Source organism: Helcobacillus massiliensis, from assembly GCF_033106145.1.
In the GTDB taxonomy this organism is placed as follows: domain Bacteria; phylum Actinomycetota; class Actinomycetes; order Actinomycetales; family Dermabacteraceae; genus Helcobacillus; species Helcobacillus massiliensis.
On the sequence record NZ_CP136959.1, the window covers coordinates 2,008,657 to 2,066,327 of the forward strand.

The 57,671-nt window shown below is 68.0% G+C and carries 43 protein-coding genes, 1 tRNA gene and 3 rRNA genes (2 of these 47 only partly in view); 26 read left to right on the forward strand and 21 right to left on the reverse strand.

The window, feature by feature from the left end; translation table 11 throughout:
* Positions 1-1,159: the 3' portion of an FGGY-family carbohydrate kinase gene (locus R3I40_RS09220; protein ID WP_285262299.1), read on the forward strand. It extends 392 nt beyond the left edge of the window; the window shows 1,159 of its 1,551 coding nt (coding positions 393-1,551); its start codon lies off the left edge, out of view; the stop codon is at positions 1,157-1,159.
* Positions 1,160-1,233: 74 nt separating this feature from the next.
* Here R3I40_RS09220 and R3I40_RS09225 read toward each other — a convergent pair whose 3' ends face one another.
* From R3I40_RS09225 to R3I40_RS09240, 4 genes are all read right to left on the reverse strand, one after another.
* A complete protein-coding gene (locus R3I40_RS09225; protein WP_259923671.1) occupies positions 1,234-2,178 on the reverse strand; it encodes an ABC transporter substrate-binding protein in 945 nt (314 codons plus the stop codon).
* Positions 2,179-2,260: 82 nt separating this feature from the next.
* A complete protein-coding gene (locus tag R3I40_RS09230) occupies positions 2,261-2,923 on the reverse strand; it encodes an ABC transporter permease (RefSeq protein WP_183376813.1) in 663 nt (220 codons plus the stop codon).
* Positions 2,920-3,567, reverse strand: a complete 648-nt coding sequence (locus R3I40_RS09235; protein ID WP_183376811.1) for an ABC transporter permease — start codon at positions 3,565-3,567, stop codon at positions 2,920-2,922. The genes R3I40_RS09230 and R3I40_RS09235 overlap by 4 nt, the downstream gene beginning before the upstream one ends.
* Positions 3,564-4,376 carry an ABC transporter ATP-binding protein gene (locus R3I40_RS09240; protein ID WP_285262300.1) on the reverse strand — a complete coding sequence of 271 codons (813 nt, stop codon included), beginning with the start codon at positions 4,374-4,376 and terminating at the stop codon, positions 3,564-3,566. Before R3I40_RS09240 ends, R3I40_RS09235 begins: the two co-directional genes overlap by 4 nt.
* Before the next feature lie 87 nt (positions 4,377-4,463).
* On the opposite strand from R3I40_RS09240, the gene R3I40_RS09245 reads away from it, so the two are divergent.
* The 4 genes from R3I40_RS09245 to R3I40_RS09260 all read left to right on the forward strand — a co-directional run bounded on the left by R3I40_RS09245 (position 4,464) and on the right by R3I40_RS09260 (position 8,961).
* Complete coding sequence (locus tag R3I40_RS09245; protein ID WP_285262301.1) at positions 4,464-5,021, forward strand: GtrA family protein; 558 nt, start codon at positions 4,464-4,466, stop codon at positions 5,019-5,021.
* A gap of 84 nt (positions 5,022-5,105) precedes the next feature.
* On the forward strand, positions 5,106-7,295 hold the full coding sequence (locus R3I40_RS09250; protein WP_285262302.1) for a PTS sugar transporter subunit IIA: 2,190 nt from the start codon (positions 5,106-5,108) through the stop codon (positions 7,293-7,295).
* Between the two features lie 152 nt (positions 7,296-7,447).
* A complete protein-coding gene (locus tag R3I40_RS09255; RefSeq protein WP_183376808.1) occupies positions 7,448-8,602 on the forward strand; it encodes a mannitol-1-phosphate 5-dehydrogenase in 1,155 nt (384 codons plus the stop codon).
* 86 nt (positions 8,603-8,688) lie between these two features.
* Entirely contained in the window at positions 8,689-8,961 is a 273-nt protein-coding gene (locus tag R3I40_RS09260; RefSeq protein ID WP_183376807.1) for an HPr family phosphocarrier protein, read from the forward strand.
* A gap of 329 nt (positions 8,962-9,290) precedes the next feature.
* Here the strand turns inward: R3I40_RS09260 and ptsP are convergent, their stop codons facing one another.
* The gene (ptsP, locus tag R3I40_RS09265) at positions 9,291-11,009 is read right to left on the reverse strand and encodes a phosphoenolpyruvate--protein phosphotransferase (RefSeq protein ID WP_285262303.1); all 1,719 of its coding nucleotides are present in this window, start codon (positions 11,007-11,009) and stop codon (positions 9,291-9,293) included.
* Between the two features lie 254 nt (positions 11,010-11,263).
* Between ptsP and R3I40_RS09270 the strand changes: the two genes are divergently transcribed.
* Complete coding sequence (locus R3I40_RS09270) at positions 11,264-12,844, forward strand: DUF1846 domain-containing protein (RefSeq protein WP_285262304.1); 1,581 nt, start codon at positions 11,264-11,266, stop codon at positions 12,842-12,844.
* 355 nt (positions 12,845-13,199) lie between these two features.
* On the opposite strand, the gene R3I40_RS09275 is transcribed toward R3I40_RS09270, so the two are convergent.
* Entirely contained in the window at positions 13,200-14,171 is a 972-nt protein-coding gene (locus tag R3I40_RS09275) for a L,D-transpeptidase family protein (protein ID WP_285262305.1), read from the reverse strand.
* A 454-nt stretch (positions 14,172-14,625) separates the two neighbouring features.
* Here R3I40_RS09275 and R3I40_RS09280 point away from each other — a divergent pair, with 454 nt between their 5' ends.
* Both R3I40_RS09280 and R3I40_RS09285 read left to right on the forward strand, forming a co-directional pair.
* A complete protein-coding gene (locus tag R3I40_RS09280) occupies positions 14,626-15,054 on the forward strand; it encodes a hypothetical protein (RefSeq protein WP_396349469.1) in 429 nt (142 codons plus the stop codon).
* Between the two features lie 243 nt (positions 15,055-15,297).
* Positions 15,298-15,696, forward strand: a complete 399-nt coding sequence (locus tag R3I40_RS09285; RefSeq protein ID WP_239376726.1) for a hypothetical protein — start codon at positions 15,298-15,300, stop codon at positions 15,694-15,696.
* A 79-nt stretch (positions 15,697-15,775) separates the two neighbouring features.
* Here the strand turns inward: R3I40_RS09285 and R3I40_RS09290 are convergent, their stop codons facing one another.
* The 5 genes from R3I40_RS09290 to R3I40_RS09310 all read right to left on the reverse strand — a co-directional run bounded on the left by R3I40_RS09290 (position 15,776) and on the right by R3I40_RS09310 (position 22,706).
* Positions 15,776-16,039: a hypothetical protein gene (locus R3I40_RS09290; protein WP_285262306.1), complete on the reverse strand. Its 264-nt coding sequence runs from the start codon at positions 16,037-16,039 to the stop codon at positions 15,776-15,778.
* A 286-nt stretch (positions 16,040-16,325) separates the two neighbouring features.
* A 5S ribosomal RNA gene (gene rrf / locus R3I40_RS09295) occupies positions 16,326-16,443 on the reverse strand.
* A gap of 200 nt (positions 16,444-16,643) precedes the next feature.
* Positions 16,644-19,718: ribosomal RNA gene (locus R3I40_RS09300) — 23S ribosomal RNA — on the reverse strand.
* 381 nt (positions 19,719-20,099) lie between these two features.
* Positions 20,100-21,625: ribosomal RNA gene (locus tag R3I40_RS09305) — 16S ribosomal RNA — on the reverse strand.
* Together the 16S, 23S and 5S rRNA genes form the textbook arrangement of a ribosomal RNA operon.
* 993 nt (positions 21,626-22,618) lie before the next feature.
* Positions 22,619-22,706 (reverse strand) — tRNA-Ser (locus R3I40_RS09310).
* Between the two features lie 98 nt (positions 22,707-22,804).
* On the opposite strand from R3I40_RS09310, the gene R3I40_RS09315 reads away from it, so the two are divergent.
* Both R3I40_RS09315 and R3I40_RS09320 read left to right on the forward strand, forming a co-directional pair.
* The gene (locus R3I40_RS09315; protein ID WP_285261812.1) at positions 22,805-25,099 is read left to right on the forward strand and encodes a S9 family peptidase; all 2,295 of its coding nucleotides are present in this window, start codon (positions 22,805-22,807) and stop codon (positions 25,097-25,099) included.
* A 261-nt stretch (positions 25,100-25,360) separates the two neighbouring features.
* On the forward strand, positions 25,361-26,530 hold the full coding sequence (locus tag R3I40_RS09320) for a YkvI family membrane protein (RefSeq protein ID WP_259923910.1): 1,170 nt from the start codon (positions 25,361-25,363) through the stop codon (positions 26,528-26,530).
* Positions 26,531-26,726: 196 nt separating this feature from the next.
* On the opposite strand, the gene R3I40_RS09325 is transcribed toward R3I40_RS09320, so the two are convergent.
* From R3I40_RS09325 to R3I40_RS09340, 4 genes are all read right to left on the reverse strand, one after another.
* Positions 26,727-28,832 carry a hypothetical protein gene (locus tag R3I40_RS09325; protein WP_285261813.1) on the reverse strand — a complete coding sequence of 702 codons (2,106 nt, stop codon included), beginning with the start codon at positions 28,830-28,832 and terminating at the stop codon, positions 26,727-26,729.
* A gap of 185 nt (positions 28,833-29,017) precedes the next feature.
* Positions 29,018-29,890 carry a MetQ/NlpA family ABC transporter substrate-binding protein gene (locus R3I40_RS09330; RefSeq protein ID WP_239376754.1) on the reverse strand — a complete coding sequence of 291 codons (873 nt, stop codon included), beginning with the start codon at positions 29,888-29,890 and terminating at the stop codon, positions 29,018-29,020.
* Between the two features lie 179 nt (positions 29,891-30,069).
* On the reverse strand, positions 30,070-30,771 hold the full coding sequence (locus tag R3I40_RS09335) for a methionine ABC transporter permease (protein ID WP_259923915.1): 702 nt from the start codon (positions 30,769-30,771) through the stop codon (positions 30,070-30,072).
* Entirely contained in the window at positions 30,768-31,787 is a 1,020-nt protein-coding gene (locus tag R3I40_RS09340) for a methionine ABC transporter ATP-binding protein (RefSeq protein ID WP_183377026.1), read from the reverse strand. Before R3I40_RS09340 ends, R3I40_RS09335 begins: the two co-directional genes overlap by 4 nt.
* A 137-nt stretch (positions 31,788-31,924) precedes the next feature.
* On the opposite strand from R3I40_RS09340, the gene R3I40_RS09345 reads away from it, so the two are divergent.
* On the forward strand, positions 31,925-32,566 hold the full coding sequence (locus R3I40_RS09345) for an SRPBCC domain-containing protein (protein ID WP_183377025.1): 642 nt from the start codon (positions 31,925-31,927) through the stop codon (positions 32,564-32,566).
* On the opposite strand, the gene tadA is transcribed toward R3I40_RS09345, so the two are convergent.
* Positions 32,539-33,075 (reverse strand): tRNA adenosine(34) deaminase TadA, encoded by a 537-nt coding sequence (tadA, locus tag R3I40_RS09350; RefSeq protein ID WP_317699959.1) that lies wholly within the window; start codon positions 33,073-33,075, stop codon positions 32,539-32,541. The genes R3I40_RS09345 and tadA overlap by 28 nt on opposite strands.
* A gap of 94 nt (positions 33,076-33,169) precedes the next feature.
* Here tadA and upp point away from each other — a divergent pair, with 94 nt between their 5' ends.
* The 9 genes from upp (at position 33,170) to R3I40_RS09395 (ending at position 45,923) form a co-directional block, all read left to right on the forward strand.
* Entirely contained in the window at positions 33,170-33,808 is a 639-nt protein-coding gene (upp, locus tag R3I40_RS09355; protein WP_183377024.1) for a uracil phosphoribosyltransferase, read from the forward strand.
* A gap of 226 nt (positions 33,809-34,034) precedes the next feature.
* A complete protein-coding gene (locus R3I40_RS09360; RefSeq protein ID WP_285261814.1) occupies positions 34,035-35,399 on the forward strand; it encodes an APC family permease in 1,365 nt (454 codons plus the stop codon).
* Positions 35,400-35,409: 10 nt separating this feature from the next.
* Entirely contained in the window at positions 35,410-36,768 is a 1,359-nt protein-coding gene (locus R3I40_RS09365) for an amidase (RefSeq protein WP_285261815.1), read from the forward strand.
* A gap of 428 nt (positions 36,769-37,196) precedes the next feature.
* Positions 37,197-38,030: a winged helix-turn-helix domain-containing protein gene (locus R3I40_RS09370; protein WP_285261816.1), complete on the forward strand. Its 834-nt coding sequence runs from the start codon at positions 37,197-37,199 to the stop codon at positions 38,028-38,030.
* A gap of 158 nt (positions 38,031-38,188) precedes the next feature.
* A complete protein-coding gene (locus R3I40_RS09375; RefSeq protein ID WP_285261817.1) occupies positions 38,189-39,751 on the forward strand; it encodes a MinD/ParA family ATP-binding protein in 1,563 nt (520 codons plus the stop codon).
* A 79-nt stretch (positions 39,752-39,830) separates the two neighbouring features.
* The gene (locus R3I40_RS09380; protein ID WP_285261818.1) at positions 39,831-43,130 is read left to right on the forward strand and encodes a DEAD/DEAH box helicase; all 3,300 of its coding nucleotides are present in this window, start codon (positions 39,831-39,833) and stop codon (positions 43,128-43,130) included.
* Positions 43,120-43,989, forward strand: coding sequence for an SWIM zinc finger family protein (locus R3I40_RS09385; RefSeq protein WP_285261819.1), 870 nt, complete (start codon positions 43,120-43,122; stop codon positions 43,987-43,989). The genes R3I40_RS09380 and R3I40_RS09385 overlap by 11 nt, the downstream gene beginning before the upstream one ends.
* Before the next feature lie 147 nt (positions 43,990-44,136).
* Positions 44,137-45,753: a serine hydrolase domain-containing protein gene (locus R3I40_RS09390; RefSeq protein ID WP_285261820.1), complete on the forward strand. Its 1,617-nt coding sequence runs from the start codon at positions 44,137-44,139 to the stop codon at positions 45,751-45,753.
* A complete protein-coding gene (locus tag R3I40_RS09395) occupies positions 45,750-45,923 on the forward strand; it encodes a hypothetical protein (RefSeq protein WP_183377019.1) in 174 nt (57 codons plus the stop codon). Before R3I40_RS09390 ends, R3I40_RS09395 begins: the two co-directional genes overlap by 4 nt.
* 10 nt (positions 45,924-45,933) lie before the next feature.
* On the opposite strand, the gene R3I40_RS09400 is transcribed toward R3I40_RS09395, so the two are convergent.
* From R3I40_RS09400 to R3I40_RS09410, 3 genes are all read right to left on the reverse strand, one after another.
* Positions 45,934-47,382: a serine/threonine-protein kinase gene (locus R3I40_RS09400; protein ID WP_183377018.1), complete on the reverse strand. Its 1,449-nt coding sequence runs from the start codon at positions 47,380-47,382 to the stop codon at positions 45,934-45,936.
* Between the two features lie 68 nt (positions 47,383-47,450).
* Positions 47,451-48,854 (reverse strand): MFS transporter, encoded by a 1,404-nt coding sequence (locus R3I40_RS09405; protein WP_183377017.1) that lies wholly within the window; start codon positions 48,852-48,854, stop codon positions 47,451-47,453.
* Positions 48,851-49,489, reverse strand: a complete 639-nt coding sequence (locus tag R3I40_RS09410; RefSeq protein ID WP_259923931.1) for a DUF421 domain-containing protein — start codon at positions 49,487-49,489, stop codon at positions 48,851-48,853. The genes R3I40_RS09405 and R3I40_RS09410 overlap by 4 nt, the downstream gene beginning before the upstream one ends.
* Positions 49,490-49,532: 43 nt before the next feature.
* On the opposite strand from R3I40_RS09410, the gene R3I40_RS09415 reads away from it, so the two are divergent.
* Both R3I40_RS09415 and R3I40_RS09420 read left to right on the forward strand, forming a co-directional pair.
* The gene (locus R3I40_RS09415; RefSeq protein ID WP_285261821.1) at positions 49,533-49,799 is read left to right on the forward strand and encodes an SRPBCC family protein; all 267 of its coding nucleotides are present in this window, start codon (positions 49,533-49,535) and stop codon (positions 49,797-49,799) included.
* A gap of 72 nt (positions 49,800-49,871) precedes the next feature.
* Positions 49,872-50,816, forward strand: a complete 945-nt coding sequence (locus R3I40_RS09420; RefSeq protein WP_285261822.1) for an endonuclease/exonuclease/phosphatase family protein — start codon at positions 49,872-49,874, stop codon at positions 50,814-50,816.
* Between the two features lie 515 nt (positions 50,817-51,331).
* Here R3I40_RS09420 and R3I40_RS09425 read toward each other — a convergent pair.
* Positions 51,332-52,327, reverse strand: coding sequence for an EamA family transporter (locus R3I40_RS09425; protein ID WP_285261823.1), 996 nt, complete (start codon positions 52,325-52,327; stop codon positions 51,332-51,334).
* A gap of 85 nt (positions 52,328-52,412) precedes the next feature.
* Between R3I40_RS09425 and R3I40_RS09430 the strand changes: the two genes are divergently transcribed.
* The 3 genes from R3I40_RS09430 (at position 52,413) to R3I40_RS09440 (ending at position 55,455) form a co-directional block, all read left to right on the forward strand.
* A complete protein-coding gene (locus R3I40_RS09430; RefSeq protein WP_285261824.1) occupies positions 52,413-53,336 on the forward strand; it encodes a LysR family transcriptional regulator in 924 nt (307 codons plus the stop codon).
* Positions 53,337-53,421: 85 nt separating this feature from the next.
* The gene (locus R3I40_RS09435; RefSeq protein ID WP_183377012.1) at positions 53,422-54,048 is read left to right on the forward strand and encodes a TetR/AcrR family transcriptional regulator; all 627 of its coding nucleotides are present in this window, start codon (positions 53,422-53,424) and stop codon (positions 54,046-54,048) included.
* A gap of 117 nt (positions 54,049-54,165) precedes the next feature.
* A complete protein-coding gene (locus tag R3I40_RS09440; RefSeq protein ID WP_285261825.1) occupies positions 54,166-55,455 on the forward strand; it encodes a beta-propeller fold lactonase family protein in 1,290 nt (429 codons plus the stop codon).
* Positions 55,456-55,458: 3 nt separating this feature from the next.
* Here the strand turns inward: R3I40_RS09440 and R3I40_RS09445 are convergent, their stop codons facing one another.
* On the reverse strand, positions 55,459-57,174 hold the full coding sequence (locus R3I40_RS09445; protein WP_317699960.1) for an ABC-F family ATP-binding cassette domain-containing protein: 1,716 nt from the start codon (positions 57,172-57,174) through the stop codon (positions 55,459-55,461).
* Positions 57,175-57,530: 356 nt separating this feature from the next.
* Between R3I40_RS09445 and R3I40_RS09450 the strand changes: the two genes are divergently transcribed.
* Positions 57,531-57,671 carry the start of a Fic family protein gene (locus tag R3I40_RS09450; RefSeq protein WP_285261827.1) on the forward strand. The gene runs 1,113 nt beyond the window's last position, so only the first 141 of its 1,254 coding nucleotides appear in the window; it begins with the start codon at positions 57,531-57,533; its stop codon lies off the right edge, out of view.

Consider the following 57,671-nt stretch of genomic DNA (forward strand, 5'->3'; position numbering starts at 1 on the left):
CCTCGGCGGCAGCCGCCTCTCCAGCCAGGCCGCCGGCCCGAAGATCCAGTGGGTGCGGGACAACGAACCCGACGTGTTCGAACGCTCCTCCCGACTGTTCATGGCCGCCTCCTTCCTCGCACACCGCCTCACCGGCGCGTACGTCCTGGACCACCACAGCGCCAGCCAGGCAACACCGCTGTACCGCGCCGACGACCAGCAGTGGAGCAACGAGCACTGGGACCAGGTCGCGCCCGGCATCGAGCAGCCGCGCCTGCTGTGGGCCGGAGAAAGGGCCGGTGAGGTCACCGCGGCAGCCGCCGAGCAGGTTCCGGGCCTGCGGGAGGGCACTCCTGTGATCGCCGGCAGCATCGACGCCTGGACCGAAGCCGTCAGCGTGGGCGGGCACCACCCGGGCGACCTCTTCCTCATGTACGGCACCACGTTCTTCCTCATCGCCACTGCCGACCGTCCGATGCGGTCGGAGACGATGTGGGGCACCGCCGGGGCGTTCTGCGACACGTGGAGCCTCGCGGGCGGTATGGCCACCTCCGGGGCCATCACGAACTGGCTGCGCGACCTCGTCAGCACCGGCGAGGACCGGGCCGACTGGGCGCAGCTGATCGCCGAAGCCGAAGCGTCACCGCCCGGTGCCCACGGCCTCCTGCTGCTGCCGTACTTCGCTGGGGAGCGCACCCCCATCCAGGACCCGGAGGCGCGCGGCGTGCTCGCCGGGCTGACCGTGTCCCACACCCGCGGCGACGTGTACCGCGCTGTCCTCGAAGCCACCGCGTTCGCGGTCCGGCACAACCTGGAGGCGCTGCGGGAGGCCGGGATCGAGGTGACGCGGGTCGTGGCGGCGGGCGGCGGCACGCAGGGCGGCCTGTGGACCCAGATCGTCTCCGACGTCACCGGCCTCACCCAGGTCATCCCCACCACCACGATCGGCGCGTCCTACGGCGCGGCGTTCCTCGCCGTGCAGATGCTCGCCGACTCCCCGAACGCCCCGGTGGCGCCGCCGAGGATCGAGGACTGGAACCCGCCGGCCCGCATCGAGGAACCGAACCCCGGGGCGCACCGGCACTATTCGCAGATGTACGAGCTGTACCTCGAACTGCACCGCTCCACCGAGGTCATCCAGCACAGCCTCGCCGCGCTGCAGGCGCTCAGCGACCGCTGACGGGCAGCACCCGTCGGCCCGGCAGGGCCACTCAGCCCCGGCGCCGGCCGACGGGCCCGCTCAGCCGCAGCGGCTCAGAGCAGCCCCTGCTTCTTCAGCCACTTCTCCGCCACGGCCGACGCCTTCGCCCCCGAATCCACGCTGTCCGTGTTCAGGGCGATCAGCTCATCGGTGGTGAGCTTCGCGATCACGCCCTCCACCGCCTTCTTGTGCGCGTCCTCCAGGGCGCTCTTCGCCAGCGGCACCACGTTCTGCGGCAGGATCAGGCTCTTCGGGTCCTCCAGCGTCACGAAGCCGTTCTTCTTGATCGCCGGGTCCGCGGAGTAGATGTCGGCGAGCTGCACATCGCCGTCCAGCAGTGCCTTCACGGTGAGGGGGCCGCCGGAGTCCTCCACGCCCACCACGGACACGTCCGCGCCGTACACCTTCTTCAGACCCTTCGGCCCGTACGGGCGCGCCTCGAACTCGCTGTTCGCGGCGACCTTCAGATCCTTGATGCCGGCGAGGTCGCCCAGCTGCTTGAGCGAATGCTCCTTCGCGAACTCAGCGGTCGTGTTGATGGAGTCCTGATCGGCGGCCTCCGCGAACGCCAGCGCCTCCCAGCCCTTCGGCATGGACTCACCGAGTGCCTTGTGGATCTCCTCCGCCGTTTTCGCGGTCGCGTCCTTCTGGAAGTACTGCAGGGTGTTGCCGAGGTACTCCGGGAACAGGTCGATCTTCCCCGCCTCGATCTCCGACATGTACACCTCGCGCTGACCGATCCGGTACTGGCGGTCCACGGTGCCGCCCGCCTTCTCGATGACGAGGGCGAACAGTTCGGCGATCACTTCGTTCGAGTAGTAGTCCTGGCTGCCGATGCGCACAACCTTGCCCACCTTCGCGTCACCGCCGCCGGAGCCACCGGAGGAGTCCTTGTCCTTCAGGGGGTCACTGCCGGCGCCACAGGCGGCGAGAGCAGCAGCAGCGGTTCCTGCGAGGGCGGCGGCGCCGAGGCCGCGGCGGGTGAAGCGAGGTTCCATGATCAGGGGTCCTTTCGAGGGGGGGACGGGTGGTGGAGACAGTAACGGGCGGGTGGACAGGGGGCCGACGGGTTCGGCGACCTCAGGCGGTGCGGGCGATGCCCTTGGGTCGGGCGGCGCGCTGGACCAGCGCGAGGATGACATCGCACAGGATCGCCAGCACGATCACCAGCAGGCTGCCGGCGAGCATGACCGGGTAGTCCTCGGTCTTCATGCCGAGGAAGATCAGCTTCCCCAGGCCGCCGTTGCCCACATACGCGGCGAGCATCGCGGTGGCAAGGACCTGCATGAACGCGGAGCGCAGACCGCCGATGATCAGTTCGATGCCGAGGGGGACCTCCACCTGGGTGAGGATCTGCATCTCCGTCATCCCCTGCGCGCGGGCCCCATCGATCGTGGAGCGCGGCACGGATTCGAGACCGGAATAGGCGCCGGCGAGGATCGACGGCACCGCCAGCACCACCAGTGCGATCACCGGCGCCACCAGGCCGATGCCGGCCAGCAGCGCGAACAGGGTGAGCAGGCCGAGCGTCGGCAGTGCGCGCGTCAGGCCCGTGGCGAGCACCGCCGCGGACCTCAGGCGCCCCGTGTGCCCCACGTAGAGGCCGATCGGCAGGGCGATCGCCGCCGCGATCGCGAGGGTGATGATCGTGTACATCAGGTGCTGCCCGATGAGCTGCAGCCAGCCCGTCGGCCCCGTGACGTTGATCGGGTCGGTGAGCCACGTGAGGGTCTCGGTGATCATGCGCGCACCCCCGCCCCGCGGGTCCACGGCATCAGCACGCGGCCGATCAGCACGATCAGCTGGTCCAGCAGCACCGCCAACAGCGCCGTGATCACGATGCCCGCCACGATCGACGGCATGATGTTCCGCTCGAAGCCCTGCGTGAACAGAGACCCGAGGCTGGGCACGCCGAGCACAGCGCCGACGGTCGCCAGCGACACCGTGGACACCGCCACCACCCGCAGGCCCGCCACCAGCGCCGGCCCGGCCAGAGGCAGCTCCACGGCGAGGAACCGGTGCATCGGGGCGAAGCCCTGCGCCGTTGCGGACTGCAGCACGTCCCGGTCCACGGCGGTGAACGCGTCGGCCGCCACCGGCACCATGAGCGCCAGGCCGTACAGGGTGAGGGCGATGATGACGTTGGTGGCGCTGCGCAGTTCGATGCCGGTGATCAGCGGCATGATGATGAACAGCGGCAGGGACGGGATCGCATACAGCAGCGCGGACCCCAGCGTGATCGGGGTGCGCAGCGGCCGGAACCGCACGGCCAGGCGCGCCAGCGGCAGCGCCAGCAGGAACGCCAGCAGGATCGGCGGCAGCGACAGCACCAGGTGGTCGACGAACCGCTCCATGATCGTGGAGGCGTTGGCGCTGATCCAGCTCATCCGCGCAGCACCCCAGCCGGTTTGCCGTCCGCATCGAACAGGAGGGTGCGGCCGTTGACGGTCTTCGCGGTCAGTTCGCGTTCGTGGGAGCCGCCGCCCACGAAGTCCGCGGTGAACTCGTCCGCCGGGTTCGTCAGCAGCTCCTCCGGCGGTCCCGCCTGCGCGATCTCACCCCCGGTGCGCAGCAGCACCACGGAGTCGCCGATCAGCATCGCTTCGTCGATGTCGTGGGTGACGAAGATGATCGTCTTCGCCAGCTCCGACTGGATGCGGGTCATCTCGTGCTGCAGTTCGCGCCGCACGATCGGGTCCACCGCACCGAACGGCTCATCCATCAGCAGGATATTCGGGTCCGGGGCGAGCGCCCGGGCCACACCCACACGCTGCTGCTGCCCGCCGGACAGCTGCGCCGGGTAGCGCTTCGCCAGCGACGTATCCAGCCCCACAAGTTCCATCATCTCCAGTGCCCGCGAGCGCGCCTGGCGGCGGTCCATGCCGTTGAGCAAGAGGACCGTGGCGATGTTGTGCTGCACGGTGCGGTGCGGCAGCAGGCCGGAGGCCTGCATGACGTAGCCGATGCGGCGGCGCAGCTTCACCGGGTCCATGGCGGCGACGTCCTCGCCGTCCACGAGGACGCTCCCGCTGGTCGGATCGACCATGCGGTTCACCATGCGCAGCAGGGTGGTCTTGCCGGACCCGGAGGTGCCGACGAACGCGCACGCTGCGCGGGAGTCGATCCGGTGGGAGAACTCCCTGACGGCGACAGTGCCGTCGGGGTACTCCTTGGTGACGTTGTCGAACGAGATCATGCCTCTCCTCACAGCGGGTGCCCACCAGGCTACGCGGCCCGACTCGCGGCTGTCCGCAGGTTCTTCTTCATCGACTACCCTCCTTGCGTGCCCTCGAGAACCCCACGATCCGACGCCCCCGTCGGCCAGCAGTCCCCGGCGCCCAACCCGGGCGCGCACCCGTCGGCCTCCCCCGACGCCGCGCCCGCGCCCGCGGCCACCCGCGCTGCCCGGCTGCGGCAGGCGCTGAAGTTCCTGACCGTGGGCGGGCTGGTGTTCTTCATCGACGCCGCCCTCTACAACGTCCTCGTGTTCTGGGATCCCGCGCACGGCTTCGGCGCGGGATCGCGCGGCGTCCTGAACCACGTGCCGCTCGTTGCGAAGACCGTGACGATCGCGTTCGCCTCGGTCCTCACCTACCTCGGCAACCGCCTGTGGACGTTCAACGACCGGCCCGCGCCCCGCACCTGGCGCTCCATCGTGGTGTTCGCCCTGGTCAACGTGGCGGCGTCCGGTCTGCAGCTGGGGTGCCTCGGCTTCTCCCGGTACGTGCTGGGGCTGGATTCGGCGCTGGCGGACAACCTCTCCGGCACGTTCATCGGGCAGATCGTCTCCACGGCGTTCCGGTACGTCATGTACGGGCGGGTCGTGTTCCCGAAGCGCTGACCCGCTCCGGCGGGACCCGCGGCCCCCGGAGAGGGGCCGCCCGGCGCGTAGACTGAGCCGCACCCCCACAGAAACGGAGTCGTCATGACTGCCACTGACGAGACCACGTCCCCATCCTTCTCCCCACGTGTGGCGATCCAGAAGATCGGCACCAGCCTGTCCACCATGGTGATGCCGAACCTGCCGGCTCTGATCGCATGGGGCATCATCACCGCGCTGTTCATGCCGGCCGGATACCTGCCGCACGAGGGCCTCGCGGGCCTGATCGGCCCCATGATCCACTACCTGCTGCCGCTGATGATCGCGAACACCGGCGGCCGCATGGTGTACGGCGAGCGCGGCGGCGTGGTCGCCGTCATCGCCACCATGGGCGTCATCACCGGCTCCGACTACCTGATCGACCAGATCAACGCCGCCGACCCGGGCGGTGAGCCGCTCGGGCAGATCCACATGTTCATCGGCGCGATGATGATGGCGCCGCTGGCGGCGTGGGTGATGAAGAAGCTGGACCGCCTGTGGGAGGAGCGGATCCCGGCGGGCTTCGAAATGCTGGTGAACCTGTTCAGCGCCGGCATCGTCGGCTTCCTGCTGGCCCTCGCGGGCTTCTTCGGCCTCGCCCCGATCGTCAACTGGCTGATGGCGCTGCTGTCCGACGGCGTCGCCTGGCTGATCAATGCGGGCCTGCTGCCGCTGGTGTCGATCCTGATCGAACCGGCGAAGATCTTCTTCCTCAACAACGCCATCAACCACGGTGTGCTGACGCCGCTGGGCACCGGTGAGTCGTCGCAGACCGGCAAGTCGATCCTGTTCCTGCTGGAGGCGAACCCCGGTCCGGGCCTCGGCATCCTGCTGGCGTTCACGTTCTTCGGGGCGCGCGCCGCGAAGGCCTCCGCACCGGGCGCCGCCGTGATCCACTTCCTCGGCGGTGTGCACGAGATCTACTTCCCGTACGTGCTGATGCGCCCGCAGCTGATCCTCGCGGTCATCGCCGGCGGCATGTCCGGTGTGCTGGTGAACGTCATGCTCGGCACGGGCCTGGTGGCGCCGGCGGCGCCCGGGTCGGTGCTGGCGATCATGGCGCAGTCCGCGCGCGGCGACCACGTGAAGATCCTGCTGTCGATCCTGGTGGCGACCGCGGTGTCGTTCGCGATCGCGTCGCTGCTGCTGAAGCTGTCGCGCCGCACCGATGACGACCTCGCCGGCGCGACCGCGAAGATGGAGTCGATGAAGGGGAAGAAGTCGTCGGTCGCCGGTGCGCTCACGGGGGCCGACGGGTCCACCGCTGCCGCCGGTGCCGCCGGCGCGGCCGGGGCCGGCGCTGCAGGCGGTCGCGGCATCGCCGAGTCCGATCAGGAGCTGCGTGCGATCGCCGCCGACCACCCGGACGACATCCGCCGCATCGTGTTCGCGTGCGACGCCGGCATGGGCTCCTCCGCCATGGGCGCGTCGGTGCTGCGCAAGAAGGTCCGCGCCGCCGGGTTCAAGGACGTGGAGGTGGTCAACCGCGCCATCTCGAACCTGACCGACGAATGGGACCTCGTGGTCACGCACCGCGACCTCGCCCAGCGCGCCTACGCCCCGACCGCGGGCGCGATCCACGTGGCGGTGGACAACTTCATGAACTCCCCGCGCTACGAGGAGATCGTGGACCTGCTGAAGCGCCGGGAGGCCGGCGAGGCCGACCCGGAACCCGTCGGCCCCGCACCCGCCGACGCGCCCGCCGCCGCACCCGCAGAGGCATCTGCCGCGCCCGCCGCGGAGCGGGCCGCCGCGGCCGACGGATCCACAGCGGTTGGCGAAGTCGACCAGAGCGCCGATGCCGCGGGCAGCACCGAGGAGGGCGCCGGCGAGCCGATCATGGCGGCGCGCTCCATCACCCTGCACGGCACCGCCACCACCGCCGAAGAGGCGATCACCGAATCGGGCCGCCTGCTGGTGGAGGCCGGCGCGGTCGACCCCGACTACGTCGACGCCATGCACGAGCGGGAGAAGTCCGTGTCCACGTTCATGGGCAACGGCCTGGCGATCCCGCACGGCACGAACGAGGCGAAGAAGTCCATCCGCCGCTCCGCGATGAGCCTGGTCCGCTACGACCAGCCCGTCGACTGGAACGGCCAGGAGGTCGAGTTTGCGGTCGCGATCGCCGGCCAAGGCGATGAGCACCTGACCCTGTTGCAGAACGTGGCGATGGTGTTCAGCGACCCGGCCCAGGTGGAGCGCCTGCGCGCCGCCGAGACCGAGGAGGAGATCCTCGCTATCTTCGGGACCGACTGAGCCGTCGGCGCAGCCGGCACGGATGGGCGGGCGCGGACCGGGACCTGAGCCTGAGTCGGCGCCCGCCCATCCCCCATACACTGGACGTGGCGCCCGTAGGGCCGCCGCGCGAGAGACGACGCGCCCCGCGACGGGGCGGGATTGAGGCAGACATGAAGAGAACCGTCCACTTCGGAGCGGGCAACATCGGCCGCGGATTCGTGGGGCTGCTGCTGCACCAGGCCGGGTACCACGTCGTCTTCGCCGACGTCGCCGACGCCCTCATCGACTCCCTCAACGAACACCCCAGCTACACCGTCCGCACCGTCGGCACCGGCTCCGGCGAGTTCACGGTCGACGGCTACAGCGCCGTCAACTCCGCGAAGGACCCCGAGAAGCTCACCGAGGAGATCGCCGGCGCCGAGATCATCACCACCGCGGTCGGCGCCCCGATCCTGAAGTTCGTCGCGCCCGCGATCGCCGCCGGCATCGCCGCCCGGCCCGCCGGCTCCCCCCGCGTCGCCGTCATGGCCTGTGAGAACGCCATCAACGCCACCGACATCCTCGAGACGGAGGTCCGGAAGAACTACGCGGGCGACGACCTCGACGAACGCGCCTTCTTCGCCAACACCGCCGTGGACCGCATCGTCCCGAACCAGCCGGAGGGCTCCGGCCTCGACGTCACGGTCGAGGTGTTCCACGAATGGGCGGTGGAGCGCGGCCCGTTCGGCGGCGACGTCCCCGACATCCCCGGCATCACCTGGGTGGACGACCTCGAACCGTACATCGAGCGCAAGCTGTTCACCGTCAACACGGGCCATGCCTGCACCGCGTGGTACGGCTGGAGCGAAGGCTACAGCGTCATCTCCGACGCCATCGCCGACCGCGCCGTCAGCGCCCACGTGCTGTCCGTGCTGAACGAGACCGCGGCGCTGCTGGTCGCCAAGCACGGCTTCGCGATCGAAACGCAGCAGGCGTACATCGAGAAGATCCTGGACCGCTTTGCGAACCCGCACCTGGAGGACTCCTCGGAGCGCGTCGGCCGCTCCCCGATGCGCAAGCTCAGCCGCCACGACCGCATCATCGGCCCGGCGGCGGAGCTCGCGGAGCGCGGCTTCGACCACGGCAGCCTGCTGGACGCATTCCGTGCAGCGCTGCGCTTCACCCCCGATTCGGGTGACGCAGAGGTGCAGCAGCTGCAGGATCTGCTGAACAGCGGCCGGGAAGCCGGTGATCTCGTCCAGGAGATCACCGGGGTTGAGCCGGGGCACCCGCTGTTCGCGTCGCTGGAGCGGATCGTGGCGGAGGAGCAGGACCGCCGCGCCTGAATCGAGGTTCGCGCTCAGCGTCCCCAGACCGTTGCCCGATAGAATCAGGGCACTGATCTTCAACACAGGAAAGAGGGAGAACTCCCATGGCAGAACGTACCGTGAAAGTCGCATCCGCTTCGGGCCTGCATGCGCGCCCGGCAGCGATCTTCTCGAAGGCCGCCGGCGAGCAGCCCGCCAAGGTCACCATTGAGAAGGCCGGCGGCTCCGCCATCGACGCCTCCTCGATCCTCATGCTCATGACCCTCGGCGCCGGCCACGGCGACGAGGTGACCCTCCGCGCTGAGGGCGACGGCGCCGAGGAATCGGTCAACGCCCTCGCCGAGCTGCTCGAGAAGGACCTCGACGCCGAAGGCTGAGCCTCCCCGGATGCGCTGTGGGTCTCCCCGGGTGAAATACGCGTGTCTGCCCTGATGCACTGTGCGTGTGCTGACTCGGCGCATCACCCACGCCCCGGCGTCCAGACGCATCATCCTTGACTGCGCCCCGTTGCTCTCGCCGAGCAGCGGGGCGCTGTCATGCCTCCGCAGCGATCCGAACACGCACCCCTCGCGCAGCTATCCCGAACTAGCGGCGAATCATCCACCCAAAAGCGGCTCCAGCGGTGGATCATTCACCGGAAGTTCCGGGACGGGGACGAGCCGGGACGGGGACGAGCCGGGCCTGGAACGACCTGGCCGAGACCCCCTCAGAGCCCCAGCTGATCCAGCACCGGCAGCTTCGCGCGCACCGCGGCCTTCGCGTCAGCCGCCGTCGGCGCGGACACAGCCGTGAGCGCCAGCTCGCGCGCCTCCTCCATCGTCACCTCGGACAGCACCCGCGCCACCGCAGGCAGCAGACGCGGCGTCATCGACAGGGAGTTCACTCCGAGGCCCACGAGCACCACCGCGAGCGCCGGGTCGCCGGCGGATTCGCCGCACACACCCACGGGTTTGTTGACGTCGGCGCCCACAGCATCGGGGTCGCCGCCGGCGCGGCGGGCACCTGTCGCGGTCGCGCCCACGAGGGCGAGGACGGCGGGCTGCCAGGGGTCGTTGAGCTTGGCGAGGGCGCCGAGCATGCGGTCGGCGGCCATCGTGTACTGGGTGAGGTCGTTGGTGCCGATGGACGCGAAGTCACAGGCGGCGAGGAGATGGTCGGAGGTGAGGGCGGCGCTGGGCGTCTCCACCATGATCCCGGCCTTCTCGATGCCGGCGGCACGGGCCATCTGCATGAAGTCCTCGGTGTCCTCGAGGGTGGAGATCATCGGCGCCATCACCCACGGTTCGGCGCTGGTGGTCTCGGTGGCGCGCTTGATGGCTTCGAGCTGGTTCTCCAGCACGGACCGCTTCTCCCAGGAGGTGCGGTAGGCGCGGATGCCGAGCGCGGGGTTCGGCTCGTCCTCGTCGGTGAGGAACGGCAGCGGCTTGTCGGCACCGGCATCGATGGTGCGGATGGTGACCTTCTTGCCGTCGAAGTGGCGCAGCACCGCGGCGTACGCCTCGGTCTGCTCCTCCACGGTGGGTTCGTCGTCGCGGTCGAGGAACAGGAATTCGGTGCGGAACAGGCCCACGCCGTCGGCGTTCGCCTCCGCAGCGGCGGCAGCGTCGGCGGCGCCTCCGATGTTGGCGAGCAGCGGGATGCGCACGCCGTCCTTGAGGACTGCGCCGCCGCCGTCGTAGGTGAGGGGGTTGGCCTGGAGGTCGGCCCAGGCTGCGGCGAGGTCGCGTTCGCGGTCGGTGACGTGATCGGTGATGATGCCGGTGCCGCCGTCGACGAACACTTCGGTGCCGCTGGTCAGCTGGTCCACGCCCTTCGCTGCGACCACGGCGGGCAGGCCGAGCTGGCGGGCGAGGATGGCGGTGTGGGACTGGGGGCCGCCGTCGGAGGTGATGAGGGCGGTGACCACCGCGGGGTCGAGGGTGGCGGTGTCGGCGGGGGCGAGGTCCACGGCGGCGAGCACGAACGGGGTGTCGCAGTCGGGGATGCCGGGTGCCTGTTCGCCGCGCAGTTCGGCGACGATGCGGGCGCGGACGTCCTTGACGTCGGCGGCGCGCTCGGCCATGTAGCCGCCGAGGCCTTCGAGCATGTCCGCGACCTGGTCGCCGGCCTCCCACACGGCGCGTTCGGCGGTGCGGCGCTCGCTGCGGATGAGGCCCTCGGCGGTGGTGGTGAGGGTGGGGTCGGCGGCCATCTGTGCGGTGGCTTCGAGGACTCCCTTGGCGTCCCCGGTGGCGCGGGAGGCGCGCTCTTCGAGGGCGGTGCGGACCGCTGCGGCGGCCGACGGGATCCGGGCGATCTCCGCCTCGAGGTCGGCGCCGTCGGCGAGGCGCTCGTCAGCGCTGGGCGCGGCGATCGGCGCGGCCATCACCTTGACAACATCGACCACGCGGCCGGGGCTGACAGCTGCTCCACGGAATTCGGTCACGGTCCACCTCTTGGGTCTCGGGTCGGTGAGGACCGCCCCATCCTATGGGCGGACTCTGGGGGAATCTGTGGCGAACGTCCCGCGCTGCGGCGCCCGGCACGGGCCCGAGCGGGGCCGACGGGTTCCCGCGTTCCAGGGACTGCGGCCTGTATCGTTGTGCGAGGCACCTTCGACACGTCGGAGTTCTCGTCCTCCGCCCGAGCGGGCCCGGCGGCCCGCCGGGATGACCGCCCTCGAGAGAAGGATTCCGCGCCATGACCACTGCTTCGCAGCATTCCCCCGCCTCGTCCGGCCCCCTGCCGCCGGCCGACGCTCCGCAGGCCGACGCTCCGCAGGCCCCGAGCGGGCACCAGGTCGGCTTCGACCGGGAGAAGTACATTGCGATGCAGTCCGAGCACATCGCGCAGCGCCGCGCTGAGATCGGCGGCAAGCTGTACCTGGAGATGGGCGGCAAGCTGTTCGACGACATGCACGCCTCCCGCGTGCTGCCCGGCTTCACCCCGGACAACAAGATCGTGATGCTGGAGGAGCTGCGGGACGAGATCGAGATCCTCATCGCGATCAACGCGAAGGACCTGGAGCGCAACAAGATCCGCGCCGATCTCGGCATCTCCTACGAGGAGGAGTCCCTGCGCCTGGTGGACGTGTTCCGTGAGCGCGGGTTCCTCGTGCAGAACATCGTGCTCACGCAGATGGAGGACGGCAACCAGGCGGCGCGGGCGTTCAAGCGGCGCCTGGAGCGCCTGGGCCTGAGCGTGGCGCGGCACCGCACCATCGAGGGCTACCCCGCGGATACGGAGACTGTGGTCTCGGAGAAGGGGCTGGGGCGCAACGACTGGGTGCGCACGTCCCGCGACGTCATCGTGGTGACAGCCCCCGGTCCCGGGTCGGGCAAGCTCGCCACCTGTCTCTCGCAGATCTACCACGACAACCGCAACGGCATCCCCGCGGGCTATGCGAAGTTCGAGACGTTCCCGATCTGGAACCTGCCGCTGGACCACCCGGTGAACCTGGCGTACGAGGCGGCGACCGCGGACCTCGACGACGTCAACATGATCGACCCGTTCCACCTCGCCGCGTACGACGAGCTCGCGGTGAACTACAACCGCGACGTGGAAGTGTTCCCGCTGCTGAAGGTGCTGCTGGAGCAGATGCTCGGCTCCTCCCCGTACCAGTCCCCTACGGACATGGGGGTGAACATGGTCGGCTCCTGCATCAGTGATGACGAGGTGTGCCGGGAGGCGGGCCGCCAGGAGGTGATCCGCCGGTTCTTCAAGGCCCTGGTGGCGGAGCGCCGCGCGGAGGAGGACTCGGATGAGTCGGACAAGATCGCGATCATCATGCGCAAGGTGGGGGTGTCGCGCACGGACCGGCCGGTGGTGCAGCCGGCGCTGGACGTGGCGCGGCGGACGAAGGGGCCCGCGTCGGCGATCCAGCTCGCCGACGGCACCATCATCACCGGCAAGACCACCGAACTGCTCGGCTCCAGCGCCGCGATACTGCTGAATGCGCTGAAGCATCTGGCGGGGATTGAGAAGAAGGCGCTGCTGCTGCACCCGGATGCGATCCGCCCGATCCAGTCGCTGAAGGTGGACCACCTCGGTTCCCGCAATCCGCGCCTGCACACCGACGAGGTGCTGATCGCGCTGTCGAGCTCGGCGTCCACGGATGAGCGGGCGCGCCGGGCCCTGGAGCAGCTGCGGTCCCTGCGCGGCTGCGATGTGCACACCACCACGATCCTCGGAACGGTCGATGAGGGCATCTTCCGCTCCCTCGGCATTGAGGTGACGAGCGAACCGGAGTACCAGGTGCGGCGGATGTTCCAGAAGCGCTGAGTGGCGTTTCCGGGGCCAACGGGTTCTGCGCTTCTGCCCGTCCTGGTTGCCGCGCCATCAACCAGCGCCGCCCCGGAAAGCACGCACGTTCCTGCACCCCACCAGGCCGCACTCTCCTCGCTCCGAGCCGCCTGCTGCGCCCCTCATTCGCCAGCCGCATCCCCATCCGCCAGCGGCACCCCTTCCCGCCGGCGGCACCCCATCCGCCGCTCCGCGCTTTCCGACCGCCGCGCACAGCGAAGGCGCAGACCACGGTGGAGCAGTCTGCGCCTTCGGGGGCGGCATCCGTCGGCCGGGAGGGCAGCCGACGGGTCCCGGGAGTCTCACCGCTCAGCGGCGCCCGAGGCTTGGTGTCTCAGCGAACGACGACCACGCGGCCGTTCACGAACCAGCTGCGCGCCCAGAGCATGTCGGCGGCTGCAGTGCTGATGCGGGAGCAGCCGTGCGATGCCGGGTAGGGCGGGATGCTGTTGGATCCGTGGATCGCCCAGCCGCGGTCGTAGTACGCGGGGCGGTACATGTTGCCGAGCGGGCCTGTCTGCCAGCCCTTGGTGTGGCGGCGGTAGATGCGGAACTTTCCGCGGGGCGTGGTGGCGCGCTTCCAGCGGCCGCCGGAGTAGTATCGCTCGCCGCTGCCGGTCGAGGTGTTGAGGGTGAACTTCAGGACGCCGCCGGAGATGCAGTACAGCAGCTGCTTGCCGAGGTCGACCTCGAAGGCAGTGCCGGACGTGACGGTGGGGCGGGGCTTCACGCCTCGGTCGAGAGCGGCCCAGGTCTTGGCGCCGACGACGCCGTCCGGCTTGAGGCCGGCGGCTTTCTGCAGCGCGTAGACGGCCTGAAGGGTGGTTCCGCCGAACTTGCCGTCCGCGCTGCCGGCCCAGTAGGTGGTGGCATTGAGTCGGGACTGCAGCTGCTTCACAGCGGCACCGCTGGAGCCCTTGCGGAGGGTGGGGCGGTTGCCGCCGGGAGCGGGCTCGGTGGTCGCAGCATCGAGGGCGGCCCATGTCTTCGCGCCGACGACACCGTCGGCTGCGAGGCGCTTGGACTTCTGGAAGGCGATGACGCCGGAACGGGTGCCCTTTCCGAACACGCCGTCGGCGGCGCCGCGCCAGCTAGTGACCTGGCGCAGGCGGTTCTGCAGGTCTTTGACCGCAGCGCCGCGGCTGCCGAGGCGCAGTGTGGGTCGTGCGGCGATCGCTGGGACTGTGAAGGCGGTGAGAGCGGCGGCTGTGCCGACTGCGCCGGCTCCGGCGATGAGGCCGCGGCGGCCGATGCGAGTAGTGGTGTCTGCGGCGACGGATGCGCCGGCTGTGCGTTCGGTATGCATTGTGGTCCCCCATAGTGCAATGCCCGATGGGTATCCCCGTGCTGTGTGGGGTGTTCCGTCTGGGCGGTGGCCGTCGGCGCTTTGCCGACGATGCGGTCGCGAAACAGTTGCCAATGAATAGCAATTGCTTCGTCAAGACCTAGTAAAGCCCCGAGTGTCCTCATAGCGCAAGTCTGGCGACATGGGTACCCGTCCCCACTTCTTTCACTGGTGGAAACCTGGGGCTCAGCGCGGGCGTGGGCGCAGTACAGGTCCCAGGTGTCGGCTGGGCGGACGACGGGCCGCCAGGGCTGCTCGCGAAATGCGATGACTGCTGAACTGGTGTGCAGCAGGCGGCCCGTTCCCCGGGGCCGAGGTTCGGCCATGATGAGAGTTCACGTGAGAAGGCTTGTGGCTGCGATTGTGCTTGTCTCGCATGCGGTGCTCGGCCGCGGTTTCAGGTACCGGCTGCTGCGTGACGAAGGCCGAGAACGCCGGGGAACCCATGGCCACCCGGACCGCCTGGCGGCTCTGCCAGGCCAACGGGTGGCACTCAGCGTTCGGGACCAAGCGAGGCAAGAACGGTCGCCGGCCCGGCCCGCCCGTGCACGATGACCGTGTCAAGCGCCAGTTCACCGCCCAAGGACTGAACCAGCTCTGGCTGACCGACACCACCGAGCACCCCACGGGCGAGGGCAAGCTCTACCTCTGCGCCAACAAACACCTCTACCCCGGGCGGATCGTGGGGTACTCCATGGCCGGGTGCGTGGTGCACCCCAACCGCGGCTCGCAGTTCCGCTCGAACTTGTTCCAAGACGCCCTCAGCCGGCAGGACCGGCTGGGTCGGTTGCCCCCGGTCGAGTACGAGATGCTCGTGGCCCCCACGACCGCACACGCGGCGTGAGACACACTCTCACCTATCCATGCACCAGCCCCCGACCAGGAACCTGGAGAGGACTTTGCCGCCGGCTACCAGATGCTTCAAGGGATCTGGGAGGCCACCGCACCTCATGCAGACTTGGCTCCGCACCGAGCGGCATACCGCTTCGTCTCGCAGGTCTACCCTTCGATTCAGCCTTCTCGAGGTAGTGACGACCTTCTGTGGGCCCGACTGGGCACCAAAACTGTTGGACTTGTCCACGAACACATGAGCGACGTTGCCGTGACACGCGCACACGAGGTCATCGCGACCGATGCCGACACCGCAGCGAAGCTCCTCGAGGAAAGAATCGACGACGAAGTCGAGAACGCCAACGGCACAACCGCCGAGGAAATCGTCGACTCGATCGCCGAACGCTTGAAGAAGCGCACGACCAAGTCCGGCAATGGCACCGATGATCACCCTGTATTTAGGTCACTGGCCGAACGACTCGACCGGCTACGTCAACGCACTATTGCCGCTTCCGAGCAGTCGATCGAGTGGCTGCCCGCAACCTTTGACCCGGCTCGAGATGTGACTGCTGTGGAGACGCTGGCCATCCGGTCGCCGGAGGGCTGCAGGGCACCGGCGCCCAGCTGCCGAAGCCCGTTGAAGGCTGCGTGCTAGCGCACCCCGGCAGGCAGATCCTCTCGGGCGGAGGTGTTGTCCCAGATGAGCGCGCTGTAGATCCGCTCTGCTGGAGCGGTCACTTCCTGCCGGCCTGCAGGGAGCGCACCACCCCGATGATGGCAGCAATCAGGAGCACCGCACCGGCAGCGCTGGCGCCGTGGCGCACCGCGGTGGCCCCGTCGGCGCCGAGAACGAACTGCTCAATGAGCCACACACCGAGGCCGAGGAGCACGGCGATCAGCGTCGCTGTACCGATGAGTGAGGCGATCGAGGTGGACGAGGTCTTCGTGGTGGGTGTGGTGGTGTCGTTATCGGGTGAGGGGGACGGGGTGTGTGCCATGGGAAGCTCCGGAGATTGCGGTGGCAGAGGCGCTGACACTTTAGAGGAGCAGGTGTGTCCCGTGTCAAGTTGTTGGCAGGAATATGGGGCCAGCAAAGTTGGGGGTGTCGGGGCTGGCGTGCCCGAGCTGGACGTCCAGGGGTCGGTCGCAGCGGATGGCCGGCGGCGCCAGACCTTACACACGCCGAGCAACAAGCAGCGTCAATGAACCTGTGCCGCGAAAGGGCGATTAAATGCGTGTGGGCCCCAACTACAAGGCTGGAGCCCACACCACACAAGAAAAAAAGTCCGGCAGCGACCTACTCTCCCACACCCTCCCGAGTGCAGTACCATCGGCGCAGTTGGGCTTAGCTACCGGGTTCGGAAAGGTAACCGGGCGTTTCCCCAACGCTATGACCACCGGAACAACCACACAAGGACCGTTCCACACCACACCCACCGGGTGCGGGGATCAGACACTATACAAACAATACAACCCCACCACCAACACCACCCACAAAAAGGGCACTGCCGGCAGCCACAAGGGGTGCGGTCAATCAACCGCCTAGTGGACGCGAACACACAAGCAAACACACCAACCAACAGCCAGTGCTTTATGCGTATTTTGATAAAGTCATCGACCAATTAGTACCAGTCAGCTCCACACGTTACCGCGCTTCCACATCTGGCCTATCAACCCAATCATCTCTTGGGGGTCTCACACACCCAAAGGTGCACGGATATCTCATCTCGAAGCAGGCTTCCCGCTTAGATGCTTTCAGCGGTTATCCCTTCCCAACGTAGCCAACCAGCCATGCCCTTGGCAGAACAACTGGCACACCAGAGGTCAGTCCATCCCGGTCCTCTCGTACTAGGGACAGGCCTTCTCAAATATCCAACGCGCGCAGCGGATAGGGACCGAACTGTCTCACGACGTTCTAAACCCAGCTCGCGTACCGCTTTAATAGGCGAACAGCCTAACCCTTGGGACCAACTCCAGCCCCAGGATGCGACGAGCCGACATCGAGGTGCCAAACCATGCCGTCGATATGAGCTCTTGGGCAAGATCAGCCTGTTATCCCCGGGGTACCTTTTATCCGTTGAGCGACACCCATTCCACAATGAGGTGCCGGGTCACTAGTTCCAGCTTTCGCTCCTGCCCGACATGTCTGTCTCGCAGTCAAGCTCCCTTGTGCACTTACACTCAACACCTGATGACCGACCAGGCTGAGGGAACCTTTGAGCGCCTCCGTTACTCTTTAGGAGGCAACCGCCCCAGTTAAACTACCCATCAGGCACTGTCCCTGAACCAGATCATGGCTCGAGGTTAGATATCCAAAACGACCAGAGTGGTATTTCAACAACGACTCCACCAACACTAGCGTGCCAGCTTCCCAGTCTCCCACCTATCCTACACAAGCCGCTCCGAACACCAATACCAAACTATAGTAAAGGTCCCGGGGTCTTTCCGTCCTGCTGCGCGTAACGAGCATCTTTACTCGTAATGCAATTTCGCCGAGTTCGCGGTTGAGACAGTGGAGAAGTCGTTACGCCATTCGTGCAGGTCGGAACTTACCCGACAAGGAATTTCGCTACCTTAGGATGGTTATAGTTACCACCGCCGTTTACTGGGGCTTAACTTCCCAGCTTCGCACCCGAAGGCGCTAACCAGTCCGCTTAACCTTCCAGCACCGGGCAGGCGTCAGTGAGTATACAGCGTCTTACGACTTCGCACTCACCTGTGTTTTTAGTAAACAGTCGCTTCTCCCTGGTCTCTGCGACCCTCCCAGCTCTCACTGGTCAGGTCCCCCTTCTCCCAAAGTTACGGGGGTATTTTGCCGAGTTCCTTAACCACGATTCTCTCGAACGCCTCGGTATTCTCTACCAGATCACCTGAGTCGGTTTAGGGTACGGGCGGCTGCGCTCGTGGCGCCGGGACTTTTCTCGGCAGTACAGGATCACCCAACTTCCCCACTAAAGGGTCACTATCACGTCTGACCTACACGCGCCCAACATTACTCGGGCACAGGCTGCACGCTTAGACGGGGACAACCATCGCCCCGCGGAAGCTACCTCACTGCGTCATCCCACACGCTCACCTACTCACCGATTGGACCCCAGCCTCACACCACACCAACACCCGAAGGTGAAGAGCAGCGTTCGGGTGGTTAGCATCACGACTTTCAGCATGGGTCCTCACACAACCGGTACGGGAATATCAACCCGTTATCCATCGACTACGCCTGTCGGCCTCGCCTTAGGACCCGACTAACCCAGGGCGGATAAACCTGGCCCTGGAACCCTTGATCATTCGGCGGACGGGATTCTCACCCGCCTAATCGCTACTCATGCCTGCATTCTCACTCGCACACCATCCACCACAAGGTTCCCCCGCAGCTTCACACAATGCACGACGCTCCCCTACCCACCCCACACACAGTGGAGTGACACAGCTTCGGCGGTGTACTTAAGCCCCGCTGAATTATCGGCGCGGAATCACTTGACCAGTGAGCTATTACGCACTCTTTCAAGGGTGGCTGCTTCTAAGCCAACCTCCTGGTTGTCTCAGCAACTCCACATCCTTTCCCACTTAGCACACGCTTAGGGGCCTTAGCTGATGTTCTGGGCTGTTTCCCTCTCGACTATGAAGCTTATCCCCCACAGTCTCACTGCTGCGCTCTCACGTCACCGGCATTCGGAGTTTGGCTAAGGTCAGTAACCCGGTGGGGCCCATCGCCTATCCAGTGCTCTACCTCCAGGACGAAACACGCAACGCTGCACCTAAATGCATTTCGGGGAGAACCAGCTATCACGAAGTTTGATTGGCCTTTCACCCCTATCCACAGGTCATCCCCTCCATTTTCAACTGAAGTGGGTTCGCGCCTCCACGCGGTCTTACCCGCGCTTCACACTGCCCATGGATAGATCACTTCGCTTCGGGTCTAGAGCCGGCAACTAAAGGCGCCCTATTCAGACTCGCTTTCGCTACGGCTACCCCACACAGGTTAACCTCGCTACCGACCACTAACTCGCAGGCTCATTCTTCAAAAGGCACGCCGTCACCCCACAAAAAAGGCTCCGACGGATTGTAAGCACACGGTTTCAGGTACTATTTCACTCCCCTCCCGGGGTACTTTTCACCTTTCCCTCACGGTACTTGTCCGCTATCGGTCACAAGAAAGTATTTAGGCTTACCAGGTGGTCCTGGCAGATTCACACCGGATTTCACGAGCCCGGTCCTACTCGGGACAATGCACCATCACCCAGCCATGCAGTTTCAGCTACGGGACTCACACCCACTACGGTTCCCCACTCACAAGGATTCACCTACCACACACTGACAGCGACGACCAGGCGGCAGCCCAATCCATGCACATCCCACAACCCCTGATCAGCAACCTCTGCCGAGTATCACACCAACCAGGTTTAGCCACATCCGCTTTCGCTCGCCACTACTCACGGAATCACAATTGTTTTCTCTTCCTACGGGTACTGAGATGTTTCACTTCCCCGCGTTCCCCCCATACCGCCTATACATTCAACGGCAGGTACCAGACCATAACGCCTGGCAGGTTTCCCCATTCGGACATCCCCGGCTCACAGGTCGGTTGTCACCTCCCCGGGGCTTAACGCAGACTCCCACGTCCTTCATCGGCTTCTTGTGCCCAGGCATCCACCGTGCGCCCTTGAAAACTTCAACAAAACACACATAAAAATGAACACACAGAGACAAAACAAAAACAAAGCTTCGTTTCGCAACAATCTGTAAATTGCTTACAAGATGCTCGCGTCCACTATGCAGTTGACAAACAACACCCCCACACCAAGGCCCCACCACCCACACAGGATGGCTCCTACCCCAGCAGGGAAGAAACGACACAAGCCGCCTCACACCCCAATAGTGTGCCTACCAAACCCCACCAGCCGAACCCAGACCCGTTCCAGCACCCCCGAAGAGACACGTACTAGAGCCAGCCCAACCAGCAGCAGCCTGTTGATTCATTGATGTTCCACCCAACGAGCAGCACCCGCAACACACTCGGTCACGACAGTGCCAAAACGCTCGAAAGATACTCCTTAGAAAGGAGGTGATCCAGCCGCACCTTCCGGTACGGCTACCTTGTTACGACTTAGTCCCAATCACCGATCCCACCTTCGACAGCTCCCTCCCACAAGGGGTAAGGCCACTGGCTTCGGGTGTTACCGACTTTCGTGACTTGACGGGCGGTGTGTACAAGGCCCGGGAACGTATTCACCGCAGCATTGCTGATCTGCGATTACTAGCGACTCCGACTTCATGGGGTCGAGTTGCAGACCCCAATCCGAACTGAGACCGGCTTTTTGGGATTCGCTCCACCTCACAGTATCGCAACCCATTGTACCGACCATTGTAGCACGCGTGAAGCCCAAGACATAAGGGGCATGATGATTTGACGTCATCCCCACCTTCCTCCGAGTTAACCCCGGCAGTCTCCCATGAGTCCCCACCCGAAGTGCTGGCAACATGGAACGAGGGTTGCGCTCGTTGCGGGACTTAACCCAACATCTCACGACACGAGCTGACGACAACCATGCACCACCTGTGCACCAGTCCAAAGAAAACCACATCTCTGCAGCGATCCAGTGCATGTCAAGCCTTGGTAAGGTTCTTCGCGTTGCATCGAATTAATCCGCATGCTCCGCCGCTTGTGCGGGCCCCCGTCAATTCCTTTGAGTTTTAGCCTTGCGGCCGTACTCCCCAGGCGGGGCACTTAATGCGTTAGCTACGGCGCGGAAAACGTGGAATGTTCCCCACACCTAGTGCCCAACGTTTACGGCATGGACTACCAGGGTATCTAATCCTGTTCGCTCCCCATGCTTTCGCTTCTCAGTGTCAGTAATGGCCCAGAGACCTGCCTTCGCCATCGGTGTTCCTCCTGATATCTGCGCATTTCACCGCTACACCAGGAATTCCAGTCTCCCCTACCACACTCTAGCCTGCCCGTACCCACCGCACGCCCAACGTTAAGCATTGGGTTTTCACGGCAGACGCGACAAGCCACCTACAAGCTCTTTACGCCCAATAATTCCGGACAACGCTTGCGCCCTACGTATTACCGCGGCTGCTGGCACGTAGTTAGCCGGCGCTTCTTCTGCAGGTACCGTCACCCAAAGGCTTCTTCCCTACTGAAAGAGGTTTACAACCCGAAGGCCGTCATCCCCCACGCGGCGTCGCTGCATCAGGCTTCCGCCCATTGTGCAATATTCCCCACTGCTGCCTCCCGTAGGAGTCTGGGCCGTGTCTCAGTCCCAGTGTGGCCGGTCGCCCTCTCAGGCCGGCTACCCGTCATCGCCTTGGTGAGCCATCACCTCACCAACAAACTGATAGGCCGCGAGCCCATCCTCCACCGATAAATCTTTCCAACCCACACCATGCGGTGCAGACAGAACATCCGGTATTAGCCCCGATTTCTCGAAGTTATCCCGAAGTGAAGGGCAGGTTACTCACGTGATACTCACCCGTTCGCCACTAATCCAACCCAGCAAGCTGGGCCTTCATCGTTCGACTTGCATGTGTTAAGCACGCCGCCAGCGTTCGTCCTGAGCCAGGATCAAACTCTCCATAAAAAAATTTGAAACCCGGCAGAAAACAAACAACCGACGCTGATAAAAATCTGCGTTCAATTGTCCGAAGAAATCAACTAGAAAATTGATCCTCTGCCAAAAAAACTTTGGCATCAATAAACAGACACACTATTGAGATATCAAACAACTTGCGCACCCGAACCTCGCCCCCGATCACAATCGGCGGTTCCTTCCGGAGCAACCCCTCTAACCTACTCAGCTGACCAGACCCTGTCAAATCCCGGCTCCGTGACCTCAGTCACACCGAACGACTTCGCCAGTTCACCTCTTCAGTTATCTCCCTGAGCAGCATACGGAAGAAGTTCATCTCCCGTTCACCGCCCTGCGGGGCAACGAGATAAAACATTACGGCCCCCGAACCGAGGCGCGCAAGCCCAACCGGGTGTTTCGTGGTCCGTGTCATAAAACGGCTCTGTCCTGGGGTTCTGATCACTCCCTGAGACCTTCCCGAGAGCCTCCCGCCACTGCAGCACCGACCCCCAACAGTTCGGTGGTCCTTCCTCCTCCACCTCCCTGCTTGCACTCCGCTACCACTCTGCTTGGTCACCGGCAGCACCTATCGGTGCAGGCTGGATTGCACCACCTACGGGTGCGGGTACGGGAGGGGTCATCGAGCAGTTCAGGCAGGAATGGGGCATCGAGCGGCGCGGCTACGAGGGGCGCACCGACCGTCCCAAGCCGGGGGCATCGATCCTTCTGCGGATGTGGGAGATCTGGCGCTTGAAGTCCCGAACAGAGCCATCAATCGTCGGCAAGCGCACGGCGCCACGTCCGTAAGGGCCCCGGAGAGGGGGCGGTCCACTGCCCGCCAGTGCCGCGGCGGTCACCTGGTACTCCGGTCGTCACTCTGACCGCTGCAGCCATCCGGTTCTGCGCCCGACCCCGGAAACGACAGAAGGACCCCGGCCGAACCGGGGTCCTTCTGCGTCGATCTCCTGCATGCCCTTGGGCGATGCTGCGGAGCCGAATCTTCGGCGGTAGCGGGGGGATTTGAACCCCCGGTGCGGGGTTGCCGCACACGACATTTCGAGTGTCGCACCTTCGGCCGCTCGGACACGCTACCGTCCGTACACGTTACCGGAGCCTGCAGTCGCCGCCAAGTCGATTCCAGTTCATGCGTTCGAGGTCACGCACCGCGTCCGCGCGGATAGGCTTCCCCGTATGACTGGAACCGAGACACCGCAGAACCCGTCGGCCGAGCGCACCATCCCGCCGATCCCCCACAAGCGTCCCATCATCCGCAGCCACCACGGCGACGACGTCGTCGACGACTTCGACTGGCTGCGCGACAAGGAGAACCCCGAGGTGATCGAGCACCTCACGGCGGAGAACGCCTACAGCGACACCGTAATGGCGCCGCTGAAGGACCTGCGCGGCGCCATCACGGAGGAGATCCGCTCCCATACGCAGGAGACCGACACCTCCGTCCCCTTCCGCGACGGCGACTTCTGGTACCTCACCCGCACCCGCGAAGGCGACGACTACCCCCGCTACTCCCGCATCCGCGCCACCGGTGACTACGCCGACGCCCCGCCCGTCATCGACGACACCAGCGACGCCCTCCTCGACGGCGAGGAGATCATCCTCGACGCTCAGGCCCTCGCCGAAGGCGAAGAGTTCTCCTCCCTGGGTGGCATGACCGTCAACGACGCATCCAACCGCCTCGCCTACGCCGTCGACACCACCGGCGGTGAGGTGTACCGGCTGATCATCAAGGACCTCACCACCGGCGACATCATCGACGACGGCGTCACCGACATCGCCTACGGCCTCGCCTTCTCCACCGACGGCTCCCGCATCATCTACGCCACCAACAACGACGCGTGGCGGCAGTACCGCATCCACATGCACACGATCGGCGCCCCGCAGTCGGAGGACCGCCTCATCCTCGAAGAAGAGGACGAGAAGTTCATGATCGGCTTCAGCGAATCCCGCGACGGCACCATGCTCGTCGCCGAAGCCGCCTCCCGCACCACCAGCGAATGCTGGATCATGTCGCTGGACGACCCCGACGCCGAGCCGGTCACCGTCGGAGGCCGCACCCCCGGCCTCGAATACTCCGTGGAGTGGGCCGGCGACCACCTGCTCATCGTCCACAACGCCACCACCAGCGGATTCTCCGTGGCCGCATGCGCGGCAGACTCCGTCGGTCCCCGCAACAACCCCACCGACACCCCGGGCTGCTGGGCGGACGTCCTCGACGCCGCCAGCGGGGAGCGCATCGCCGCCGTGGACGCGTTCGCCTCCCACATCGCGGTCTCCATGCGGGCCGACGGGCGCCCCGCCGTCCGCATCATCCCCCGCGCCGAGCAGGCCGACGGGGGCAGGGAGGCCGACGGGGGCAGGGAGGCCGACGGGGGCAGCGCTTCCCTCGCCGACCGCTGGAACGCGCGACTCGCCTGGGACATCTCCCACGGCGGCGAGCTCGACGGCGTGGACCTCGTCCACAACAACCTGTTCGAGCAGACCACCGTGCGCTACGCCCTGCAGTCCATGCTCACCCCGCTCACCATCGCCGAGATCGACACAACCGCCGGGCCCCAGCAGCAGCCCACCATCCTCAAGGTCAAGAACGTCCCCAACTTCGATGCCCGCCAGTACCGCGAGCACCGGCTCTGGGCCACCGCGCAGGACGGCACCGCCATCCCCATCTCCCTCGTGCACCGCGCCGAGGTGAAGCCCGACGGCGGCAACCCCGGCTTCCTCTACGGGTACGGGTCGTACGAGATCCCGTCCGATCCCTCCCTCGTGCCGAGCTGGCTGAGCATGCTGGACCGCGGAGTCGTGGTCGCCATCGCGCACATCCGCGGCGGCGGCGAGATGGGCCGCGACTGGTACGACAACGGCAAGATGCTGAAGAAGAAGAACACCTTCACCGACTTCGTGGACTGCGCCCAGTTCCTCGTGGACGAGGGCTGGTTCCACCCGGACCGCATCGCCGCTGAGGGCGGCTCCGCCGGCGGCCTGCTGATGGGCGCCGTCGCGAACCTGGCGCCGGAGAAGTTCCGCGCGATCCACGCCGCCGTCCCCTTCGTGGACGCACTCACCACCATCCTCGACCCGAGTCTGCCGCTGACCGTGGGCGAATGGGAGGAGTGGGGCAACCCGCTGGAGGACCCGGAGGTGTACCGATACATGAAGGGGTACTCCCCGACCGAGAACATCCGCGACGTCCAGTACCCCGCGATCCTCGCCACCACGAGCCTCAACGACATCCGCGTGTTCTTCGTGGAACCGGCGAAATGGGTGGCCCGCCTGCGCGAAGAGACCTCCAACTACAGCGGCCGCCCCGAGGAGGCAGCGCCGATCCCGGACCGTCCGATCCTGTTCAAGCTGGAGATGGTCGCCGGGCACGGCGGTCGTTCGGGACGCTACGCGAAGTGGGAGGAGCGCGCCGAGCAGCTCGCATTCCTGCTCGATCAGATCGACGCGACGCAGCTGCTGACGGCGGACTGACCGTCTGACGCCAGCGCCGGACCCGACCGGCGAAATCCCGGTGAATGATCCACCTCTGGAGCGCTCCAGGGGTGGATCATTCTTCTCAACGTCGGGTCGGGAGCCGGACGGGGCGGCGCGGGACAGGCGGGGACGGCGCCACCGCGGGCAGAGGTTGCGACGTGGGTCACGACGGGCTAGCATCACCGCAACCCTGATATATCAGTCGTCCACAACTTAGCTGCTGCACATCGATGTGCACACCAGTGAAGGAGAATCCCCATGGCGACCACCTCTTCGCCAACCCGCGCGCACCTCGCCACAACCGAGAAGTCCAGTGCGCTGCGCATCCTCACCTACGCAGGCGCCATCCTCGCCTTCCTCATCGGCTCCGGCTTCGCCACCGGCCAGGAGATCCTCCAGTACTTCGCCTCCTACGGCTACTGGGGGATCTTCGGCACCGCCCTGGTCACGCTCATCCTCATCAGCTACGTCTCGGTCGAGTTCCTGACGGTGGGCCGCGCCGAACAGTACGAGCGCCCCTCCAGCATCTTTCAGTACTACTGCGGCCGCATCCTCGGCACCGGCTTCGACTACTTCTCCACCCTGTTCGTGTTCCTCAGCTTCACCGTGATGGTGTCCGGCGCCGGCGCCGTCTTCAAGGAGCACTACGGCCTCTCTCCGTACATCGGCGGTGTGGCGCTTGCGATCGCCGTCGGCCTCAGCGTGTGGTTCGGTCTGAAGTCGTTGGTGGACGTCATCGGCAAGATCGGCCCGCTGATCGTCGTGGTCGCCATCGCCCTCGGCCTCGTGGGCGTGCTGCGGAACCCGTCGGGCCTGGCCGACGGGGTCGCCCTCCTGCCCACCCTCGAGGTCAAGCAGGCGTCCTCCACCTGGTTCATGTCGGCCCTGTCGTACGTGGGCTTCTGCATGCTGTGGCTCGCAGCGTTCCTGACGGCGCTGGGCAAGTCCACCCGGTCGCAGAAGGAAGGAGTCGCCGGCGGCATCCTCGGCGGCACCGCGTTCGCCATCGCCTGCTCCATCGTCGGCATGGGTCTGCTGGCGAACATCGCGCACGTGGGCACCTCGGAGATTCCGATGCTGACGCTCGCCTCCGACATCAGCCCGCTGCTGGCCTCCGGCATCTCCGTGATGGTGGTCGCCGGCATCTACACCACCGCAGTGCCGCTGCTGTGGACTGTTGCCTCGCGCTTCTTCGCCGACCGCACCCCGAACTTCAAGTACCTGACGGTGGGGCTGGCGGCGCTCGGCACCGTGATCGGCCTGATCCTGCCGTTCAGCGACATGGTCAACCTGGTGTACGTGATCAACGGCTACGTGGGCGTGATCCTGCTGATCATGATGGTCATCAGGACTGTTCGACGCGTCGCCAGCGGCGAGGGCCTGCTGCCGCGCGGTCGCCGCACCGACGCGCCTGACTCCGCTCGCTGATCCGAGCGCGGGAGCACCCGCTGCTGAGGGGAGCGTCCGCTGCGGATCGGGACGCGGCGTCAATCACCGCGACACCCAGAATTCAGAAGAGAAAACCACCTCTGGAGCGTTCCAGAGGTGGTTTTCTCTTCCAGAGTTCAGCCCGCGAAGGCTGACCGGGGACAGCGGGCCAGTTCTGCTGACCGGATCCAGCGGGTCAGTTCTGCTGGCCGTCCTGGGTGGGTCGCCACTGCTGCGGCTGCTCACCGGTGCTTCCCGGCGCCGGCGGTGCCGAATTCGGGTACCCCGGTGCCTGCGGCGCCGAATTCGGGTAGCCCGGCGCCGGCGGAGCGGAGTTCGGCTGACCGGGCTGGGCGGAGCCGTACTGCTGCTCACCGGTCTGGCCCGGTGCCTGCGGCGCGGACTGCGGGTAGGCGTTCTGGTCGAACGGCGCCTGCTGCGCGGACTGCTGCGGTGCATGCGGGGCACTCTGCTGCGGTGCATGTGGGGCACTCTGCTGCGGCGGGTACGGCGCGGACTGCTGAGGTGCGCTCTGCATCGGCTGGCCCGGGTGCACCGGCTGAGCAGGCTGACCGTAGCCGGCGGACTGCCCGGCACCACCTGCCGCCGCACCAGCACCAGCGCCAGCAGCAGCCGGCATACCGAACTGCAGCGCGGCGAGCGGCTGGGAGTCGACCAGCGCATCCTCACGCGGAGCGTAGTGGCTGCCGGACAGGCGGCTGCGGCGGATCCAGCTGGTCAGCGCCTCCGGAATGAACGGGGTGATGAACGGGCCGCCGAAGCGCGCCAGCAGCTCCACCACGAAGCCCCAGATGGCGAACAGGAAGGGCGCCCACAGCGGAGCACCGAGGCTGCCGCCGAACGAGCCGAATCCGCCGTCCAGCAGACTCGTCCCGCCGTTGAGGGTGGAGATCGCGGTCAGGGCGATGCCGGCGAGGAAGTACGCGGTGGGCAGCGCAAGCCACGACGTCACGATGGACAGCATGTTCCCCGGGACCACTCGGCGACCACGGGACCACAGCACCGCCATCGCCACCAGCAGCACAACATCCAGCAGGAGGACCAGGAGGATCACGTACCAGGGCGTGCTGAACAGGGTCAGCACGTCCGCCCCGGAGGCGCCGTAGCCCGAATAGGACACGGTGATGCCGGCGAGGGACGCGATCGCAACCCCGAGACCGCCGAAAGCGCCGCCGAGCAGGGGCAGGACGAACACCATGGAGAGCAGGTCGGTGAAGCCCACTCCCTGGAACAGTCCGTACAGGAAGAACCCGACGACCATGACCACGGCGAGGATCAGCGCGTGGACGAACGCCAGGCGGAAGCCGGCGAACAGTTCACGCACAGCAGCCCACCAGCGGGGACGCTGCGCACCCGAGAACTGGCCCACTGCCAGCACCAGGGAGAACACGAACCAGAGGCCGAAGAAGCCGCCCGGGCCGGCCGCATCCAGGCGGGCGTCCGACTCGCGGATTGCGAAGATGAACGGCAGCAGTGTGCCGATCACCGCGATGGGGAACCCGGCGATCAGCGAGGACACCGCGATGTGCAGCAGCGATGGCTGATGGCTGCGCTTCTGGATGAAGCGGCCGGCGAGGAAGCCGAACACGAGGATGGTGAGGAACACGAGGATCGGCACGAAGCGGATCGCAAATTCCTCCTCACCGTCGTACACGAGGTTCAGCGCGGCGAAGCAGGCCATAGCGACCAACTGGAACGGCAGGCCGATGATGGCGCCCACGCCGTCGGCATCCATGCCGGTGATGCCTTCGCTGATGTCGGTGGTGCTCGAGGATCCGGACGCCCCGATCGCGCCGGCGATCACGAGCGAGACGAGGGTAATGATCGCGGCGACGAGACCGGCGCCGTAGGTGGCGAGCGCTGCGAGGATCGCCGGCAGCGGGTTGGAGATGCCGAAGCGCTCCATCTGACCGGACAGGTGCGCCTTCATCTGCTCCGCGGTCGGTTCGGAGTGCTGCTGGCCGTGGAACTGCTGACCGGCCTGCGGCTGGGCCTGCTGGCCCTGCGGTGCAAGCTGCTGGCCGCCCTGCATCGGCTGGCCCGGCTGCGCCTGCTGCTGGGCGGGCTGGCCGGGATGCGCCGGGTGCGGCGGCTGGGCCTGCGCGGCGTGGCCCTCCGGCGCTGGAGCGGCCGACGGGTGCTGGCCCTGCGGGGCCGGCGCGGCCGACGGGTACTGACCCCAGGACTGCTCGGGCGCGGACGGCTGGGACGGCGGCACGCCGTTGGCGGAACCGCCGGCGGCGTGCGAGCCGCCCTGCGGAGGCTGCGGCGGGTTGGACATGGTGGGGACTCTTCTCTGCTGAGGAATCGGGTCAGGAATCGGGGGGAAGTGGGGCTCGCAGGCACCATCGATGGTGGTCACTGCACCCGTCGGCCAACCGGCGAATGCTCACATGGCCGAACCCGACCAGGATAGCCGAAAAGGGCAATCCGGGCCGGGTTCGGTGAGGAGGCGGTGGGCCGCTGTCAGAACGCGGGCAGAACGGAGCCGTCGGTGTAGGTCTCCTCGATGAACTTCTTCACCTCGGGCGAGTGCAGCAGCTTCTCCAGCTTCTTGATGTCCTCGTTGGAGTCGTCCTCGGTGCGCCACGCGAGGATGTTCGCGTTCGGGTTGTCCTTCGCCGGCTCCAGGAAGATCGAATCCTCCGACGGGTTCAGCTTCGCCTCGATCGCGTAGTTGCCGTTGACCACGCCGGCGCCGAAGTCCTTCAGCGTGCGGGCGATCATCGCCGCCTCCAGCTCCGTGAACTTCAGCTTCTTCGAGTTCTCCTCGACGTCCTCAGCGGTCGCGGAGTTCGGCGCCAGGCCGCTCTTCAGCTTGATCAGGCCGGCGGACTCCAGCAGCGACAGTGCGCGGCCGCGGTTCGTCGGATCGTTCGGGATGGCGATCTCGGAGCCTTCGGGGATGTCGTCGGTGGACTTCGCCTTCTCCGAGTACAGGCCCAGCGGTTCCACGTGCACCGGCTTTCCGGCGGTGAACTTGTAGCTGTTCGCCTTCACCTCGGTGTCGAAGTACGGGATCGACATGTAGAAGTTCGCGTCCAGATCCTTCGAGGCGAGGTCCTTGTTGGGGAGGATGTAGTCGGTGTACTCCCGGACCTCGACCGTCAGGCCCTCCTTCTCCGCGAGGTTGTCGCGCACGAATTCGAGGATCTTCGCGTGCGGAACGGGGCTGGCGCCGACCACGACCGTGCCCTTCTCGCCCGCCTTCGTGTCCACGCCCGCGCCGCAGGCGGCGAGGACGCCGAGCCCGGCCACGGAAGCACCGGCGGCGAACAGGGAGCGGCGCGACAGCGCGGCACCGGTGAGAGCACGCGCGCGTGCAGTGGAATCAGACATGGGGTCTCCTTACGAGGGGGTGGTAGTGATCAGCATGCGCGGGCGGCCTGCTGAGGAACGAAATGTATGAACGGACATGACGGGGCGCGCGGGCACCCGTGGGGCGGCTGCGCCGAAGGCAGGCCGACGGACGCGGGCGAGAAGCCCGGTGCGGGGCCTCGGCGCCCCCCCGTCGGCCCTCAGGAGCGGGCGCGGTGGTCCACCCGGCGGGCCAGCCAGTCACCGATGACCTGCACGAGGATCACGATCACCACGAGCACCACGACGGTGGCGACCATGACGAGCGAGTTGTAGTTCTGGTAGCCGCGGCGGAACGCGAGGTCGCCGAGGCCGCCGGCGCCGACGGTGCCCGCCATCGCCGTGTACCCGATGACCGCGATCGTGGTGGTGGTGACCGCGGCGATCAGGCCCGGCATCGCCTCCGCGATCAGCACCTGCCGGATGATCTGCATGCGGCTCGCGCCCATCATCGCGACCGCCTCGATCTTGCCGGCGGGCAGGTCGCGCAGCGCCGCCTCCACCAGCCGGGCCAGGAACGGCACGGACGCAATCGTCAGGGACACGATGGCGGCGTCGGGCCCCGTTGCGCGGCCCATGATCGCCGAGGTGATCGGGATCAGCGCGATGATGAGGATGACGAACGGGAACGAGCGCAGCACGTTCACGATGAACCCGACGACCGCGTTGAGGCGGCGCGCCAGCGCTGAGCGGGAGCGGCGCGTCTCGAACAGGAGCACGCCCAGCGGCACGCCGATGAGGACGGTGAGGATCATCGTCCACAGTGTCATGTAGATGGTCAGCCACGTGTTGATCCACAGCGACGAGTTGACGGTGGTCGAGGTGAACACCGGGTCGGAGAACCATTCGGAGAGCTTGTTCATCGCGCATCCACCTCCTCGGCAAGGACGTCTTCGGCTTCGCAGGCGGCGATGAACCCGGCGAGCCCCTCATCGGACACGGGCCGGCCCGAGGAGTTGCGCAGAGCCAGCTGGATCCGGCCCACCTGCACCCCGCTGATCGTCTCGATGGTGCCGGCCACGAGGCTCGCCTCGGCGCCGTGCGTGTTCGCGAACGCGATCAGGTCCTCCGTGGTGCGCAGCGACGTCGAGTCGCCGTAGTCGAGGTTGACCACGCGGGCGTTCAGCCCCGTCGGCGCCGGAGGCAGCGGGATCAGCTCCTGCGCGAGACGGCCCGACGGATCGGACGCCACCTCCAGCAGCGACCCCGTCTGCACCAGCTGGCCGTGCTCCAGCAGGGACACGTGGTCGCAGATCTCTCGCACAACCGCCATCTCGTGGGTGATGAAGATGACCGTGATGCCGAAGCGGTCCCGCAGGGAGCGGATCAGGTCGAGGATCTGGCGGGTGGTGCCGGGGTCGAGCGCGCTCGTCGGTTCATCGCACAGCAGCACCTCGGGGTTGACGGCGAGACCGCGAGCGATGCCGACGCGCTGGATCTGGCCGCCGGACAGCTGCGCGGGGTAGTTGTCCTCGCGGCCCTCCAGCCCCACCAGCTTCACCAGTTCGGCCACACGCCGTTTGATCTCCGCTTTCGGGGTGCCGGCGATCTGCAGGGGGTGGGCGATGTTCTGCGCCGCGGTGCGGGAGTCCAGCAGGTTCGCGTGCTGGAACACCATGCCGATCTTGCGGCGGGCGGCGCGCAGCTGCTTGCCCTCCAGCCCGGACACAGCGGTGCCGCCGATGGTGACGGAGCCGCTGGTGGGCTTCTCCAGACCCGTCAGGCAGCGGATCAGGGTGGACTTGCCGGCACCGGAGCGGCCCACGATGCCGTGGATCTCGCCGGGCTCGATGTGCAGGGAGATGTCGTCGAGGGCGACGACATCCGCTCCACCACCGGGGCCCGGGAAGACCTTGGTCAGATTCTCAAGAGTGATCACGTGCCAATTAAAGACACGAAGGGGTCACGTCAGGAGAGTGTCCGTTCACAGACTGAAACACTCCCCGCCTGCGACGTGCGCCGTCCCACACCGCGGCTGTGACCCAGCGCTCCTGCACGGTCCGTACGCTGGGGGGCATGTCGATCAACGCAGCAGTCGAACTGTCCAACGCCCACCGAGCGGTCCTCGCCGCCGGACCGGTCTCCACCGTCACCGTGTCCCGCACCGTCGAAGCCGGCATCGAAGCGGTCTGGCAGGCCCTCACCGACCCCGATCAGCTCCCCGGCTGGTTCGGTCCCGCCGAGGGCGATCTGCGCGAAGGCGGCGACTACACGCTGCCCACCAACGGCGCCTCTGGCACCATCACCCGCTGCGAGCGTCCCACGAACTTCGCCCTCACCTGGGAGTCGATGGGGCAGTCCACCACGTTCACCGCGTCGCTCGCGGAGCACCCGGCGGGAGGAACACAGGTCACCCTGACGCACGTGGTTCCCGGCGGGGAGCACTGGGACCGGTTCGGTCCGGGCGCCGTCGGCGTGGCGTGGGAGGGCGCGCTGCTGGCGCTCGCGCGGTTCCTCGCGGGGGACCCGTCGGCCGCCCCGGAGGAGATGGCGCACCTGCACGAGGACGAGCAGGGACGCGCCTACATCGAGGGCGCCGCGCGGGCCTGGGGGCAGGCGCACGCCGCTGGCGGCGGGGACCCCGAGGCGGCGGCGCAGGCGGCGGAGCGCACCGCGGCTTTCTACACCGGTCAGGCGGCCCCGGAGGACGAGGCCTGATCCGCGGGCCCGTCGGTCGCCTCCCGCGCGGCGCGCCGGCGGGCCGCCCGCTCCTTGCGCAGTGAGCGGAAGAAGTCCTTCAGCATTGCCCCGCACTCCTCGGCCCGCACGCCGCAGGTGAGCTCCACCCGGTGGTTGAGGCGCGGTTCCCGCACGAGGTCGAACAGGGATCCGGCGGCGCCGGCCTTCGGATCCATCGCACCCACCACAACACGCCGCACCCGGGAGAGGACGATCGCACCCGCGCACATCGTGCACGGCTCGAGCGTGACGGCGAGAGTGCAGCCCTCGAGGTTCCAGCGGCCCGTGACGCGCGCCGCCTCGCGCAGGGCGAGGACTTCGGCGTGCGCGGTGGGGTCCTGGTCGGCCTCTCGGCGGTTGCCGGCGGCGGCGAGGAGCGTGCCGTCCGGCGCGTAGACGGCGGCGCCGATGGGGACGTCGTGCCGAGGTGGCGCGCAGGCGGCGCGGGCCTCCCTCAGGGCGGGCTCCATCAGGTCGTGGTCGCTCATGCGTGCCTCCCCTGCCGGCCGACGGATGCTCCAGGGAAGTGTACCGAGCGGTGAAGGACACCGGAGTCCCGGCCCCGTTCGGTAGGATCCTGGCATGCGCGTTCTTGAGATCGACCACCCTCTGGTGGCCCACAAGCTGACCGTTCTCCGCGACAAGAAGACGCCGAGCTCTGTGTTCCGCCAGCTCGCCGATGAGCTCGTCACCCTCCTGGCCTACGAAGCGACCCGCAGCGTTGCTGTGGCGCCGTCCGGCATCAACACCCCGGTCGCGCCCACCACCGGCATGAAGATCACCGATCCGCAGCCGATGATCGTGCCGATCCTGCGTGCCGGCCTCGGCATGCTCGACGGCCTCACCCGCCTCATCCCCACCGGCGAGGTCGGGTTCCTCGGCATGGTGCGCAACGACGAGACCCTCGAGGTCACCACCTACGCGAACCGACTGCCGGAGGACCTGACGGGCCGTCAGTGCTTCGTGCTGGATCCGATGCTCGCCACCGGCCACACCCTCATCGCCGCGGTGGAGTACCTGCTGGAGCGCGGCGCGAAGGACGTCACCTGCGTGACCCTCGTGTGCGCACCGGAGGGTCTGAAGACCCTGGAGGAGTCCATCGCGGAGGACGTCAACCTCACCGTGGTCACCGCGGCGGTCGATGATCATCTCAACGAGCGCGGCTACATCGTGCCCGGCCTGGGCGATGCCGGCGACCGCCTCTTCGGCGTGGTCGACTGAGCCTCTGCGACCGACGGATTCTTCGAAGCCGCTCTCTTCCCCTAAGGCTCGCGAAATCCCGCCTCCTCCGTGCCCATGGACGAGGCGGGCTTTCGCATCTATGCAAACTCTGCCTACCCAGCGCATTGCAGTGTTATGGTATGCACACCGCATGTGTTGCAAGTCACATGCTGTGGGGTCAGGTTTCGTTGCCCCAATCGGACCGTCATCACAATGAGGTGATCCCATGGATAGCACTGCGCCAGGTCTTCAAAAGAGGCTTGGACTATTCACGATTATCTGCATCTCGGCTGGCGCCGTTTTGGGCGGCTGGCTGGCCGAGGCGCCGTACTGGTTCGAGGTCACCGGAGCGGGCGCAGCATTCTTGTTCCCCATCCTCGCCATCCTGCTTTTGCCGATTGCATTCGCCTTCGCGGAACAGACGTCGATGCTCCCGTTCTCCTCTACCGTGGGTACATGGCTCGGCAACTCCATGGGAGGGTTCGTCGGCTGGATCGCCCAATGGCTCTTCTTTCTCGTGCAAGTTGTAGAGCCACCGCTGGTCGCTTACATCTTCTCCACAGCTCTGACCTATGTCTTTCCCGAGACGAAACAACACCAGACTCTTATCGCGATCGGAATCATGCTTGTCTGGTACGTCTTCTCCAACTTCAACGTTGAGCTGACTGGCCGGCTCGCAGTCATCTTCTTCATCGCGATGACAACGATCACCCTGATCGTCTCGGGCTACTACATGCTCGCCGGGCACTGGACGCTTTCCAACGTGACTGACCATGGCGGCTTTTTCCCCAACGGCGGGTGGGGCGCAGTGATCGGATGCTCGGTCCTCGTGCTGAAGTACATCGGGCTAGAGCTACCCCCAACACTCGTGCAGGACTCAAAGTTCCCACCCCGAAAAATGGTGCTCGCCATTCTTGCTGGGCTCTTTGTTCCCGCGATCATCTACTTCATTGCAACGATGGCTCTCGGTGGGCTCGCGCCCCATCAGGTCATCGCGGGCCTGGCGATGCCCGGACCAGAGCTCACCGACTCACTGGGCATGTTGCATGTGTTTGCAGTACTCGACATCATCGCCGGACTCCTCTTCGCCTTCACCACTCTGATGGGCTTCTGGACCTCGTCGGCGCGCGTACTCTACGGGGCCTCCCAGCTGCACCAGCTCCCTCGTGGTTTTCTCCGAACAAACCGCCATGGACAGCCGTGGATCGCCAACATCCTGGTTCTGATCTTCTCAGTGTTCTTCGCACTCTTCAGTGGGACCAACTGGATCCAGTACATGTACACCCTGTCGATCCTGGCAGCAGGCGTCGTGTATCTCCTTGTATGCCTGTCCGCCATCATTTTGCGGGTGCGCCACCCCGAGTGGGAACGGCCGTTCAAGATGCCAGCCGGCATCCTGGTGTACAGCCTCGGCGTGATCATCTCCCTGATCATCGTCGCGATCGGAGTGACGGAGCTGCCTGCAGAGGCCGTATTCCCGATCACGGTCTACATCTTGCTCGGTCTGGCCATCCCATTGGGTATGAAGTGGTACCGCGCGAAGAACGCCGATTGGACGCCCGTCATCCTGAGCCCCTCAGACGCGAAGTGAGTGATTCACTATGAGCATCCTCGAAACAGCCGCACAATTGCGCAATGGCGCAGTGACCTCGGTCGACCTTACGGAGCAATCGCTTCAGAAGGCCGAAGCTCTCGACACTGAGCTTCACACCTTCATCTCCATTGATGCAGAGGGAGCTCGGCACCAAGCCGAACGCGCAGACCAGGCTCTAGCGCGCGGAGTGGATCGTGGTCTGATGCACGGAATCCCGATAGGCATCAAGGACAACCTTGATACGAAGGGCCTTCGGACCACCTACGGAGCCGCCTCGTACCGGCACCACGTTCCTTCGAACGACGCAGAGGTAGTCAACCGGCTTCGCCTCTCCGGTGCGGTATCGATCGGCAAGCAGAACCTGCACGAGTTCGCACTCGGTGTCACCTCGGTGAACCCCCACTACGGCATCGTCGGTAATCCTCGATTCCCCGGAAAGATCGCTGGCGGGTCCAGTGGCGGTGGCGCTGCTGCGGTGGCTGCCGGAATCGTGGCGGCCAGCGTCGGTTCCGACACTTCAGGATCGATACGCATTCCCGCTGCGTGTTGTGGGGTTGTCGGGTTCAAGCCGACGTTCAACGCAGTCCCAGCGGATGGCTGCTTCCCGGAAGCAGCCTCTCTGGACACAGTGGGCCCAATCGCGGACTGCGTGGCGGATGTATCCGTGTTCTTCGAGGCCATGCTGCCCACTGTTTCCGCCGTGGGCCCTCTCGGGTCCCAGCAAATGCGGATCGCGGTCGAACGCGACTTCTTCTTCGCTGACATCGATTCGTCGATCGAGCGTGTTGTCGCCGGGTTCCTGGACTCCATCGACTCCCGGTGGGCTTCGGTACAGGACGTCACGATTCCGGAACTTGAGGGCGCCACGGAAGCATTGACGGTGACGGACATCTGCGAGACTTCGGCGCTGCATCGCCGCACCATCGAGGAGTCGCCCGAGGTCTTCGGCGATGACGTCCGCCAACTCATCATGGAGGGGTTCTCCCCAAGCGGTGTCGAGTACATCGAAGCCCAAGATTTCCGGACCCAACTCGCCAAGACGATGGCGCAGAGGTTCACTGAGTTCGACGTCCTTGTCAGCCCGACGCTGCCGATCCCGGTGCCCGATGTCGACGGCACTGTGGGCTATAGGAACGGCGAACGGGTAGACGGAGTGTCCGAGATGATGCGCTTGATCGGACCGGCCAACCTCCTCGGACTGCCGGCACTTTCGATTCCGATTGGCACAGTCGATGGGCTTCCTGTGAGCCTGCAGGTGATCGGAGCGCGGGGTCTTGACCGAAAGGTCCTGGCAGTCGGTCGGATGCTCGAGCAGGCTGCGTCGTTCCAGCCGCCTGCTGTGGCCACGGTAGACACGACCAGCTGAACCTCACCGAGCGCATCGATTCGCCAGGCAACGACGTGCAGCGCGGGCCGGGTTCTTCCCGGTCCGCGTTTCATTATGTGAACGGCTGTTTGCCAGATGCGCGGCTCTGGTTGATAGTTGAGGCCATGACCCATCACGTGCATCCCGCAGCGACACCGACCGCCGGTGCCGCCATGATGCGCGCGATGATGATGCAGATGATGCAGAGTCAGCCGCGCTTCTGAGCGCACCCTCGCGGAGGAACCGGCTGACAGGAGCCGGTCAAGCAGACGCGGGCTCCAGGTGCCCAGCCGGGAGCACACCCCACCAGGCCGAGCAGGCAGGCGACATCGCCGCCCAGGCCGACCGCTGAGAAACGGATCGCGCAGACGCGACCACCAGCAGGGATCCCGGCGAAGAACCGCCCCTTCGCATCATCGGAGACTCCTGTGACCATCACGCTCGACCGCCCCGCCGCCATCCGCACCGTCCCCACCGCCGCCACCACTGCGCGCACCGGGACCAGCGCCTCCCGCGGCTCCACCACTCGCACCTCGTCGGCCGGAGCCCGCGCCCTCGCTCCGCGCCGCACCGCCGCGCAGCCCGCCCCGTCGGCCCCCTCTGACAACGTCCAGATCACCCTGACGGTGGAGCTGCCCACCGGAGTGGACGTCGCCGACACCGCCGCTATCGCCGATGCGCTGCGCGCCCAGGCCCAGCGCCTCACCACCGGTCGCGGCGGCCGCGCCAGCCTCAGCATCGACTCGCCGCGGCCCTCGGCCCGCCCGCGCACGTTCACCACCACACCCGGGCAGGACAGCGCCGCACCCCTGCGCCCCCGCCGCACCGGCGTGGTCTCCGCGAACGCTCCGGCCCGTCGCGATGCCGAAGCGGCCCGCCTGCGCCTGCTGCGCGCCGCCGCCGTCTCCCCGTCCTCCCCCGCCAGCCCGTCCGCGGCCCCGCAGCTGCGCGCCGACGGCCTCGTCATCGACCTCTACGGCCGACGCGTCCGCATCGACGGTGAGGACGTCGACTTCTCCTACAAGGAGTTCGAGCTGCTCGCCTTCCTCACCCGGTCGGCGCGCACCGTCGTGTCCCGCGACGCCCTCATGGAGAACGTGTGGGCCGATGCCGCCGCCGACACCGGTGAGCGCACCGTCGATGTGCACATCCGCCGTGTCCGCAACAAGCTCGGCCGCTACCGCCGCCTCATCTCCACCGTCCGCGGCGCCGGCTACCGCCTCGACCCGGGCAGCGACGTCACGGTGCTGCAGCGCCACTGATCCGCGCCGGGGCAGGGCGGCGAATGAGAAACATGATGACCGCCCCGCTGGCCTGACCAGGTCACGGGGCGGTCGCATAGAGTGGGACCGTCCGTTTCGACAACCCGCCCACCGACATGGGGCACGCGGCCTGCCGCCGTGCCCACAGGGAGCTGTGAATGATCGCCCACGCACGCATCACCTCGCCGACCACCGCCGAGATCCGCTTCGAGGACCGCACCGAGCAGATCCACGGCCGCACCCGCCACGAAGTCCGCGAGGCGGTCAAAGCGGCGTTCATCGAGGAAGCGCGCGAGGAGAACCGCGACATCGACGTCCTCATCGAGGACTCCGGCACCCAGCACACCCTGCGCGTGGAGCCCAACGGACGCATCGCCCCGCGCGACGCCGACGACCGTCCCCTGTTCTCCGGTGAAGCACCTGAGGGCCGGCGCCCGCGGGCCCGCCGCCGCGCCCGCCACGCCGCCGACTCCCCCATCGCCCCGCACACCGGGGAGCACGCCGTGCAGGTGAACCGTGAGGGCCGCGGATCGGCCGCGTCGGCGCAGTCCGCCCGCTCCGCCGCATCTGCCCACTCGGCGGCTTCGGCGCACTCGGCGGCGACGGCCCCGTCGGCCCGCTCCGCGCAGTCCGCCCCGTCCGCGACGTCGGCGGCCTCCGCGAGCACCGCCCCGTCGGCTCCCCGCACCCCCGGTGAGCAGAACGCCGCCCAGCAGCCGACGGATCCCGCACAGCCAGCCGAAGGAGGCGCCCGCACCGGCGCCGCCCCGGCTGACTCCGCCCGCGACCTGCCGACCCTGCAGGACCTGCGCGCCGGATCCGACGCCACCCGAAAGGTCCACGCCCAGACCGGGTGGCGCCGCGGCCTGCGCAAGGCCACATTCGGCGCCATCGCCCTCGGCCCCGGCCGCGCCGAACGCGAAGAGCGCGACGAGATCGCCATGATCCGCAAGCAGCTGAGCGGCCCGAAGAACATCGTCGTGGTCAACCTCAAGGGCGGCGCCCACAAAACCACCAGCGTCCTCATGATCGCCGCCACCCTCGGCATGTACCGCGGCGGCAGCGTTCTGGCCTGGGACAACAACGAGACCCGCGGCACCCTCGGCTGGCGCGGCATCCCCTCGGACCACACCCTGACCGCCCTGGACCTGCTGCAGAACCTTCCCCGGTTCCGCCGCCCGGACGCCCGCCTCGCCGACCTCGACCAGTTCGTGCGCCGCCAGGGCGACATGAACTTCGACATCCTCGCCTCCGATGAGGACGCGGGCTCGTCCTCCTCCATCAACGGCCGCGCCTTCAACGAGCTCGACGCCGCACTGTCCCGCTTCTACCGCATCAAGGTCATCGACACCGGCAACAACGTCCGCGCCTCCAACTGGCTGGCCGCCGTCGAATCCGCCGACCAGCTCGTCATCGTCTCCACCGTCCGCGAGGACACGTTCAACGCCGCCGCGTGGATGATCGACGAACTGCGCGCCACCGGCCACGGCGACCAGGTGGACAACGCCGTCACGATCCTGTCGCAGTCCTCGCGGCAGAAGATCGACCACGTGCTGCACAAGCGCCTCGTGCACCACTTCGGTGCGCACACCCGCGCCGTCATGGAGGTGCCGTTCGAGCAGCACTTCGTGGACGGCACCAACCTCGACTGGGCGCGCCTGGCCCCCGCCACCCGGGAGGCATGGCGCCGCGCCACCGCCGAGATCGCCCGCGGACTCTGACACGACCAGTCATCCACAGGCCCCGGTGGGCCGACGGGTTCCGGAATGCGCCGACGCCGCAGAGCGTTAGCCTCATGCCATGACCCAGCACGTCCTGCACCTCGTCCTCGACCCGGTCGCGGGGGCGTCCCTGTGGGCGCACGTGCGCGGGGACGACGGTCGCGCCCGCCTCACCGATGACCTCGGGCCGCTGGTGGAGCGGCACCCGTCGGCCTTCAGGCCCCTGCTGCCGTGGGTGCTGCGGCCGATGCGGCAGCGCAGCCGCGCCGACGGTCGCGCGAAGGACGCCCCGCTGATGCTGCTGACCGGGGTGCGGCTCGCCCGCGCCACCGATGTTCTGCGCGGCCTCATCGAGGTGAGCGCGCGCGCTTCTGGCCGCCTGCCCAGCGACTCCACTGCCGCTGTGGCTTCCGCGCTCGACGACCTGATCGTGGAGCTCGCCGACACCGGCTCCGCCATCGCCGTGACCGATGACCTCGCGCTCGCCGCCGACGCCCTCAGCGTCCTCGCGCTCGACGTCCACGCCCGCCGCCTCGTCACCGCCCGCCAGGTGGTGCCGCAGATCGACGTGCAGGCAGACACCACCACCGCCACCTGGGCCACCGCCGCCGGCATCACCCCCCACCCATGGCTCACCGCCCTCGCCGACGCCCACGCCCGCGACGCCTTCGCCGCGCTCCTGCGGGACATCGACCTCCCGGACGGCGACCAGCTGGAGGGGGTGGATCCCGTCGGCGCGCAGCTGATCGCCGCCCTCGGCCCCGACGCCGCCGCCCTCACCGTGGACGTGCCGGGGCGGCGCCGCCTCACCCGCCTGCTCGGACAGTTCGCCGACACGGGGGCCGACGGGGTCCTCCTGCACGATGCCGCCCCCGACCTCGTGGTCCGCGTCCACGAACCCGACGGCACCGCCGACGACGGCGCCATCGACCAGTCCGCGTGGCGGATCGAAGCGTGCCTGAGGGAGAACGGCGGCACAGTCCACCCCCTCGACTCCCTCGTCAGCGTGGGCGACCTGTCGATGGTGGCAGCGCTGGAGCACACCGCCGCCATCCGCTCCCACTCCCCGATCCTGCGCGGCGCGAAGACGAGCCGCAGCGGCATGGAGTGGACCGTCAACACGCATGAACTGTCCCGCTTCATCTCCGCCGACGCCGCCGACCTCGCCGAACACTCCATCGTGGTGATGCTGCCGCGCACCTGGACGAAGCAGGCCGTGACGGTCCGCGCCACCGTGCAGGATCCGGAGGAGAAGAAGCGGGAGGGCGCCGATGCGAACGCGGAGAAGTCCCAGAAGGGCCAGTCGATGACCGGCGCGATCGGTTCCTTCAGCTTCACCACCGCCATCGGCGACACCGACCTCACCGACGAGGAGATGCAGGACATCCTCACCGCGCAGGCCGACATCGTGCAGCTGCGCGGTGAATGGATCCGCCTGGACCGCTCCACCCTCGCCGCCGCCGAACGCTTCCTCGACGCCTTCTCGAAGACCGCGTACCTGCAGAGCGCCGAGCAGCGCCGCTTCGCGCAGATCTCCGTGTTGCGCGGCGGGACGAAGCGCGCCCCGCAGCCGCCGGGAGACGGCGACGCTGCCGCGGCACTGGGCGCTGCCGCGTCAGCACCCGGCACCGCGACCGGGGCCGACGGGGACCAGCGCAGCCTGGTGGTGCCGCCGCGCGGCGACATGTCGGTCCGGCAGTGGGTGCACCTGCTGACCGAGCACAACCCCGAGGACCTCCGCCTCACCATCGGCGGGAAGGACCGCGGTGCCGCCGCCTTCTTCACCACCCGCGCCGCGCCCCCGACCGTCCCGGCGCCCACCACACTGAAGGCGACTCTGCGGCCCTACCAGCAGCGCGGCCTCGAATGGATGGCGATGCTCGATGGCGCCGGGCTCGGCGGCATCCTCGCCGACGACATGGGCCTCGGCAAGACCATGCAGGTCCTCGCCCTCCTCTGCTGGGAGCGCGAGAACGCCGACGCCGCGTTCGCCGCCGCTGACGCCGACGGCACCTGGGGGCAGCGGGTCCCCGTCGGCCCCACCCTGCTGGTGTGTCCCATGAGCGTCATCGGGTCCTGGCAGCGCGAAGCCGCGACGTTCGCGCCCCACCTGCGGGTCCACGTCCACCACGGGCCGCAGCGCCTCACCGGTGACGACTTCGCGACCGAAGCGATGCAGGCCGACCTCATCCTCACCACCTACGCCCTGATGGCGCGCGACCTGCCGGACCTGCAGCTCCTCGGTCTGCACCGCGTCATCCTCGACGAAGCGCAGCACATCAAGAACGCCGACACCCAGGTGTCCCGCGCCTCCCGGCAACTCCCCGAAGGTCGGCGCCTCGCCCTCACCGGCACCCCCGTGGAGAACGACCTGACGGACCTGCACTCCATCATGGAGTTCGCCAACCCCGGCCTCCTCGGCGGTGAGGACCGGTTCAAGGAGACCTACGCGCGCCCCATCCAGGACGACCACGATGAGGACGCCCTCGAACAGCTCAACCGCGTCACCGGCGCGTTCATCCTCCGCCGCCTGAAGACCGACCGCTCCATCATCCGCGACCTGCCGGACAAGACCGAGATGGACGAGCGGATCACCCTCACCCCCGAACAGGCCGGGCTCATCTCCGCGATCGGTGAGGAGATGACGAAGGAGCTCGCGCAGGTGGACCGGACGCAGCGCAAAGCGCTGATCTCCTCCACCGTCATGCGGATCAAACAGGTCTGCAACCATCCCGCCCATTACCTCGGCGACGGCTCCCCCATGCTGGAGGACGGCCAGCACCGCTCCGGGAAGATGGACCGCATCGACGACCTGCTGGAGTCGATCATCAGCGTGGGCGAGAAGGCGCTGATCTTCACCCAGTTCACGCAGTACGCGCCGCAGATGATCGAGTACTGGCAGGACCGGTTCGGCATCGAGGTGCCGTTCCTGCACGGCGGTCTGCCGAAGGCGGAGCGGGACCACATGGTCGCCGAGTTCCAGAAGGACACGGGGCAGGCGGGCGTCATGCTGCTGTCCCTGCGGGCCGGCGGCACCGGCATCACCCTCACCGCCGCGAACCATGTCATCCACCTGGACCGCTGGTGGAACCCCGCCGTGGAGAACCAGGCCACGGACCGGGCGTTCCGCATCGGGCAGAAGAGGAACGTGACGGTGCGCCGCATGGTCGCCATCGGCACCATTGAGGAGGCGATTGCGGAGCGCCTCGCCATGAAGTCCGCCCTGGCCGACGCCACGGTCGCCGCGGGTGAGCGCTGGCTGCAGGACCTCGACGATGACCGGCTCGCCGACCTCTTCACGGTGACGCGGGACGCGGAGGGCAACGCCGTCTCCTGGTCCGATGAGTCGCGGAAGGGGGCGCTCAGCGATGGCGATTGAGATGCGGTCCCAGCGCGGGCAGATCGGCCGCAGCTGGGTGGCCCGCGAGTTCGGCCGACGGATGGAGATGCTGCTCGGTTCGCGCGGCAAGGCGATCGGCAAGCGCCTCGCCCGCGCCGGCACCGTGCAGTGGGTGGATGTACGGCCCGGTTCGGTGACGGCGTCCATGGACGACCCGCAGTTCGGGATCGTGGAGCCCCGCCTGGACCTGCACGTGTTCACCGGTGGGGATCGCGACCTGGTGGAGCGGATGATCGCGCAGGATCCGTCGTTCGTGCTGACGCTGCTGGACGGGACGTACGGGGCGGACCGGGAGAGCGAACTGCTCCGCCACGACCTGGGGCTGCTGCCCTCCTCCCACACGGACATCACGTGGGACTGCGCCTGCCCCGCGGGGATGTCCGTGTGCCCGCACGTGTATGCGCTGGTATACGTGCTGATGGAGCACCTGGACGATGCGCCCGGAGACTTGCTGCTGATGCGCGGCATCGACCTGGAGGACCTGCGCGGCCCCGGAGGCGATGGCGACGCGGTTCCCGGCGACAGCGGCGGGGCGGAACCTGCGCCCTCCTCCGGCTCCGATTCCGCGGCCGGCGCCGAGGATGGGGCCGAGCGAGCGACCGAAGCCGCCAGCATCGATCCCCAGGCCGATGAGGAGCCCGCCGGCCAGGCTCAGGCTCAGGACCAGGACCAGCGGAAACGCTTCAATCCGGCGCTGGTGGACGCGTCGGTGCTGTCCGAGATGGTCGGCGACCAGGTGCAGGGCGTGTTCGCCCGCTTCTACGCCTCCGGGACAACCGGCGCGGAGGGCGCACCCGTCGGGCACAGAAAAAGCCGGCCCGGCAGTCGAGGGGGATGACGGCCGGACCAGCGCACCCCACGCTACCAGCGCAGACGCCCCGCTCGACCGGGGATTAGGACTCTTTGACCATTGTCTGCCTGGGGTTTTGCCCACACCGTGACCAAACCCCCGAACGGCGGAATGCCCCTGCTCTACCCTGGCGGTATGGCTATCGATGAATCCGCGCTCAGCGCCGCCGCGTCCATCTTCGAATCCACGGTCGAGAAGAACGATACCCCCGGCATGGCCTGGGGCCTGCTCCACGAGGGCACGCTCGTCGGCTCCGGCGGCTTCGGCAACTCCCACCTGGAGAACGGCACCGCCGCGGCCGATTCCTTCACCCCCGACTCCCGCTCCCTGTCACGCATCTGCTCGATGACGAAGTCGTTCACCGCAGCGTCGATCCTGAAGCTGCGCGACGAGGGCCGCCTCCGCCTCGACGACCCCGTCTCCGAGTACGTGCCGGAAGCCGCTGCCATCGAACCGGCCACGGAGGACTCCCCTCAGCTCACCCTGCGCCTGCTGCTGACGATGTCCGCCGGGTTCGTCACCGACAACCCGTGGGGCGACCGCATGGAGTCCATGACCCGCGACGAATTCGCGGACCTGCTGAAGAACGGGCTCGGCTGGGTGCACGCCCCGGGAACCGGCTTCGAGTACTCCAACACCGGCTACTCCCTGCTCGGCCGCGTGATCGACGAGGTCTCCGGGCAGTCCTACGACTCGTACATCACCGAGCACTTCCTCCAGCCCCTCGGCATGACCGACACGATCTGGTCGGTCGAGTCCGCGACCGAGGACCAGAAGGCCCGCATCATGCAGGGCCACCGCCTCAATGAGCACACGGATGCGACCCGTTTCGAGCGCATCGAGTTCGACACCCCCGGCGTGTACGGCGCGATGGCGGGCCTGTTCTCCACGGTGGAGGACGTCGCGAAGTGGGTGCAGTTCCTGTCGTCGGCGAACCTCGCGGTGCTGCCGGGCGGGAAGCCGGCGGAGCATCCGGAACTCCTGAGCGCGGCGTCGCGTCGGGAGATGCAGCAGCTGCAGCGCCTGTGGGAGACCCCCGCGCTGCCGGTGCGCGACGGCGAGAAGCACTCCGCCGGGTTCGACCGCATCCGCGGCTACGGGTACGGCCTCGTGGTGGAGCGCTTCGCCGACCTCGGTGAACTCGTCTCCCACTCCGGCGGCTACCCCGGCTTCGGGTCCTACATGATCTGGCACCGCGCCACCGGCACCGCCGCGATCGCCCTCGCGAACGCGAAGTACGGGCCCGCGATCCGCTCCTGCATGGACGCTCTGCGCGCCATCCTCGAGCACTCCCCCGCCGCGATCACCGCGCCGCGCGGCGAACTGGCGCCCGTCACCGCGACCGCGTTCGCAGCGACCCTGCGTTACCTCAGCCTCGAGGACATGGAGGGGGCCGACGGGTCCGCGATCGCCGATGAGTTCTTCGCGGAGAACATGGACCCGGACATTCCCCGTGATGAGCGCTTCCGACGCCGCGAGCAGGCACTCCAGCTCGCCGGGCTGGAGCTCGCTGACCTGCAGAAGGCGGCAACGCCGGTGATCGACGCGATCGAGGGCGGCGAGGAGCTGCCGGCGACCGTGACGGTGGTGTCCCGCGCGAATGCGCAGCTGAAGCTGACGGGGCCGACGGGCACGGTCACGATCGACATGCTGATGGATCCGCGCCGTGACGCGAAGATCCAGTCGATCACCACGCTCGGGAAGAAGAACGAGCAGCAGGCCGGCGAGAAGAAGGCCGAGGCTGCGAAGTGAGGGCGCGTCTCACGAATGGTCAGGGGCAGCGCCCCTCCTGGTGGCGGCGCACGAGGCGCCGCATCGGGGACGGACTGGACTGCCTCGACTGCTGCGTCCTCATCCCCGGGCTGCTGCTGGTCGGCAGCGTCGGGTCAGTGGTGGCGGTCCTCGGCGACGGCGCGGCCTGAGGGCGAAGGGTCAGCGGATGAGCGCGGCGATGACGCCGAGGATTCCGCCGCCCACCACCAGGCCCGCCACGGAGCCGAGTACGCCTGCGATCAGGTTCGTGCGGGAACCGCCAGCGGCCCCGGGCACGACACCGCCCGGCGCCCCCGCACCACCGATGGAGCCCTGCGCACTGCGCGGACCCGTCGGCGCGGATGGCCCTGACACATACGACCATGCCGGCGACGCCGCCGACTGACCACCCGCACCGTACCCGTACATGGCATGGGACCCACCGGTGCCCGCACCCGAGGGGCCGGACCCGGAGGTGCCGCGCGGACCCGTCGGCGCGGAGCCCGCGGAAGCAGCAGAAGCCGCAGAGGACCCGGAGGCAGCGGGGGTCGCCGAAGCCGCCGAGGCCGCCGACGACCCTGACGGCGCCGACCCGGCAGGCGCCCCACCGCGGGGGGCGTTGGTGCGCGGGCCCGTCGGCCGCTCCCACGGACGCGGCGTCGCCGGGGTGGGCTGCCACTGCGCCACCGGCATCCCAGCCGCGTTCGCGGCGCCGGCACGCAGCGCCTCCATCGACGCGCTCTTGTTCTGATCCACATCGAACGCCTTCTCCCGGACGAACCCGGGCGGCAGCGGCGGCATCAGGGACGTGATCCGGATCGGGGTGCCGTCCGCGAACACGAGAGGGGTCTGCGGGGCCACATACGGCAGGGCACCGATCGCGGCCTGCGCCGATGGGCAGCGCCGCACCGGATCCGCCTCCACGAGGGACCGGATCACCCCGGCCAGCTGCGGCGACACGCCCTTCAGCAGGCGCGCCAGCTCACCGGACGGAATCGGGCCGTCGTTCAGCGTGAAGCGGCCGTTCAGCATCATCAGCGCCACCACGCCCGCGGCGTACAGGTCCTGCTTCGGGGTGGGCTCATCCATCTGGAACAGCTCCGGCGCCATGAAGCCCGGCGTCCCGTTGATCATGCCGACATGCGTGAAGCGCACGTCCGTCTCATGCACGGCGATGCCGAAGTCCGCCAGACGGGAATGGATCGGGGTGGGGCCGCCGACATCGAACATGATGTTGCCGGGCTTCACATCCCGGTGGATCCACTGCTCGTTGTGGATGTGCTGCAGGCCCTTCAGCAGCTGCGAAAGGATCACCACGGTCGCAGCCTCACCGAGGGGGCCGCCTCGTTTGATGAGCCCATCGAGGGTGCCGCCGGACGCGAGCGGCATCGCGATCACCACGTGCTCGTCCTCCGCGCCCCAGCCGTACGGGGTGAGGAGGTTCGGGTGATCGAAGGAGACGCCCTTCTCCCGGACGAAGCGCATGAGATCAGCGGAGTCGCGCTGCCGCAGCACCTTCGCCGCGCACACGTTGTCCACTTTCTTGTCCCAGGCGCGCCAGACAGCGCCTGAGCCGCCCTTGGCGATCAGGTCGATGAGGGCGAACCGCCCCACAATCACGTCAGCCATCCCCGCCAGTGTAAGCGAGGGCACGCGCCCACCGCGCCGTCAGAAGCGACATTGTGGACACGGTTGCGTTACGACCGGGCGTCCGCCACCTCCGCCAACTGGTCGTCCACGAAGGCGCCGCTGGCTGAACGCCAGCCCGCAAACGCGAGCGCGAAGCCCGCCACCACGAGCGCCGTGATCACCGGCGGCCACGACCCGATCCGGTCGATCCCCACCCCCACCAGGAACGGCCCCGCCGCCGCCAGCAGATAGCCGATCGGCTGCACGAACCCGCTGAGGCGCGCAGTCACCGCCGGATCATGGGACCTCGCCGGGATCATCGCGATCGCCGTGGGGAACGACCACCCGCCGACGCCGAGGATCAGCGCGCACACCAGTGCGACGAGCGCCGCTGAGTCCCCGAACCCGTCGGCCCCCACCGCGATCAGCAGCAGAACAGCCCCGTACCCCGCGGCGGTCAGCAGCCCGAACGACGCGATGATCGGCGCGAGCCGTCGCGAGCGGTGAATGACCGTGGGCATGACCACGCCGCCCACCATGCCGAGCCCGTTGGTGACGAACACGGTCCACACCGCCACCACGGAGCTGATGCCGGCGTCCATCATCATCACCGGCATCCACCCCATCTGCACGTACGCCTGCATCGACTGCAGCCCGAACATCAGCATCATCCAGCGGGCGGTGCTGGAGCGCCACAGGGGGACGCGGACAGGGCGGGCACCGTCCGGTGACGGCGGATCCGCGGGGAAGTCGTACCGGGTGGTGGCCCACACGGCCGCCCACACCACTGCCGCGGCCGCCGCAGCCACCACCCAGATCAGCAGCGCCGACTGCCACGCCGCCAGCCCCAGCACCTCGATCGGTTCCCTGTCGCCCGCGCGCACCAGCAGCGCTGAGAGCGGCCCCACCGCGCCGCCGAGGCCGAGCAGCGTGGTGTACAGGGTCATGAGGCGGACCGTGCGCTCACCACCGTGGCGTTTGATCCACGCCGGCAGCAGCACGTTGCCCAGCGCGATGCCTCCCGCGATGAGGATGGTGCACCCGGCGAACAGCCAGATCGAGCCGACGAACGGGCGCGCCAGGATCCCCAGCACCAGGACCGCGAACCCCACCATCACGGCGCCGGACAGGCCGAGGCGCCGCCCGATCGGCACCGCCAGCACCCCTAGCACGGCGAAGCACAGGCCCGGGATGGCTGTCAGCAGACCGCCGGCGCTGGAGGACACGCCGAACTCCTCCAGAACCGTGCCGAGCACGGGCCCGAGCGATGAGATGCCGGGCCGCAGGTTCAGCGCCGCGACCGCAACGGCGACGAGGGCGAGCAGGGGGCCGACACCGCGCCTGCCGAACGGGAGGCGGGCGGCCCGGCGGCTGGAACGGCGCGCGGCGGCCCGGGTGAAGCGAGAGGAACGCGCAGGCTTCCGGGTGGAACGCGCGGGCGACTGGGAGGCATCCGACGGCTTCTCAGTCATGCTGTCTCCTCAGGAGGAGTGATCAGATGCGGCGGGATGCGGTCACGGCCCACCACATCCGCCACCAGGGCAGCATCGATCGTCTCGCCGCGGCGCAGCACCGTGAGGTCCCCGCGCGGCTCCAGGATCGCGAGCGCCACATCCTGCACACGGTGGATGCCGGCGCCGCGCAGCCGCACCATCAGCAGGTCCTCCGTGAGGGCGCGTCGGCGCAGCAGGTCGTTCTGGAGGGCCCCGTCGGCCATGATGACGCTGGCGTGGCCGGCGAGGCCGAAGCGGGTGCGGCCCCGCCGCCGCGCCTGCAGCAGCGGCCGGATGGAGCGGCGCAGGCGGCGGAACAGGAACTCCATCGCCATCAGCGTGTTCATCGCGACGAGCGCGCCGGCGAGAGTGGGTGTGTTGCCGAGCATGGCGCGGGCCGCGATGGAGCCGAGGCAGATCGTCACCACGAGCGTGAACGTGGAGGGCCGAGCCACCAGGCGGGGCCCGGCCGCGGTCAGCAGCAGGGTGAAGAACAGGTACAGCACCACGGTGGCGATGAGGACGCCGACGAGGCCCGCGGGGGACGCGCCGATGTGGAACCACAGAGCCGACCAGAACTCCGCCGGCTCCACGGCGGCAGGGGCCTCATGCACGGTCTGCTTCCTCCTCTAGGGTCGAGTCACGATCGGGAACTCAGTGTGCCTCCACCAGCGCGTCGCCGCACCGCTGGACGCGGTCGAGTCCATCATCACCGATATTCCGAACGCCGCGCGCACCCTGTCCGGGGTGAACGCCGTCGAGATGCTGACAGAGGGACCGTACCGGCCCGGCACCCGCTGGCGCGAAACCCGCCGGATGTTCGGCATGGACGCCACCGCCGAGATGGCGGCACGGACCTCGGGTTCTTGTTCCAGGCGCAGGCCCCATCGATCGGCGGATTGGGAACGAGGCTGGCCGCGCTGATGGGCCGGGCCGCTCAGGGACTGCGAGCCGTTGACCCAGTGTTCGCCTCGGCGGGATTCGTAGACTGCCCGCATGATCAGCACCCGTCGGCACCTCCGCATGGCAAGCTTCAACATCCGACACTGCCGCGGCGCGGACGACATCCTCTCGCTGCCCCGCACCGCCCGCGCCATCGCAGCGCTCGACGCGGACATCATCGGACTGCAGGAAGTGGACGTCTGCTTCGACGACCGCTCCGACCTCGCCGACCAAGCCGGCGCCCTCGGCGACGCGCTCGGCATGAACGCCGTCTTCGGCGCCTCCCTGCCCGCCCGCAAGGCCGCGGACGCCGCCGGCCGCGCCGCCCTCGGCCTGCCGCCCGCCCCCGACTGCACCGGCTACGGCAACGCCATCCTCACGCGCTTCCCGATCCTCGACAGCCGCACCGTCATGCTGCCCGTCCCCTCCGGCGGCGAGCAGCGCTCCGCGCTCATCGCCGACCTCGACTGTGACGGGGTGCGGGTGCGCGCCGTGGCCACGCACCTGTCCGCCGACGGCTCCGCGGGCGCCGAGGACCGGGCGCAGCAGGTGGCGGCTCTGCGCCGCGAACTGGCCGGCGATGGGGGCGGCGCCCGCGCGGGTTCCGGCGCTGACGGACCCGCAGACGCCGCCGGTTACGGAGGTGCGGACTGCGCTGCCGAGTCCGTACCGGCCGCGACGATCCTCGTGGGCGACATGAACTGCACGCCGTTCAGCGCCACCTACCGCGGCCTCACCCGGGATTGGCGCGACGCCCGAGTCGAAGCGCTCCGCGCCCGCACCAGCGCAGTGCGCGGGGCCGTCGGCCCGGTCCTCGGCGCCCTCGTGGGTGCGGGGGCGCGGTTCGCCGGCGGGTTCACCCATTCGTCCACCCTGCCGCTGCGCCGCATCGATCTGGTGCTGCTGCGCGGGGCTGTCCGTGCGGTGAGGACGTTCGTGCCGTCCACGCGCGTCAGTGACCACCGACCGCTGGTCGCGGACCTCGTCATCACCGACTGAGGCGCGCGGCTTCATCGCCTGCTGAGTCTCAGGGCAGGCCGAAGCCGCAGAGCTGGGCAGAGCCGCGGGGCTGGGCAGGACTGCGGGGGCAGAGAAGAGCCGCGGGGCCCGGCACGACCGCGGGGCCGAGAAGAGCCGCGAGGCTGGGGCAGAGCCGCAACCCCGCCGCGAGCCCCCGGTGCGCGGAGGCAGTGACCAAAAAACGACCAAAAACCGGCCCGAACGCGCATGTCCAGCCCGAAAGGGCGGATTTCGGTCGGAAAGTGCACGGCCGGGGGTCGGGGCCGGGGTTTGGGTCGGGCCGCAGGGCCGGGCCGAGGGCCGGGGTTTGGGTCGGGCCGCGGGGCCGGGCCGAGGGCCGGGGTTTGGGTTGGGCCGCGGACCGGGCCGAGGGCCAAGGCGGGTCGCCGGGGCCGCAGTTGGCGGCGGCAAACGGCACCGGCGCCAGAGGGCGGGGGTCAGAGCGCGCCGGTGTCAGACGGCGCAGGCGGCGCAACCGGCAGCGTGCGCCGGCGTCAGAGGGTGTCGGCGACCACGGGGATCGGCGCGGTGGAGACACGGGTCCGGCGCGCGCGCCCGAGCCGCCCGAACCGGCTGAGCCGCCCGAACGCGCGAGGCCACGGCAGCGCGCTGGGCCACGGGAACGGGCGGGGCCGCATCGTCACCAGCAGCAGACCGGCCACCATCACACAGCCGGCCACGATCGTCGCCGCAGTCAGCTCCTCACCCGCCACTACATGCCCGGTCACCATGCCGACCACCGGCACGAGAGTCGCGAGGGGCGCCACCTGGCTCGCGGGGTAGGTGGACATGAGCATCGTCCAGATGCCGGTTGCGATCGCTGATGACAGCAGGGACAGGAAGCCGAGCGCCAGCCACATCGTCAGCGCTTCCGGCCCCACGAAGGAGGCGAGGCCGGCCGCGGTGACAGCCGGGCCGTCCACCACAAGCGCGGCGATCAGCATCGGGATCGGCACCGCGATCGACATCCACATGGCGAGCGCGAACGGACGGTCACTGCGGATATGGGCTGCGGTGATGTTGCCGAACGCCCAGGCGAGGCCGGCGAGGATGCACAGCAGCACCGGCAGCAGGGAGGTTGCCTCCGCGCGCTGCACGCTGGCTCCGCCGAGGCCGATGAGGCACAGCACCAGGCCGATCAGAACCTGCCGGGAGGGGCGCTGCCGCAGCAGCAGGACACCGAGGATCACGGTGAACGGGGCGGACACCTGCATGATCAGGGAGCTCAGGCCCGTCGGCAGGCCGGTGCGCATCGCCGCGAACAGGAACCCGAACTCGAGGGAGCCCATGAGCGTGCCGTACAGCAGAATCCACCGCCACTTGACGGCCGGCCGCGGCACGAACAGGACCGCGATGATCGCCACGGGGATGAACCGCAGCGCCACCAGGAGGATCGGGCTGATGTGGGCCATCGCGGCATCGGCGACGATGAACTGCAGGCCCCACAGAAGAATGCAGAGGGCCCCGATGAGCTGGTGGAACAGACGCATGAGCTCTATGAGACCGCGCCGGCTCCGTTCAGCACAAGCACGAACTTCTACACCGACTGTGAAGCTGAGCTTTAGAATGAGGGGCATGGATCCCCGCCGCCTCGTTCTGCTCAGCGAATTCGCCGAACGTCGATCCATCACGGCGACCGCTACCGTTCTCCACCTGACCCCGTCGGCCGTGTCCCAGCAGCTCAAAGCGCTGGAGAAGGAGGCCGGGGCACCGCTGATGGAGCCGCGCGGCCGCGGCCTGGAGCTCACCGCCCTCGGCACGGCCCTCGCCGACACCGCGGTCGAGATCCGCACCGCCCTCGCCCGCGCCCGCGCCGTCGCCGATGAGCACGTGCTCGGCGTGGCCGGCACGGTCCGCGTCGCGATGTTCCCCAGCAGCGCGGAGCTGCTGCTGCCGGGCGCGATGTCGATGCTGCGCGAACGCACCCCGTCCCTGCTGATCGACCCGGTGATCCTCGATGCGCAGGAGTCGGAGTTCGCCCGCCTCGTGCCCGACTTCGACATCGTGCTGGCGCACAACGTGTCCGGAGCGGGGGCGTGGATGAGCCCGTCGATCAGCACCCAGCTGCTGCTGACGGAGCCGCTCGATGTGGCGGTCGCGCCCGATCATCCGCTCGCCGAGCGCGATGAGGTCAGCGCCGCCGAACTCGCGGACGAATCCTGGATCAGCGTGCCGCACGACTTCCCATTCGAGCATGCGTTCACTCGCCTGGAGCGGCTGATGGAGCAGCCGCTGACGGTGGTGGCGCGCCTGCCTGATCTGCGCACGATCGAGGCGCTGATCGCCACCGGGCACGGCATCGGTCTGGTCTCGCGGTTCACGGTGGCGGCGGACAAGGTGCGCACGCTGCGGCTCGCGGAGTTCCAGCCCACGCGGCAGATCTACGCGCTCACCCGGGCGGAGCATGCGAGTTCGCCGGCGGTCCGACGGGTGCTGGACGTCCTGGTGGAGGCCGGCTGGGAGGTGGAGAGGGCGGTGGCCGACGGGGCTGCGCAGTGAGCTCGACTCCCGCACCTCGGACTCCTCTGCCCGATTGTTGAACATTCCGCCCTTCCTGCCGGTTGGGAGCCTATGGTGGGATGAAATGGAACACAGAACAGTCAGCCGCAAGCCCGGCCAGCCCTTCGCGCAGACCTTCACCGACGCTCAGCGCGAGATCGCTGACGCCACCATCCGCGTGATCGCGGAGCAGGGCTTCGATGTGGTCAGTGTGCGCACCGTCGCCAAGGCGTCCGGCTTCTCCGCGGGCAGCGTCCAGTACCACTTCGGCACGCGGCAGGAGATCCTCATCGCGGCCCTGGTCCGCACGGTGCAGCGGTGCGGCGACCGCGCCGATGAGCACCCGAGCCAGCCGCTGCTGTTGGATTCGATGACGCTGAAGCTGTCCGAAGTGCTGCCGATCGGTCCGGTGCAGCGCGAGGACCTCGCCGCGTGGATCGCGTATTCGGCGGCGTCGTCCACACGCGATTGGCTGGCGCCGCTGCATACGGAGGCGGTGGAGATCGCTCGTCGGCGCGTCGAGCTGTCCCTGCAGCGCGCGGAGCGCAACGGCACGCTCGCCCCCGGGCTCGACCCCGTGTGCGGGTCCCGCCTCATCTCCGCCATGGTCAACGGTCTGACCGTGGAGTTCCTCAACACGGAGCCCTCCCCCGGTGAGATGCGCACCCTTCTGCGCACCGGCCTGTCCCGCTTCATCCTCGAAGAGGACTGACCGTCGCTGGGCAACAGTTCGGCAACAAAGCGCAGTCACGCGCATTCTCCGGCCTCCCCGTTGTTACCGTGAGCGGAGTCCATCACCGGTTCACGGGCACGAGGGGGCACTGCACCGATGACCGACTCGTCGCAGCACCGAGGTCGATTCCGACTTCCCGCTGCTCTTCTCGGAATCCTGACCGTCGCCGCGGTCATCGCACTGGCGATCATTCAGCCGTGGGCGCCTTCGCCGACGAAGTCGCCGGAGGCGCCGGCTGCCGCTGACAGCACCGATGGTCTCGACTCTGCCGCGGACCCTCCACCGGTCATGCCGGATGAGCCGGCGGCCACCACGCGCATGGGTGAGCGGGAGCGCCTGTTCGGCGACATCACGCCGAAGTCCATCACTTCCAACCGGCACGGCACACTGCTGGCCTCGAACATGATGTACAGCCACTCCATCACCGTGTTCGACGCCGAGACCCGCACCAGCCGGGACCTCTCGGACTCCGTGGACCTCACCGAGCTCGGCGTGGACGGCTTCCCCGGCATCACCAAGGGCGCGCCGGTGGAGTCCGCGTGGACGGCCGACGGGCGCTACGCGTACGTCTCGCAGTACACCCTCTACGGTGAGGGCGCCGGCCGTGCAGGCAACGACAAGTGCCTGGACCGCGAGCAGATCCGCAACTCCGTGCTCCTGCGCTACGACACCGAGAAGCACGCCTGGGATCAGGCGATCGAGGTGGGCCGGGTCCCGAAGTACGTGGAGATCTCCCCCGATGGCCGCACCGCGCTCGTCTCCAACTGGTGCGACTCCACCATCTCTGTGGTGGACCTCGAACGGGGTGAGGAGACTGCGCAGATCCCCGTGGATGCAGCGCCGCGCGGCATCGTGATCCTGCCGGACAACCGCACCGCATACGCAACCGCGATGTACGCCGACGAGCTGTACCGGCTCGACATCGAATCAGGCACCAGCGAGTTCGTGATGAAGACCGGCCGCAAACCGCGCCACCTCACCCTCTCCCCGGACGGCTCGCGCATGTACCTGACGCTCTCCGGCGCGGACCGCCTGCTGGCGCTGGATCCCGCCACCGGCGAAGTGGTGGACGAGACCCGCACGAGCCGGGAGCCGCGCTCCATGACGATCTCGGCCGACGGCACCGCCCTGTACGTCGTGAACTACTACGAGAACACGGTCTCGAAGTTCGACGCGGCGACCCTCGAGGAGCTGCAGCGCGAACCGGTGGGCACCCGCCCGATCGGCGTTGCGTACGAGCAGACCACCGGCACCGTCTGGGTCGCGAACTACGCCGGCAGCGTGGACGTCTTCGACGACACGCTCAGCGCAGAGGAGACCGAGGAGACCGAGGAGGCCGACGGGGACCGCGCCTCCGATGCACCAGCTTCTGACGGCGGCCGCTGACCGTCACGCCAGCGCGAGGGTCCTGCCCTGCCATCGGCGGCGCAGCCACCGGTTGTGCGATGCCACGATGATGCACCCGTCGGCTTCCGAGATCGCATCCTCCAGCGCCGTCACCAGGTCCAGGGACAGGTGGTTGGTCGGCTCGTCCAGCAGCAGCACGTCCGGCGGGTCCGCGAGCAGCACGGCGAGGTCGAGGCGTCGGCGCTGCCCCACGCTGAGCGCCCCGAGGTCACGGGTGAGGTCGCGGGGCCTGATCAGCCCGAACCGCGTCAGCGGCATCCGCTCGGCCCGCTCCTCCCCCACGGCGTCGGCATACACGTCGGCCACCCGGCGGTGGAGATCCGCGGGGGCGGCGTCCTGGGTGAGGAGGCCGACGGAGACTCCGCCCAGCAGGGTCAGGCTGCCGCTCGTCGGGGCGCAGCGACCAGCGATCGCGTGGAGCAGCGTGGACTTCCCGCTGCCGTTCGACCCCGTGACCAGGAGCTTCTCCCCGGCGGCGAGGGTGAACGAGGTGGGCTGCAACCGGCCCTCCACCGCCGCCTGAGCCGCTGAGACGAGCGGGCCGCTCAGCGTCCGCCCCGGCGGGATCCCCGTGAACTGCAGCTCCTCGGCCGGCCGCCGGATCTGGTTCTCCTCGAGGTCGTCGAGGCGCTGGCGGGCGTCGTTGACCCGTCGGGACACCACGGCGGCGTTGCGGTCGGCGTAGAACTTCTTCGCCATCCGGGTCTCGCTGCGCGGCGTCCAGTCGGTGTGCCCCACCTGGTGGTCGTCGCGGACCTTGCGCCTGAGGCGCCGCAGCTCCTCCTGCTCGTCCTCGTACTGCTGCTCCCACCGGCTGCGCGCATCGGCCTGCGCCGCGCGGTAGTCGGTGAACGTTCCGGTGAAGCGCGTGGCGCCGATCGCGGCGTCGGCGTCACCGCCCTGGTCACGCACTGCCGCCATGGCGACGGGACCGGGATCGAGGTCGAGCAGAGCCGTGACGGTGTCGTCGAGGAAGGCTCGGTCGTGGCTGGACATCACGACGGGGCCGGGGTGCGCCGCGAGGACTCCGGCGACGAACGCGGCCGCATCGTCGTCGAGGTGGTTCGTGGGTTCATCGAGCAGCAGCAGGTCCGGCGCCTGCAGCAGGAGACAGGCGAGGCCGAGGCGGGCCCGCTGGCCGCCGGAGAGGGTGACGGTGCTCCGCGACCTGTCGACCCCGCCGAGCCCCACCCCGTCCATCATGGTTCCGACCCGTGCGCTCACGTCCCACGCACCGAGGCGATCGGCGGTGTCCACGGCGGCGGCGAGGGCCTGTGCAGCGGCGGGGTCGTCGGGGTCGGCCGCGAGCCGGTCGCCGAGGCGGCCGACGGATTCGGCGGCGGCGCGGACCTCGGAGGTGGCGTCGTCGAGCGCCGCACCGACGGTGAGATGGGGATCCAGGTGCGGCTCCTGCGGGAGCAGACCCGTGCAGGGGTGCGTGCCGTGGGCGGCGATGAGCTCCACTCTTCCTGCATCGGGGTGGAGTTCACCGGCGAGGATGCGCAGCAGGGTGGTCTTGCCGGCGCCGTTCTCGCCGATCAGGCCGATCCGTTCCCCGGCTGGGACGGAGAAGGAGACATCCGCGAGGACGCGGTGGTCCGGGTAGGAGAACGAGATCCCGTCGGCCCGCAGGTGCGATCCGGTGGTGAAGGCCGACGGGTGCTGATGAGCGTGGTGAGGTGCGTGCTGGTGGCGCATGGTGATCCTGGTGGTCGGCGCCGCCGAGCCGTCGACGACGCGCAGACGTGCGCGCATGCCGGTGCGGCGGCGGGTGGGAGTCCTGCCGGGCGCTCGGGGCGCTCACGGGCGCAGGACGGGGACGGGATCACTCACAGGCTCATGCGTCCACCGTACGGATCGGGCCGGGGCGCGTCCACTGAATTACGTCGATCCACCGGCTCCAGGATAAGAGTTATCCTGGAGCCGGAAGGGCGGGCGCTCCAGGTTAGTGATTATCTCGGACGCGGAGTCCCCCGATTTCAGCAGGGCGTTGATGGAGGTGCGGGGTGGGCAGGCGAACAGCTCTCTTCTGGGAGAACCGCTACGAGTCGGGAGTGCCGCGCCGCGAGCGCCGGTCCGGCGAATTCTTCGCATACATCCCGGATCCGCTGCAAGGGCTTCCACTCCGAGTCAGTGCCGAGACCGGACAGGCCGTGGCGCGAGCTGAACGCGCCGTCCAGCGCCTCGGCGGTGCC

Bases quoted from the DNA above. Each gene is read 5' to 3' on its own strand.
- R3I40_RS09320 (WP_259923910.1), top strand. From the start codon at position 25,361: ATGGCGACCACCTCTTCGCCAACCCGCGCGCACCTCGCCACAACCGAG.
- tadA (WP_317699959.1), bottom strand. From the start codon at position 33,075: ATGAGCGACCACGACCTGATGGAGCCCGCCCTGAGGGAGGCCCGCGCC.
- R3I40_RS09235 (WP_183376811.1), bottom strand. From the start codon at position 3,567: ATGAGCTGGATCAGCGCCAACGCCTCCACGATCATGGAGCGGTTCGTC.
- R3I40_RS09240 (WP_285262300.1), bottom strand. From the start codon at position 4,376: ATGATCTCGTTCGACAACGTCACCAAGGAGTACCCCGACGGCACTGTC.
- R3I40_RS09255 (WP_183376808.1), top strand. From the start codon at position 7,448: ATGAAGAGAACCGTCCACTTCGGAGCGGGCAACATCGGCCGCGGATTC.
- R3I40_RS09425 (WP_285261823.1), bottom strand. From the start codon at position 52,327: ATGCGTCTGTTCCACCAGCTCATCGGGGCCCTCTGCATTCTTCTGTGG.
- R3I40_RS09360 (WP_285261814.1), top strand. From the start codon at position 34,035: ATGGATAGCACTGCGCCAGGTCTTCAAAAGAGGCTTGGACTATTCACG.
- R3I40_RS09345 (WP_183377025.1), top strand. From the start codon at position 31,925: ATGTCGATCAACGCAGCAGTCGAACTGTCCAACGCCCACCGAGCGGTC.
- upp (WP_183377024.1), top strand. From the start codon at position 33,170: ATGCGCGTTCTTGAGATCGACCACCCTCTGGTGGCCCACAAGCTGACC.
- R3I40_RS09290 (WP_285262306.1), bottom strand. From the start codon at position 16,039: ATGGCACACACCCCGTCCCCCTCACCCGATAACGACACCACCACACCC.
- R3I40_RS09375 (WP_285261817.1), top strand. From the start codon at position 38,189: ATGATCGCCCACGCACGCATCACCTCGCCGACCACCGCCGAGATCCGC.
- R3I40_RS09440 (WP_285261825.1), top strand. From the start codon at position 54,166: ATGACCGACTCGTCGCAGCACCGAGGTCGATTCCGACTTCCCGCTGCT.
- R3I40_RS09330 (WP_239376754.1), bottom strand. From the start codon at position 29,890: ATGTCTGATTCCACTGCACGCGCGCGTGCTCTCACCGGTGCCGCGCTG.
- R3I40_RS09225 (WP_259923671.1), bottom strand. From the start codon at position 2,178: ATGGAACCTCGCTTCACCCGCCGCGGCCTCGGCGCCGCCGCCCTCGCA.
- R3I40_RS09260 (WP_183376807.1), top strand. From the start codon at position 8,689: ATGGCAGAACGTACCGTGAAAGTCGCATCCGCTTCGGGCCTGCATGCG.
- R3I40_RS09420 (WP_285261822.1), top strand. From the start codon at position 49,872: ATGATCAGCACCCGTCGGCACCTCCGCATGGCAAGCTTCAACATCCGA.
- R3I40_RS09390 (WP_285261820.1), top strand. From the start codon at position 44,137: ATGGCTATCGATGAATCCGCGCTCAGCGCCGCCGCGTCCATCTTCGAA.
- R3I40_RS09380 (WP_285261818.1), top strand. From the start codon at position 39,831: ATGACCCAGCACGTCCTGCACCTCGTCCTCGACCCGGTCGCGGGGGCG.
- R3I40_RS09430 (WP_285261824.1), top strand. From the start codon at position 52,413: ATGGATCCCCGCCGCCTCGTTCTGCTCAGCGAATTCGCCGAACGTCGA.
- R3I40_RS09285 (WP_239376726.1), top strand. From the start codon at position 15,298: ATGAGCGACGTTGCCGTGACACGCGCACACGAGGTCATCGCGACCGAT.
- R3I40_RS09405 (WP_183377017.1), bottom strand. From the start codon at position 48,854: ATGACTGAGAAGCCGTCGGATGCCTCCCAGTCGCCCGCGCGTTCCACC.
- R3I40_RS09365 (WP_285261815.1), top strand. From the start codon at position 35,410: ATGAGCATCCTCGAAACAGCCGCACAATTGCGCAATGGCGCAGTGACC.
- R3I40_RS09435 (WP_183377012.1), top strand. From the start codon at position 53,422: ATGGAACACAGAACAGTCAGCCGCAAGCCCGGCCAGCCCTTCGCGCAG.
- R3I40_RS09315 (WP_285261812.1), top strand. From the start codon at position 22,805: ATGACTGGAACCGAGACACCGCAGAACCCGTCGGCCGAGCGCACCATC.
- R3I40_RS09230 (WP_183376813.1), bottom strand. From the start codon at position 2,923: ATGATCACCGAGACCCTCACGTGGCTCACCGACCCGATCAACGTCACG.
- R3I40_RS09400 (WP_183377018.1), bottom strand. From the start codon at position 47,382: ATGGCTGACGTGATTGTGGGGCGGTTCGCCCTCATCGACCTGATCGCC.
- R3I40_RS09275 (WP_285262305.1), bottom strand. From the start codon at position 14,171: ATGCATACCGAACGCACAGCCGGCGCATCCGTCGCCGCAGACACCACT.
- R3I40_RS09270 (WP_285262304.1), top strand. From the start codon at position 11,264: ATGACCACTGCTTCGCAGCATTCCCCCGCCTCGTCCGGCCCCCTGCCG.
- R3I40_RS09385 (WP_285261819.1), top strand. From the start codon at position 43,120: ATGGCGATTGAGATGCGGTCCCAGCGCGGGCAGATCGGCCGCAGCTGG.
- R3I40_RS09445 (WP_317699960.1), bottom strand. From the start codon at position 57,174: ATGCGCCACCAGCACGCACCTCACCACGCTCATCAGCACCCGTCGGCC.
- R3I40_RS09250 (WP_285262302.1), top strand. From the start codon at position 5,106: ATGACTGCCACTGACGAGACCACGTCCCCATCCTTCTCCCCACGTGTG.
- R3I40_RS09335 (WP_259923915.1), bottom strand. From the start codon at position 30,771: ATGAACAAGCTCTCCGAATGGTTCTCCGACCCGGTGTTCACCTCGACC.
- R3I40_RS09325 (WP_285261813.1), bottom strand. From the start codon at position 28,832: ATGTCCAACCCGCCGCAGCCTCCGCAGGGCGGCTCGCACGCCGCCGGC.